Consider the following 57671-nt stretch of genomic DNA (forward strand, 5'->3'; position numbering starts at 1 on the left):
TCCGTTACCGTTTTCCCAAAAGTCTTTGAAATGGGGAGCATCTTTAAACCGTGGCTGTATCATTGTTCATTCCTTTATCTATAAAAGTACAAGTTTTGCACCGAATTTTTATGGTGAGATTTGTCAGGAATAGAAGTGAGGTTTTACAAGTATCCCCATTCAAAAGCCATTTTAATGAGCTCAGAGCAGTTTTTGCAATTTGCTTTTCTTAAAATATTTTTCCGGTGGGTTCTTACAGTTTCTTCGGAAATGTTCAATCGTTCAGAGATTTTTCCAGCGGAATAGCCTTGTGCGATATAGGTAATAATTTCAACCTCTCTTTTGGTAAAATTGACAGGGATAGGTGTCGTAATTTTATCATTTTTTTGCCATTGCATCTGATGGAAATCTTCATTCCCATTGATTCCGGAGATTAAAACGGTGTAAGAATTCTGATGGGTGATATGTTCAATATTGGTGTGGATATTAATTGCCTGTAAAACGCGGCCACTTTCATCCCTGTAAGTGTGTAAAGACTGATGATGAAAAAGTTCGTAATTTCCTTTGATGGTTTTCATCCGAAAACAATAACTAAATTTCAGTTCTGAAAGGCGGTCGGAAGCATTTATTTCTACCATTTTTGCCATGCACATTCTTTCGGCTTCCATTACAAATTCCAGGTCATCAGGATGGATGAGGTCTATGATTTCCTTGAGATGTAAGGGATATTTGCTTAGCCCGTGTATTTTTAGAATGTTTTCATGATGGTTATAAATGGTACTGTCTGTGAAGTTGATGATGTAATGGTAAAACTTTCCGGGGGCAAAAACTTCTCCAATAATGCGTTCTATAGAAGGAACTGTCAACATTGTATTTTCATTCTGAAGAAGTTCCGGGTAATTATTCCACACTCTGGTCAGAAGATGGGGCTTTTTTGCCTGAGTTATAAATTTTTTATCCATGGTTGATGTTTTCATAAAAATAATAAAATTCTGTTAAAAAAAATCCCCCTTTTGTGGTATTTCATTTAGCTTCAAAGTATTGTAGCTTTATATAAAACTAATGACCATGGAAGCTCAATTTTAAAATTCTTTTGTTTTACAGTTGAAGCTTTCTTCTTTTCTTTATTTCTATTCAAAAAGAACTTTAACCATAAAATTAAATCTAATGGAGAAATTCAATATTTTGAAAAATGATAATCCGCTTGAAATTCAAGTTGTTGCGGATACTGTGAAGCCTGCCCAAACTTTAGTGTATAAGGTAAAAGGTGACTCTTACGAGTTATTAACTTCTTCTAAGAAAACTTTTGACGGAAATATTACTTATAATGCGTTTAACGAAATCATATTTAAGGAAATTACAGATAATATCGGAAGTCTAGAAGGCTGGAAATTAAGAATAATAACATTTGTAAACTCATTGCCAGCCAGTGTGAAAGACAAAGAAGGTTTTCAAGAGTATGTATTGAAAGGCAATGTGAGAATGAAATATACACTAAAAGAAATGAAAAATATCCAGGAGTATGGTGTTGTAAAGGAAACAGATTTTGTTTTAAATAAATTTAATGAAGGAATGATAATAAAAGATATTGAAATGTCATGAAAACTATAGTAAGTATTGTATTGATTTTTTGTACAATCTGTTTTAAGGCTCAAAAATTTCCTGGGAGTATTAGTATTGATAATCTAAAGACACCAAATTCTCCAGCATTTGTACTTTTGGATGAAGCTCCCACAAATATTGAAAGTCCTCAAACCATGAAAGCTTTGGCACTAAGTCTGGTAAGTTCTTTTAATTCTTCCAGTGGTTTTCCGTCAAACTTTGCAGTAGATTTTACTCCGTATTTTATCACTGATACAAAAAAAACGTTCAGGGAATATAATGGGTTTAATGATAAAGGTGAGTATAATTCTTTTTCATCAGCTTATAAAAATTTATCAGTTTCTTTTGCATTTGTGAAAAAAGATTCCGTTCAGAATATGGCGATAGGATTTAAAACTACATTAGTAAAATTAATTTCCTCAGATCAGAAAAGGTATTTTACGAAAGATTTGCCGGAAATCTATGAAAAGTTGGAACAACATAGACAAAAAAACTTTGATCCGATTACTCTTAAAAATAAGTCAGAAAAAGTATATGACTCTTTGGTAGAAAAATACAACAAAGCATATTCAGATTATATGGATTTTAAACCTGTGTTTATTATAAATATAGCAGGAGCTTACAATCATTTTTTTGATAATTCTATGAGTTCGTCAGGAAAGTTCGGAAGATTGGGAGGTTGGATTACTATGAATTATAATACTCAACTTGTAACCAATAAGGAAGGAGTTAATAAAAATAATTATTTAAGTCTGTATGGGTTTGGTAGGGTTTTAAGAGATGAAATGACTTTTGATATGGAATCTAGGGCTTATATTAAGGACACTTATACCGATATAGGTGCTAAAATTGATTTACAATTTGATAAATTAACGATAGGCTATGAATATATCAGGCGGTCCGGGAATAATTCAAGTAATGATTATCGCTCCTTAGGAAGCATTAAATATGAAATTAATACTAATATTTCCATTATTGGAGGATTTGGTAAAAATTTTCAAACGGATAAAGATTTAGTTTCCTTCTTAGGAATCAACTGGGGGCTTAACTTTAACAATGATTTTGAGACAGATACACCTAAATCAACAAAATAAGAGTAACAAAAAAGCCTTCCCATCGGGAAGGCTATATTATTTATTGCTTATCGCTCGTTACTTATTATAAAGAAGCGGCGTGTACAAGCATATCAACTAACTTGTTAGAGTAACCCATTTCGTTGTCATACCAAGAAACAAGTTTTACGAAGTTAGGAGAAAGCATGATACCAGCATCTTTATCGAAGATAGAAGTTCTCTTATCTCCAACGAAGTCCTGAGATACTACAGCCTCTTCAGTATATCCTAGGATACCTTTCAATTCACCTTCAGAAGCAGCTTTGATTACTGAACAGATTTCTTCATAAGAAGCCGCTTTTTCAATTCTCACTGTTAAATCTACTACAGAAACGTCAACAGTTGGCACTCTGAAAGACATACCAGTTAATTTTCCGTTTAATGAAGGAATTACTTTTCCTACTGCTTTAGCAGCACCTGTAGAAGAAGGGATAATGTTGTTTAGAGCAGCTCTACCACCTCTCCAATCTTTCATTGAAGGGCCGTCAACAGTTTTCTGAGTAGCTGTTGTAGCATGTACAGTTGTCATTAAACCTTCTACGATTCCGAAGTTATCGTGGATTACTTTAGCTAAAGGAGCTAAACAGTTTGTAGTACAAGAAGCGTTTGATAAGATTTTGATATCATCAGTAAGTTCCTTGTGGTTTACACCCATTACAAACATTGGAGTATCATCTTTAGAAGGAGCAGAAAGGATTACTTTCTTAGCACCAGCAGTAATGTGTTTTGCAGCACTTTCTTTATCTAGGAATAGACCAGTAGATTCTACTACGTAATCTGCACCAATTTCATCCCATTTTAGGTTGCTTGGATCTTTTTCAGCAGTTACTCTGATTTTTTTTCCGTTTACAACAAGATCATTTCCTTCTACAGAAACTTCACCTGGGAAAATACCGTGTACAGAGTCATATTTTAACATGTAAGCCATGTATTCTGCATTGATTAGGTCATTGATTCCTACAACTTCAATGTTGTCTCTTTCAGTCATTGCTCTGAAAACAAGACGTCCAATTCTACCAAAACCGTTGATACCTACTTTGATTGTTGACATAATAGTTTGTTTTTATTAGATTTATAAAAATAATTAGATTGCTAAAATTTCTGAAATCAACATTAAATCTTTATTGATTTCATTATGTTTTTTAATGGCTTCTTCAATAGGCGTATACACCACATCGTTGGAACGCATTCCTGCCATTACATTCGTTTGACCATCCATTAATCCTACTACAGCACCATATCCCAATCTGCTGGCCAATACTCTGTCTGCACAACTAGGAGATCCTCCTCTTTGCATGTGTCCCAAAACTGCTACACGAATGTCATAATCAGGGAATATTTTCTTTGTTTTTTCAGCCAGTTCATAAACATTGGCTAGCTTTTCTCCTTCTGCTACGACTACAATACTAGATGCTTTTCCTGTTTTTTCAGCTTTTCTGAATTTCTCAAAAAGATCATCCGTGCTGTCTTTTTTCTCAGGAATTAAAATATCCAAAGCACCTGTTGCTAAACCACTGTTTAAAGCGATAAAACCAGCATCACGACCCATTACTTCCACAAAGAAAACCCTGTTGTGAGAAGTTGCCGTATCACGGATTTTATCAATCGCATCCATAGCAGTATTCAACGCAGTGTCATATCCGATGGTATTGTCTGTTCCGAAAATATCATTATCAATCGTTCCCGGAATACCAATCACACGGATTCCAAATTCTTCACTGAAGATTTTTGCACCCGTAAAAGTTCCATCTCCACCGATACATACCAGTCCGTCGATACCCAGCTTTACACAGTTATCATAGGCCTTCTGACGGCCTTCTTTAGTTCTGAATTCAGTAGATCTGGCAGACTTTAGAATAGTTCCACCTTGGTTGATTATATTTTTTACGGAACGGGCTCCCATTTTTAGGAAATCATTGCTGATAAGGCCATTGTAGCCTTCCCTTACTCCGTAGCATTCAATATTATAGTAATTGGCGGTTCTTACTACCGCTCTTAATGCTGCATTCATACCTGGAGAGTCTCCTCCTGAAGTAAGAACTGCAATCTTTTTTACAGCACTCTCTTTCATCTAGTAAAAAATTTCGAACACAAATTTACAAAAACAAGTTCAGATTATCGTAGTAACTTTCCAATAGTTTTGAATATATATAATTAAAAGCTTCTGAAGTTTGTTGGATTAAAAATATACCTTGCTGTTTTAGTCTCAGGAGCATTTATATCAAAATCATACCATGGCGAAATGTTTTTTTGAAAAGGATTGGATAACAGGTGTATAGATTGTGCAGGTGTAAATCCTTCTCCTAATAAAAATAATTTTTTCCCCTCTTTATTTTGACAAACTCCAGCGATAAAAACTACATGTCCAGGACTTCCCGGAGTGATCAGAATGTCTCCGGTTTTTAAATCAGAACTCTTTAAGACTGGTTTTGTTTCTTTATTGAGTGAAATCGTTCCCGCATAATTAAAGATAAGATCCAGATAACTTCTGAAATTCTGATAAGAATTATCAAACCCCGCTGTTTTTCTAAAGCTTACAGAATTTCCATTCACAAAAGCTCTTGTTCCGTTTTTATAATCGTTCCAGCTGACTAAATGACCACTGGTAAAATGGAACTTAATATCATCTTCCTTTTTTATTTTGTATAAATATTCAGCTTGCAGTCGGATTACTGCATCTGCACATTGCTGAAGATCTTTATTTCCTGTATCAATATCAAAAACAGCTTCATGAAGATGCTGGGTGGAAATAGGAGAACCATCATATCTTAAAATCTGGCTTCCATAAGGTTTCAATGTAAAGTTTTCAATAAAATAACCAAAAGAATCTGGTTTCTCTTCTTGCCATTGATAATCTTTGGGCGGAGAAAATCTTTCTCTCACTGTATTTTTATCCTTATTGATCTGTACTGAACTTACAGGTGTTAAAACTTCAGTTTCCTGAGAAGGGAGGAGGTTTGAGGGTTTCTTATCCTGAGTGCACCCCAATATAATCAAAGTAATTATTCCTCCTGAAATAATTTTTTTCATAGTCATTTGATTCGGTTACAAATATGGGATTTTTTGGGAAATATTGAAATATAGAATCTAAGCTTTTATTTTCCACCATTTTTTTGCCACGAATACCCGAATTTCTTTTTTTACTGTTGCTAGAATAAAATTAAACATCCATAATATTTATAAATAAAATTATTCGTGAATTCGTGGCAATAATTTAGCGGTGTACAATTTTATCGAAGATAAAATCCTTGCGCCTTAATACCCTTGCCTATTCAATATAATTTTGCGACTTTGTGTCTTCCAACAAAGAATTCTCATTTTCAGGAATCAGTAGTTTTCCCCAATCATTCAGCTGCCACAGAATAGCAACCAGCTTTTCACCAAGCTCAGTCAGCGTATATTCAACTCTGGGAGGAAGTTCATTAAAAGATTGTTTGGTCAGAATACCATCTTCCACCATTTCTGTGAGCTGCTGATTAAGAACTCTTCGATCTACTTTTGCAATTCCACGTAAAAATTCACTGGGACGTTTCTTTCCCTCATTGATCTGCCAAACGATAGGAATTTTCCATTTTCCACTGATCGTATTGACAGCAACTTCCAATGGACAAATTTTATTTTCTTCGGCTCTTCCCTTTATTTCCATAAAATTGACTTTTTTATCCCTATGGGCGAAAAATATGCGTTATTGCTTATTTGTAGAGGCTTTTAGACCTTTGTAAAAATAATAAAATTAAAAAACAATGAATACACTGGCTAAACAGATTGAATATTTGAATCAGGAATTATCTTCACAGCTTCCACAGGAGATATTGGAGGTATTCGGAAAGTCTATTGAAGAGATGAAAACTCTAAATATTGAAGAAAATAGCATTCGGATAGGAGATCAAATACCAGAATTTTCATTGCTAAATGCTTTTGGAAAAATAATCACTTCTGAAGAAGTTCTCAAAAATGGAAAAATGATTTTGGTTTTTTACAGAGGAAATTGGTGCCCTTACTGTAATTTGGAACTAAAATTTTTACAAGACAATCTTTCCAGAATACAAGAGAGAGGAGCCGTTTTAATTGCAGTTTCTCCGCAAATCCCGGATCATTCTCTTAATATAACCGAAAAAAATAATCTTGAGTTTGAAGTACTGACTGATGTTGATAATCATTATGCTGAAAAATTAGGCATTGTTTTTAAGTTACAGGATTTTGTGCTTCCTTATTATAAAGGTCTTGGGATTGATCTTTTTGATTTCAATAAAAATAATGATCATATTTTACCTGTTCCGGCAGTTTTTGTAATTGATGAAAATAGAATGGTTACCTATAAATTTTTAGACGTAAATTACATGAATCGAGTAGATGTGGAAGAATTAATACAAGCATTATGACAGAAAAAAGGAAAGGAGCCCGTTCTATAAAAGATATTCCTGCTGATATTTTAGTACAATTGAACAGGGGAGAAATTGAAACGGCGAATCTAACAGAATGGTTGGCTGTGGATCAAAAACTTTTGTTAGCAAACCTATTGAAACAGAACAATCGTTTAGAATATCTCCAATCTATTTTGAGTAGAGTAGACAAATTGAAAAAACAAACGGTTAATACCATTAATGAAGCAATTGGTTTGGGAATCCTTGATCTCGCACTCAAAAATCAGGATGAAGAATTTCTTTCAAAGTTATCCAGTCATCAGGCTGATCTGGTTCGGTGCTGGGCTGCTTATACGATTGGAAGGAATGATACTTTTAACACGATGGAAAAACTAAAAAGAATTCAGCCTTTTGCTTCGGATACTCATTTTGGAGTAAGAGAAATTTGTTGGATGACGGTACGTCCTGATATTTCAAAGAATCTTACAGAGTCTCTGTCTATTTTATCAGAATGGACGAAATATGACAATGAAAATATCAGACGTTTTGCGAGTGAATCTACCAGACCGAGAGGAGTGTGGTGTGAACATATTAGTGAGTTAAAACAAAATCCAGGATTAGGGCTGGAAATTTTGGAACCTTTAAAATCAGATTCGTCAAGATACGTTCAGGATAGTGTCGGTAACTGGCTAAATGATGCCAGTAAGTCCCAACCGGAATTTGTAGTAGAAATTTGTGATGAATGGCTTCGGGAAAGTAGTACAAAGGAAACTCAATATATTGTCAAAAAAGCACTGCGTACCATTCGGAAGTAAAGTTATCCACAATATGGAATTATGGAATATAAACTACTATATCTGTCATTCAATTAAAGGTTTACGAAATATGCCTGTGGAAAAGGTTTTTCAGGAATAAATCTAATTTATAGTGTGAAAAAGTTATCCACAAAGTCATCATTTGAATTGAAAATCTGTTCAGATTCTTTCAGAACAAAATCTCAGCTTTGTGTTATATTAAATTGATTTTTGATGTTGAGTTTTAATTTATCCTAATCAAGGTTTAAAATCTTGAAAAGGATAGAAAGACAGAAATTCATATTGAAGCATATTGAACGTTAATAAATGAATCATATTAAAATAGTTGGTGTTATCTGTGGTTGAAAAAGTTATCCACAATATGAGATTGTAGAATAAAAACAACTATATCTGTCATAAAATTAATAGTTTATGAAATGTGCCTGTGGAAAAGGTTTTCCAGAAATAAGTTTCATTTATAGTGTGAAAAAGTTATCCACAAAGTCATCATTTGAATTGAAAATCTGTTCAGATTTTTTCAGAACAAAATCTCAGCTTTGTTTTATATTAAATTGATTCTTGATGTTGAGTTTTAATTTATCCTCGTCAAGGTTTAAAACCTTAACAAGGATAAAAAGTCAGGAATTCATATTGAAGCATTTTGAAAGTCAATAAATGAATCGTATTAAAATAGTTGGTGTTATCTGTGGTGAAAAAAGTTATCCACAATATGGGATTGTAGAATAAATAATAGTGTATTTATCATAAAATTAAAAGGTTATGAAATATACCTGTGGAAAAGGCTTTTTCAAGAATAAATCTAATTTTTAGTATAAAAAAGTTATCCACAATATGAGGTTATGGAATAAAAATCACCATATCTGTCATACAATTAATGGTTTATGAAATATGGCTGTGGAAAAGGTTTTTTCAAGAATAAATCTAATTTGTAGTGCAAAAAAGTTATCCACAATATGGAAATGTGGAATTGAACCTTTTCACTTTAAGGTTACCATTTTTCAGTCAGATATTTCCAATATCTTTTAGGAACATGCTGAATGTGAAGCTTTAAATTTTTCCTTTCAACAATATTAGTTTTTGTAAAATACCGTTGCCAAAGCGTTTGATAGTTTCTTTCTTCATCATGAAATTTTTCCTGATAGTCCTTCATATCCAGTTTTTCATCCGGATAAAAGAAATCAGAAGTTTCCAGGTCATAAAGAATTCCATAATTTCTTCGTAGATCATAGATCATCCATTTCTGATCCTGGTAGCGGTCACTGAAATGTTTTCTGATTAAAGGAAGAACATTGAAGTCAGGATCTATTTTTGAAAAGAAAACACCATCCTGCATTTTTTCAAAACGGACAAAAGCCGTCATTCGGTGACTTTCTCGGTCTACAGATTTACAGATTTTAGAAATCTTCATCATGTCGGCATCTGCATAATTTTCCAGAATATTTTTTTCAGGGTGTTTTATAGATTGTTGTACAGCTGATAGTATTGTTTTCTCCAGTTCAGGATCTTCAGACAAAAAAACTTTTAAAAGTTTATATATTCCTTGTTTTCCCAGATGTTGTTCTAACTTTTTTAAAACACGTTCAGATTTATCCGTTTGGGTAATGACTTCATGAATTTCAGCAAAAATATTTTCCTGATGAAACCTTTCCCTATTTACAATTTCCACCTCTTTATAACGGTATTCAAATACTTCAAATATCGCTGTGAAAAGGCCGTCGAAACTTCCATCGTAAAGTAGTGTAATCATCATTTTTGAGATAAAATTTTTAAAATAAAGTCAGTTGCTGTGAAAACTGATTGTGAAACTTAGAAGAGCTACCTCCCATCAACAGCTTCTTTAAATTTTGATGGGTTAAATATTTTAAAAAAGCATTCCCAGCATTAAAATCAATGAAATATTTAGCTCTGTTAACCGCTGCACCCAATTGTTTCAAATGATCCAGGTTTAAAACCTGAAAACGTCTTGCACTCACAATTTTTTGCGCAGATTTTACTCCAATTCCAGGGATTCTTAGGATCATCTGATAATCGGCAGTTTGAATATTTACAGGAAACTGATCCAGATGTCGTAGAGCCCAACTTAATTTTGGATCTATTTCTAAATCCAGAAAAGGAATACTGGGATCTAAAATTTCTTCTGCTTTAAAACCATAAAATCGCATCAGCCAATCCGATTGATACAATCTGTTTTCACGAAGCATCGGAACTTCAGTAGTTAAAGAAGGGAGTCTGTTATCTTCTAAAACTGGAACATAACCGGAATAATAGACTCTTTTCAGATTGAAATTTTTATAAAAGTGATCCGCTACTTTGATAATTTGCAGATCGTTTTCGTTCGTAGCGCCTACAATCATTTGGGTAGATTGCCCTGCTGGAGCAAACTTGGGAACTTTCTTTAAAATCTTTTTCTCATCCTGATACTGGATAATTCCTTTTTGAATAGATCTCATAGGACTAATCATATCCTGTCTGTTCTTTTCAGGAGCTAATAATTTTAAACCGCTTTCGGTCGGGATTTCCAGGTTTACTGAAAGCCTGTCCGCATAGAGTGCAGCTTCCTGCATCAGATCATCACTTGCTCCCGGAATAGATTTTAAATGAATATATCCATTAAAATTCTCTTCCAGACGAAGTTTTTTGGCAACCCGAACAAGCCTTTCCATGGTGGTGTCGGCATTCTTGAAAATTCCGGAACTCAGGAACAACCCTTCAATATAATTTCTGCGATAGAAATTAATGGTTAGGTCTACAACTTCCTCAACCGTAAATGCAGCTCTTTTTATATCATTTGAACTTCTGGATACACAGTAAGCACAATCATATATACAATGATTGGTCAATAAAATTTTGAGCAAGGAGACACATCTTCCATCTTCAGTATAGGTATGACAAATCCCACTTACAGAACTGTCCCCCAAAGCTCCTTTTTTATTTTTCCTCGTTCCTCCGCTTGATGAGCATGAAACATCATACTTTGCCGCATCAGCAAGGATTTCGAGTTTTTCTTTTAGGCGGTCAAAATTCATACTCTAAACGATTTGATATGATTTGTATCAATAGTTATTTTAAAATGTGTTCAAATTTAGTTCCAAAATTGATAAATGTCAACCTTTTTTCATAGAAGTTATCAACAAAAAAGAGTCTCAAAATCATTATATTTACGCCTCATTAAAGTTTATATCATGAATCATAAACCGATCGAAGGTTTTTCCAAGCTACCAAAGCAGGGGAAAATCGACTGGCTTGTAAACGAATATCTTGAAGGAAATCAGGAATATCAAAATATATTAAAACAATATTGGAATGACGATGCAGATCTTCAGAAGCTTCACGAAGAATTTTCTGAAAATACGATTTCCAATTTCTATATGCCTTACGGAATCGCGCCGAACTTTTTAATTGATGGAAAACTATTGGCACTTCCAATGGCTGTTGAAGAAAGTTCAGTAGTAGCAGCAGCTTCCAAGGCCGCAAAATTCTGGATTGATAAAGGAGGTTTTAAAACAACCATCATCAATACAGAGAAGTTGGGACACACTCATTTTATCTTCAATGTAGAGTCTCATAAACTATTGCATTTTTTTAATTTCAGCTTAAAGAAAAAATTACTGGAAGCTACAGAAGAGATCACTGCGAATATGAGAAGACGTGGTGGCGGTATTCTGAACATCAGCCTTGTGGATAAAACTGCAGAAATGCCCAATTACTATCAGCTGAAAGCAAGTTTTGATACCGTAGACTCAATGGGAGCTAATTTTATCAATTCATGTCTTGAACAGTTTGGAAAAACATTGAGACAGGAAGTAGCAACCAGCGAAGATTTTACTCAGGAAGAAAAGCACTCATTACAGATCGTGATGAATATTCTTTCCAATTTTACCCCTGACTGTATCGTAAGAGCTGAGGTGTCTTGTAAAATGGAAGATTTAAAAGATGACAGCGGAATTTCTCCTGAAGAATTTGCTTCAAAATTTAAACAAGCTGTTACGATCGCTGAAATTGAACCTTACCGTGCCACTACTCACAATAAAGGAGTGATGAATGGAGTAGATGCCGTAGTGATTGCGACAGGAAATGACTTTAGAGCAACCGAAGCTTGTGCTCATGCCTATGCAGCAAGAGACGGACAATACAGATCTTTGACACACTGCACAACAGATAACGGAGTTTTCAGATTCTGGATCGATCTTCCGATTTCTGTAGGAGTAGTAGGTGGATTAACGAATCTTCACCCGTTGGTAAAATTCTCTTTAGCATTACTTGGAAAACCATCTGCTCAGGAATTAATGAGTATTCTGGCAGTTTCAGGATTAGCTCAGAATTTTGCTGCGCTACGTTCATTAGTAACCACAGGAATTCAAAAAGGGCATATGAAAATGCACTTACTGAACATTCTGAATCAATTGGGAGCTACAGAAGAAGAAAAACAGCATTTTGTGACTTACTTCAAAGATAAGACGGTGAGTCATCATGAGGTAATCAATGAGTTTAACCGAATGAGAGGAAACTAATGTTACAGATAATTCTGCCCATCCTATTTCTGGCCTTTGGATTCTTTTTAAAGAAAACAACATCCCCAGGTTTCAGAGCTTCCAAGAAATTTGCCAATATGTTTATTATACTGGGAATTTCTACTTTGGTGGCCAAGTTTATTTTAATGTATTTAAATTCGAAATAGTGAAGAAAAGAGTCTTATTTTTTATGCTTATTTCCAGTTTAGGTTTTTCACAGAAAAATTTAAAAATATCGGATTTACGGCCAAAGACTGAAGACTCTACTTTTCCGCTGATTTCCTATCCTGAAAATCCTTTAGTTGAAAATAAAATAAATACATTTTTACAGGTTAATGAATTAGAACATGTTCCGAATTCAGGGTCTAATCCATTTAAACTGGTCTCTACAGGGACAACTTCTTATGCTAACTATGTTTATTTCTATAGTTGGAAAAAATTGGAAGTCCCTAAAAATATTCTGAGTATTGAAATGGAAGGAGAAGCCTCAGGAGCCTATCCTGAAGGTTTTGAGATTTGGCAAAATTTTGATTTGAGAACCGGGAATTTTATCAATGCCCAGGATCTGTTTCAGACTAATGCAGTGAAGACCGTGGAACGCTTGATTGAACAGAAAGTCAAGAAAAGGATAAATAATTTTCTGGTCAAATTGAAGGCCGAAAAGAATCCATCTGAAGAAACAGAAGATCAGATCGCCATTTATGAAGGTTGTTCTACAGGAGGATCTTTAGACTATGTCAGGTATTTCTTCGGAAAAGATAAACTGACATTTGTTGTCGGAAGATGTTCCAATCATGCCATGAGGGCTTTAGATGATCTTGGAAGTCACAAACTTGAATTTACCTATAAAGAGCTGGAAAAATACTGGAGCCCTTATGCAAAAAATTTACTTAACGGATCTGATAAAATAGAAAAGACCAGTTTCAGAAATAAACTGTATAAAGGAAAAATTGATGGTAAGTATCCTGTTACCGTTTTTATTAGTCGTTTTTATTCTGCTGATGATTCATCAGGAAAGAGCTCCTTTAATGCAGAGTATTGGTATGACAAAAACAAAAAATTGATTCAATGGGACGGACAGCTGAAAGGAAATCACATCTCAATCACTGAAAATGACCATTATGATGAAGCTACAAGCCAATGGATTCCGAGAGCTTTTGTAGAAGCAGAAATAAAAGGAAGTACCATTACCGGAACCTGGCAGGATTATAAGACAAAAAAATATTTAAGTATAGAACTAGAAGAGTTATAAAATGAAAACAATTACTTTAATTTTTGGAGCTGCTTACGGAATGATATCCGTGATCTTGGGTGCATTCGGAGCACATGCTTTAAAGAAAATATTAGCGGTGGAAAGACTGGAAAGTTTTGAAACAGGAGTACGATATCAGATGTATGCAGCCTTTTTTCTACTGATCATCGGGTATATCTTAAAATTTGAAACTTCTGCTGAAAGATGGACATCCATTTTAATGATTGCAGGAACCCTTTTATTCTCCGTGAGTATTTATTTCCTAAGCATGCAGGATTACCTGGGAATGAACCTTAAATTCTTAGGGCCTATCACTCCGCTTGGAGGTTTGATGATGATCTTAAGCTGGGGAATGCTAATTCTTTATTTTGCTAAAAATAAAATCTAAGAATGAAAATTAATAGAAGAAGACGGCTTATAAGAACGTTCAACCTTTTAGATCAACCCATCAGGTTTAACCCGTTTGTATTCAGCCGTACTTTTTTTATGTGGGCCTTTACAGGTCTGGTAGGTGGCATCATTGCCGGCGGATATTGGATTGTATTGGAACATTTTACTGAGTTTTTAGCCCATTTTCAAGGCTGGCAGGTGATTCCAACCATGGCTATTTGTGGTCTGCTAGCAGGATTGGTGATTCATTTCATTGGTGATCCTGGAGAAATCCATCTGATTGTGAATAATATCAGGTTCAATAAAGGAAAGCTGGAACCTAAAAACAACCCATCTATGATTTTGTCTTCACTTTTTTGTGTGGCATCAGGAGGAAGTTTAGGGCCTGAAGCTCCTTTAGTACAAGTTACCGGATCTACCGGAACCTGGCTTGGAAAAATTTTCAGATTAAAAGGTGAGGAGCTGCGTTCGTTAAGTATTGCAGGGATGGCGTCAGGTTTTACTGCACTTTTTGGAGCGCCGCTTGGAGGAAGTCTTTTCTCCCTGGAAATTTTGCATCACAAACATGCAGTTGAATATTACAAGGCTATTATTCCGGCTTTAGTAGCAAGTTGTTTTAGTTATCTGATGTTTGCTTTGATTATTCATTTGGGAATCGGGGCAACATGGGATTTGAAAGCATACCATTACACCGGAGTATATGATTTTTTATATGCTACTTTATTTGGAATTGTAGGAACTTTGTTTGGTTGGATTTTTATTTTTGTAGTTAAGTTTTTCAAAAAGATTTTTGAATACAGAAAATTTCCAATCTATATCAAAACATTTGTAGGGGGGATTATTCTAGGAATTATTGCTTATAACTTTCCTATTACAAGATACTTTGGACACAACGAGATCAATCAGCTAATCGGCGGGAACTTCGGATTAAACTTCCTTATCCTTGTCCTGATCTTTAAAATATTAGCCATTGCCATTACAGTAACTTCTGGATGGAGAGGAGGTTTTATTATTCCTCTTTTCTTTGTAGGAACGACATTAGGATTAATTATTCATAATTTATTTCCGAGTGTAGATACTACCTTAGCCATTGTAAGCTGCATGGCGGCAATTAATGCCTGTGTAACCAGAACACCGATGAGTACTACCATTATTCTGGGAACACTAACTGGGTTTACTTATTTTGTTCCGATTCTGTTTGCCAGTCTTACAGGGTATTTTCTTGCTCCAAGAATTCCATTTATCGGATCACAGTCTGAAAAATTAGCGGAAGAATAAGGGAAAATATGCAAACATGTCAAAAATCAAGGAACTAATCTTTAATTTTTGAATGAAGAATCTTGAACTTCCATGTCTTTTTAGTAAATTTGTCAACCTTTAAATATTAAAATAAAATAATAAAAATAATATGAATCTTCACGAGTATCAATCAAAAGAGATTTTATCAAAGTATGGAGTAGCTATCCAACGTGGTTTCGTTGCAAACAACGTAGATGAAGCTGTAGCAGCTGCTGAAAAATTGACTGCTGAAACTGGAGCTCAAGCTTGGGTTGTAAAAGCACAGATTCACGCAGGTGGTCGTGGTAAAGGTGGAGGTGTTAAGTTTTCTCCAAACATGGATAAACTTAAAGAAAACGCTCAGAATATCATCGGAATGCAGTTAGTAACTCCACAAACTTCTGCTGAAGGTAAAAAAGTAAACTCTGTTTTGATTGCAGAAGATGTTTATTATCCTGGAGAATCTGAAACTAAAGAATTTTATGTTTCTATTCTTTTAGATAGAGCTGAAGGGAAAAATACAATCGTATATTCTACTGAAGGTGGTATGGATATTGAGCATGTTGCAGAAGTAACGCCTCACTTAATCCACAACGAATTGATTGATCCAGCGATCGGTCTTCAAGGATTCCAGGCTAGAAAAATTGCTTTCAACCTAGGTCTTGAAGGAAATGCATTCAAAGAATTTGTGAAATTTATTTCTTCTCTTTACAATGCTTATACAGGTATTGATGCATCTCTTTTCGAAATCAACCCAGTGTTGAAAACTTCTGATAACAAAATTATCGCTGTAGATGCTAAAGTAACTTTAGATGACAACTCATTATTCCGTCACAAAGACTTAGCTGAATTAAGAGATACAAGAGAAGAAGATCCAATGGACGTAGAAGCTGGTGAAGCTGGTCTTAACTTCGTAAAATTGGATGGTAACGTTGCTTGTATGGTAAACGGTGCCGGTCTTGCAATGGCAACTATGGATATCATCAAATTATCAGGTGGTAACCCTGCTAACTTCCTTGACGTAGGTGGTACTGCAGATGCTCAGAGAGTACAGACTGCTTTCGGAATCATCTTAAGAGATCCAAACGTAAAAGCAATCTTAATCAACATCTTCGGAGGTATCGTAAGATGTGACAGAGTTGCTCAAGGGGTTGTAGATGCTTACAAAGCTATGGGTAGCCTTCCAGTTCCATTGATCGTAAGATTACAAGGAACTAACGCTGTAGAAGCTAAAAAACTAATTGACGAGTCTGGTCTTCCAGTTCACTCTGCAATTACTTTAGAAGAAGCTGCAAACAAAGTAAAAGAAGTTTTAGCATAATCTAAAATTTTCAAATAAATTAGAAAACCGTTTCATTTTTGGAACGGTTTTTTTATGCGTATAAGAAACAAGTATTCATGAAAAACTTATACATCCCGGAACCATGTTCTGAAAACTGGGAATCTATGTCTCCACAGGAAAAAGGCAGGTTCTGTTCTGTCTGTAGCAAATGCGTAATTGACTTTACCCAAAAGCAACCTGAAGAAATTCAACAAATTCTCACTGAAAAAGAAAACGAAAAAGTTTGTGGTAGATTTTATAATCATCAGTTGAATATTGAAGATGAAAAATCACAAAAAGTAAAAAAACAATTCTTCAGATATATTCCAAATATTTTTCAAAATAGTAAAATTACGCTTGCCGTTCTTTCTTTAGTATTATTTTTAACCGGATGCTCAAAAGATAAACCTCTGAGAACAGGTGAGGTAGCTGTAGAACTAAAAGAAGACAGTCTGAGTAATAATGATGTTACTATAGGAATGACTGCCGTCGTAGATAATGACAGTATTGGCAGAGTTTCTAAGAAGGACAGTACTATAGTTTCTAAAAAGCATAATAAAAAATAGTTAGTTTATGCAAGGTCTTTTTTAAGATACATTCTATGTGAAACCTATGTGGTTCAAATTTTTTTAACTACATAATCACATAGGCTTTATGTACAATTAAAATCATTCGTGTATCAGTGGCCATCATTCAACAGCATAAAATTTTATCGGAGTTAAAATCCTCGCGCCTTAAAAATATACGCAATGTCTAAAACTCTTGCGTCATTGTGTTTACCAACAAAAAAGCCGCTCCAATAATTTGAAGCGGTTCTTTATTAGATTAATATAACCACAAACATCTGTGAAATCATTGAGATTTGTGGTGAAATTAATTATTATTTATCCTGACTTTCAGACAGATTATTTTCTCCGCTTGTAATACTAATACTTGTAGGAGTTACCAGCTGTATTTTATCAAGATCAAATCTTTCTTTAATATTTAAATAAGCTTTACTCCTTACCTGTGCCAGATTGGCTCCAATCTTAATCCAGAATTTAACCTGCAGATTAAATGATCCCTGTTTCAAATCTGTAAAGATGACTTCTGCGGTGTCTAGTTTATCCACATTGTCAAGATTTTGGATGACTTCTAAAATCCCTTTCTGGGCTTTACTGATATCTTCATCTGCAGGAATTTCAAAATTTAAAATAATTCTGCGTTGAGGTGAAGCCGTAATATTATAAAACGGAGCATTGAAAACGACCTGATTGGGAATATAAGCTTTTTTCCCATCGTCAGTAAGAATTTTAGTGGTTAAAAAGCCAATTTCCTGTACAGTACCGGAATGAGCTCCAATGGTAATATAATCACCTACTTTAAAGGCTTTATCAATCCCAATAAGCATTCCTGAAAAGATACTTGAAACAAGATCTTTTAGAGCAACTCCGGCAATGACCCCGGCTACTCCCAAACTTCCGATAAACTTCCAAAGGAAACCACTGAAGCCCATAATTTCAAGAGAGATAAAAGTGCCCAATAGCATAATCAGGAATCTGAAGACACTGATTAAAGTAACTAAAGAACTTTCTTTCTGGCTTTTGGGAAAGAACTTATGAAATAATTTTACTGAAATCTGACTAAGGTATTTACTGGTAATAAGAAAAAATGTAAATACTAAGATGCCGACAATCAGTTTAGGGGTAAGCTCTGCAAACGTTACATACCAACTTTCCAATACCTTATACACCAAGTCTATGTAGGTGAGCCCGGTTTTCTCCATGAATAAAATTTTACATTAAAGATATAAATTTTCAACAAAAATTTTGCTAGTATCAAAAAGTCTACTAAATTTGTAGACTAACAAACGCGAAATATTATGTCAATCAAACTAGGAGATACAGCACCCAACTTTCAGGCAGAATCATCTGTGGGAGATATTCATTTTTATAATTATCTGGGAGATTCCTGGGGAATTCTATTTTCGCATCCGGCAGATTATACTCCGGTATGCACTACAGAGTTGGGATATACTTCTACATTACAAACCGAATTCGCCCAAAGAAATACAAAAGTGATTGCTCTAAGTGTGGATGGAGTAGAAGATCATCAAAACTGGGTAAAAGATATTAATGAAACTCAGCATACAGAAGTACAATTTCCCATCATAGCAGACAAGGAAAGAAAAATTTCTGAACTCTATGATTTTATTCATCCTAATGCTTCAGCTACTGCTACAGTGCGCTCTTTATTGATTATTGATCCCGCTAAAAAGGTAAGGCTTATTATTACTTATCCTGCTTCTACAGGTAGGAATTTTAATGAAATTTTGCGGGTATTGGATTCTTTACAGCTTGTGGATAATTATCAGGTAGCCACTCCTGTTAATTGGGAAAATGGAGATGATGTCATTATTCCGCCAACAGTCTCTACGGAGGATGCTATTAAGAAATTTCCTAAAGGAGTTACAGAAATAAAACCCTATTTAAGATATACGCCACAACCCAATACATGATTTATTTATTTGATTTTTTATAGTTTAGTTTTAATTTGTACGAAAAGCGGCCCGAAATTTATTTCGGGCCGCTTTCATTTTTTTATAAGTATTTCAGTGATTACTTAACGTCGTTGATGATTTGTTTTGCTTTAGACGTTGGAAGATAAATCTGGAATCCTAAACCAAAAGTAATTTTGTTAGTATATCCACCGCTTCCGAATCCTGCGTTTGCATCATACTTAACTAAACCTTCTAAACCAATGTTTGGTGTAATGAAGTATGAATAACCAGGACCAAATCCGAAGTTAAGACCGTTAGAAGAAGAACCTCCTTTAGAGATAGACATTCCTCCAACACCTACATTACCTTCGAAGAACCATCTTCCGTGGTGTAGTAAGTTGTTCACTCCTTGTTCACCTGGATTAAGATAGTAACGTCCTAACGCTCCAACATTGTATGTGAAAGTGGTTGCTGCATCTTTTTTACCACTAAATCCTAAATCTACATATCCCCCAACTGCGAGGTTATCTTCAATGAAATAGGCTCCTTTTGGCTGAATTTTAAAATCATATCCTGCTCCTTCATTTAAACCAAAATTTGCCCCTGCAAGGTTACCCCCTACCATCCAATTACCTTTCTGAATCTGAGCGTTTGCAGTTGCTGTTAATCCTGCTACGGCTAATACTCCTGTTAAAATAAGTTTTTTCATAATTTATTATTTTAATAATTAAATGTTTATTATTCACGAATTATAGAAAAAACAATAAATGTGCCAGACTCTTAATTTTAGACAATTTTTCTAAATTAATGTTAATAATATCAATGAGATATCATGAAAGTTTTTAAGTTATTTATCAATATTTCGTAATTAATAGATGTTGAGGTAAAAGTTGTTGAAGTGGAAAATGTTTATTATTTTCCGTTTTGAAATCTCTAGTAACCTTTTTTTACTCTGTTTTTTTATTTTAAATAAGCAAAAGAAGAACTGAGATAATAAGTCCCGCAATGGTAAACTTTATTCCACGTTTGAAAGCTTTTGTCTTAGGATTAAACATCCAGAAACTAGAAATAACGAAGAAGAAAAGAGCAACACCAAAGAATACGCTTAGCGGTGCTATCGCATCTTTAGATTGTGATTTGTGTAGAGAAACCATCTTATCCAATACAAATGGAAGTTCCATTTTTGAATATTTAGCTACTCCTGTTGCAGAATCGTAAGTTCCCTTTTTAAAATGAAGAACGGAACCTTCAGTCTTTTCTACTTCAAGGCCTTTCATCTTTAATTCTTTTTTTAATTCTTTTTCAGAAAGATTGGCAGATAAAGTTTTTTCATACTTTTTTTCGCTTTTTAGAAAATCGGTGTCTCTGTACACTAAAATAATTCCACTTACCGCATACACAGCCATAATACCTGCAAGGAAATATCCCAGATAACGGTGTGTAATTCTCATGAAACTTCTTGTGTCTTTAATCTTATCCATATCGTTTTTTTGTTTTGTTTTTAAATTTCAAAAGTGGAAGCTGCAAAAATGCAATTTCCACTTTTAATAAAGAAGTAATTATTATTTAATTCTAAAGTTTGTACGTCAATGTAAAATAATAGTTTCTCGGAGTAATCGGATTCACTGAATAATTCTCATGAACATTATAGTTTACTACATCAAACAGATTACCCACTTTCCCTTGGATAGAGAATTTTTTCCATTCATAGCCTAAAGATAAGCTTACTGTAGTGTAGTCTTTAATAGGAATCATTCTTGTTACATTGTTTCTGCTTGTATTTGTGGATTTCGAGTCATTCCAACCAGCGATTCTGTCTCCAATATAGTAGATTCCAGCTCCGATTTTTAACCCTTTTACATAATTTGTAAATTTATAGAAAACGGAAGCATTCGCTGTTGTAGCCGGTGTTCTTACCAATCTTTGGTTTTCCACGTATCCTTTTTCAGGAGTATCAAGATAAACAGAGTTATTATAAGAGAAACCTCCGATAATAGATAAGTTTTCATTAGGATTCCCTGTAATATCTAATTCTACACCACGGCTTCTCATATTTCCTGCAAATTCTTTCAGATTGGTATCTGTTGAATTTACTGGTGCACCGTTTGTAGAAGAAGCAAACCAATATGTTTGATAATAATTATTATACATAATCTGGTAAGCCGTTAAGTTTACTGCTAAAGCATTGTTCCAGAAATTCTTTTTAACACCAATCTCGTATTGATCAACGGTTGATGGTTTTATGCTCTGTTTTGATAAAGCATTTAATTGATTTTGAACTTGTGTAGCAGGTTGATTGGTGTTTACCGTACCAAATTGATCTGAAGTATATCCAGCATTAGCCGCAAACGAATTCGTATATGTTGCAAATACTGAAAGGTTTTCATTTGGAGCATACACCAAACCTACTTTTGGAGAAAATGCATTGTCAGACGTTGACGAATTGGCTACCTGAATTTTGTCATTTGAGGCAAAACGAGTTGTCAACGTAGGCATATTCTCTATATAAGACCATCTTAATCCAGCAATTACTTTTAATTGCTTTGTTAAGCTTATAAAATCTTGTGCATAGATCCCAATTCTTCTTGTATTGATTCTGTTTCTTGTAGTAAGAGTAGAATTTGGCATCGCAATATTTCCCCATGTTGAAGGATCATCTAAGTATAGCGTATTTTTTGGATCTGTAACACTATATGCATAAGCATCAGCCTGACTATAATCCGCATCGGAACCAATTAATACCTTATGGTTAATTCTTCCGGTATTAAATTCACCATTGATATTTACTTGTGCAGAAGTATAATTTTGTTCGTTGTATGTTCTACCAAAAGGTCTGTTCCATGAAAGTCTAGTCGCAGTAGGCGAGCTGTAGCCCCATTGAACTCTTTCAGAAGAAAAATAATCTTTAGTATAATTTTGGTAAGCAGCGGTAGCATTTAAAGACCATCTTTCATTAAATTGATGATTAAAAGTTACATTCGTAGAAGCTTGCTGTACATTTTGATATTGCCAGTCAGTTCCGAAGAATACATTTCTTGAAATACCATCATTCAATCTATAACTTTGATTTTTTTCAGTAATAGATCCAATTCCGAAATCCGGGGTGAAATTATTTTTAAGATAATCTGCCTCAACAATTAATTGAGATTTTTCACTTAAATTAAATAAGAATGAAGGATTGAAATAATATTTTTCAGACTGTACAACATCTCTGAAACTTTCAGCATATTCGTAAGCTCCATTTATTCTGAATGCCGCATTTTTAGATAGCGGCCCATAAAGATCAACGGTTGGTTTATAAGAATTCCAGCTTCCTCCATTTAATCCAATGCTTCCTCCAAAATTGAACTTCGGTTTTTTGGTAATCATATTGATAACACCACCAGCCGCAGTATTTCCAAAAAGCATTGCATTGGCTCCCTTTAAAACTTCTACTCTTTCCAGTCCACTTATTTCAGGAAAAATACCACTATTGATTCTTGAACCGTTTTTGAAAATATTATCATTTCCTAAGGCAAAACCACGTCCACCAAAGCTATCCTGAGAATTTCCTCTGGATGAAGTGATATACACCCCGTTTACATTCTGAAGAACATCACTTAATTGTTTTGCCTGTTGCTGCTCAATGATTTCGTGGGTAACGATAGCAATCGGTTGAGGAGTTTCCATTACCGTAAGGTTCGACTTTGTAGAAAGTGGCCTTGCCTGGTTTGGATTTCCTGTTTTGTGAAGATTAATGTCTTCAATGGTTTGAGTTCTGATGGTGTCTGCTTCAACATTTTTCAGCTGTGAACTTGCTGAAACAGCGACAAATAGAAGACCTAAAGAAAGTAGTTGTCTTTTCATTATTATTTTTATGTAGAACAGTTTTAAATAAGGCGCAAATGTAAGTATTTGTTTAGAATGAATAAAAATTAATAGATGATTTTTATCATGTCTTTTAAGGGTGAATTATATGGATTATCTCTATCCCTATTGTAGATGGATAGATCCAGTGTTTTTTATGAATATATTTGTTGAAAATTTAGAAATATGCAACTGGTAAAAGCAGGGCTTTGCGCCTTTGGTATGAGTGGGAAAGTATTTCACGCTCCTTTTTTAAAAGAACATCCGGGTTTTTTCATTTCTGGAATAGTAGAAAGAAGTAAAGAAGAATCTAAAGGGAAATATCCTGAAGCGACCATTTATCGTTCGGTAGAAGAAATGCTTCAAAATCCGGAGATAGAGCTGGTAATTATCAATACACCGGTTCAGACACATTATGAATATGCAAAAAAAGCATTAGAAGCAGGGAAAAACATTATTGTAGAGAAACCATTTACAGTAGATGTTTTGGAAGCAGAAAATTTAGTGAAACTGGCAGAAGAGAAAGGTCTATTTTTAAGTGTATACCAAAATAGAAGATTTGATCGTGATTTTCAGCAAGTACAAACAATTTTAAATGAAGGTAAATTAGGACATATTAAAGAAGCAGAAATTCGCTTTGACAGATTTCGTACGACCCCAAGTGGAAAACAGCATAAAGAAAATCCAGATCAGATAGGTTCAGGTTCCCTCCATGATTTAGGGGCACATCTTGTAGATCAGGCGGTACAGTATTTCGGGTATCCTGAAAAACTTTTTGCTGATGTATTTTCTATGAAAGGGCCAGCATTTGCCAATGATTATTTTGAGATCCTGCTATTCTATAAAAATGATCTGAGAGTACGATTGAAATCATCCGTTTTTACGAAAGAAGATCATTATGCTTATAAAATTCACGGTGATAGAGGAAGTTTTCTGCAGGAAAGAACCGATAATCAGGAAAATGAATTGGTGGCCGGAGCAATTCCTGTTTACGGAAAAGAATGGATGCAACTCTTAAAAGAAGCCGATGGAATTTTAAATTACCTGAATGAAAATTCAGAAACAGAAAGAATATTCACTTCAAGCGAAGCCGGAAATTATATGGATTATTATCAACAAATCTATGAACATATTGTTTTTGGATACGCTTTACCATCTCCGGGAAAAGAAGTGATCCAAAATATGAAGATCATTGATGCTTCACTGGAAAGTGCAAAAGAAGGAAAGGTAATTGTACTATAAATTGATAAGTAAGTGATGAATGAGTTCAAAGTTTAAGGTTACTTGTGATCTAAGGTAGAATTTTCCTACTCTTTCTCCATAAAACCTTCTTACTCTCAAACTTTCTGAACTCATTCATGACTTTTATTTTTTTACATGATCTCCTGAAGTTCCAGCCATCTCATTTCGTGATTCTCCAGCTTTTCAGAGACTGTTTCCAGTTCAGAAGAAAGTTTGGCTATCTTTTCATAATCAGCTTCGTTGTTCAGTTGATCTAAAATTTTTGCACGTTGTTCTTCAAGTTCAGGCATTTCCTTTTCAATGGTTTCCAATTCCCTTTGCTCCTTAAAAGTTAATTTTCTTTTAGGAGTATTAGAAGATGAAATACTTTCTGAAACAACAGTAGTTTCTTTTACAGGTTCCGGTTTTACAACAGCATTTTTTTCTAAAGCTTCTTCACGGCTTTTGGCTTCACGATATTCTGAGAAGTTTCCAACAAAATCCCTGATTTTTCCATCTCCTTCAAAAGCCAGAACATGATCTACAATTCTGTCCATGAAATATCTGTCGTGAGAAACAATGATTAAAGATCCCTGAAATTGCTGCAGGAAATTTTCAAGAACCGTTAATGTAGGAAGATCTAAATCATTGGTAGGCTCATCAAAGATCAAGAAGTTAGGATTTTGATATAAAATATACATCAGGTGTAATCTTCTCTTTTCTCCTCCCGATAATTTTGAGATGGGAGAGTATTGCGTCTGATCGTCAAATAAGAATAATCTAAGGAATTGTGATGCAGAAAGACTTCTACCATTAGCTAAAGGATAATGTTCTGCAATTTCCTTGATGAAATCAATCACACGTTCATCCTCTTTATAAGTAAGGCCTTTCTGAGCAAAATATCCGAAAGAAATAGTCTCTCCCGTTTCAATTTCACCCTTATCTGCTTTTTCAAATCCCTGGATAATATTTAATAAAGTAGATTTTCCGGCACCGTTTTTTCCGATGATTCCTACCTTTTCACCACGTTGGAATGAGTAGCTGAAATCCTTTAATAAAACTTTATTTCCAAAGCTTTTATCAATATGCTTCAGTTCAAGAATTTTATTTCCTAAACGTTTCATTTCAAAGTCCAGTTCCAGACCTTGTTTTCTGGTATCGGTTTTGGCAACTTTTTCCGTTTCGTAGAAGGAATCAATTCTGCTTTTTGATTTTGTAGTTCTTGCTTTAGGTTGTCTTCGCATCCATTCCAGTTCCTTTCTGTAAAGGTTGTTAGCCTTATCAATGGTTGCGTTAAGGTTATCCTCACGAATCATTTTATTTTCAAGGTAGGTAGCGTATGAACCGTTGTGAACATAAAGATTTCGGTCTTCCATTTCCCAGATAATATCGCAAACACTATCAAGGAAGTATCGGTCGTGAGTAACAAGCAGTAATGTAATTTTAGCTTTGTTTAGATAATTTTCAAGCCATTCTACCATATCCACATCCAGGTGGTTGGTAGGTTCGTCCATAATCAAAAGTGTATGTTTATGTTCTGCTCTCGTTTCTGTCAATAGCTTTGCTAAAGCAACACGTTTAATTTGCCCTCCGGAAAGCGTTCCCATTTTAGCATCAAGATCTGTAATCTTAAGTTGAGAAAGAATTTGCTTCATTTCATTTTCAAGATCCCATGCTTTGTGAGCTTCCATATCAGCCAAGGCCTTTTCAATAAAGTCATGATCTGTGGAATGAAGAGATTTGTGATAGTTCTTTAAAGCAAGAATCGGTTCAGAATCTAAAGTCATCATGAATTCTTCAATGCTTAAATTAGAATCAAAATCAATTTCCTGGTCGAATAAAACCACCTGGATATCCTTATTAATAATCGCAGTCCCACTGTCTGCAATTTCTTTACCCATTAAAATTTTAAGAAGAGTAGATTTTCCACTTCCGTTTTTAGCAACAATGGCAATTTTGTCTCCTTCATTAATGTGAAAAGATATATTTTCAAACAAAACTTTGATGCCGTAAGATTTGGTAAGATTTTCTGCAGAAACGTAATTCATTGGAAATTAATAGTTTGATTTTAATTTTAAACTGAGCGGCAAAAATACGAAAATGTAACCATAAAATTTTCCGGAACCTCCTTTATAAAAATGAATATTTAAGATTTTTTAATAAACTGTGTCCACTGTTTAAAAAAATGATTAGGTAAATTTGATAACAATTGATATGAGGTATCGCAACTTAATTTTAGACTTACACCAATTATAAAAAATCATTACAATCAAATGAAAAAAGTTATCGTTGATATGGATGGGGTAATGGCAGATGTATATCATCAGCTGATTCAATTTGAACAAAGAGATACTGGCAGAAACGTTGAATCTGAGAGTATTGCAGGAAAGCCGGAAATGGAAGCTTTTCCCAACGGAAAGAAACATGTAAATGAAGTAGGATTTTTCAGAACACTACCATTGATGAAAGGCAGTAGAGAAGCTATGGAATATCTGAATAATAAATATGAGCTATACATTGTTTCTGCAGGAATGGAGTTTCCCAATAGTCTAAGGGAAAAATACGACTGGCTGGCGGAGCATTTTCCATTTATTACTTGGGAACAGATTGTTCTTTGTGGCAGTAAAAAAGTTGTAGCAGGAGATGTTATGATTGATGATCATCCAAAGAATCTAGATCATTTTTCAGGGCAAAGATTAATTTTTACCCAACCTCATAACGAGCTGATCGAAAATGATACCTACAAAAGAGTGAATTCATGGGAAGAGATCATGGATATTCTATAACACGATAATTTTCTCCAAGATGTAGATATTAAAAAAATGTTAGCTAAAGAGAATTAAAAAAATCAATAGATATATCATTTTATACTTCTAACTGATTAATCCAAGGTCAATCTTTTTAATGACCAAGAATTACCATTGTAAATGTCGAGATCGACCTTGGTGTTTATCCCGTGAACAATTCCGTTTTCGGTAAATTGCCAGAAATCCCATTGGTCATCAGGAGATGGAGTAGGGACATCGTTATAGTTTGCTAACCATAGAGGATAGTCTTTAAATTCACCTTTTAAGAAATCTTTATAATAATGATAATAGGTATAAATGATAGGTTTTTCACCATACGTTTCTTCCACAATCTTACACCAAACCTTTAAATCTTCTACTAATTTTTTATTGGTTTTTCGTTTCGGAATTTTTTCAATATCCAGAATGGGAGGAAGATCGCCGCTTTCCAACTTTACATTGGCCAGGAAATTATTGGCTTGGATGATAGGGTCTTCATCAGCTCTGTAGAAATGATAGGCACCGCGGATCAGGTTGTGTTTTTTAGCCATTTCCCAGAATTCGTCAAAGTGTTTATCTGCGCTTTTATTTCCCATGGTAGCACGCATTACAACAAACTCCAGAGGAATAGTTTTATTACCTATACTAAGACTGTCCCATTTGATATCTTCCTTATTTTGATAGTGGGAAACATCAAAGCCGTAGGTCTTATCAAGATTGTTGGCTAATATTCTTTGAATTCTTGAGCTTTCCTTTTCACTGTTGTGAAGTTTTTTATGAGTAAACTTATTAAAGTACAAAGCATAGTAATAGCTTACGGATTGTTTTAGATAAAATCCCGTCCCGATTAAAGCCACAATTAAGATCGCTAATAGTACTCTTCGACGGAAGAAATAATTGCTCCGTCTGTTCTTATGGATCTGTTTGGCAGTTTTTTTGGTGTACTTTTTTTGTGTCATAAAGTTTTGCAAAACTAACTTTTTTCACATCTAAATGCTAAATAAAATCAGTAAATTTGTGTATTATGGAAACACGCGAAAAAATCATCATTATAGGAGGAGGATTTGCGGGGCTGCAGCTTGCAAAAACATTGAATAACAAGAACAAAAAAGTAATTGTTCTGGATCGGATGAATCATCATATGTTTCAACCGCTTTTTTATCAGGTAGCCTCAGGAAGGATAGAACCTTCCAACATTTCTTTCCCTTTCAGAAAGATTTTTCAACAATCCAGAAACACTCAGTTTCGGATGACCGATGTAAAGGAAATAGATGTTGCCAACAATAAGGTGATTACAGATGAAGCTGAATTTACTTACGATAAACTGATCATTGCGACAGGTTGTAAAACTAATTTTTTCGGTAATAAAGAACTTGAAGGAAAAGCCTTCGGTATGAAAAATACTCAGGAAGCCATCAGTATCAGAAATCACGTTCTGATGACGTTTGAAAAACTGATTATTGAAAAAAGCCGAAGCGATGACGGAAACTGGAATATTGTGATTGTAGGAAGTGGCCCTACGGGTGTAGAACTTGCAGGTGCGTTTGCTGAAATGAAAAAAGATATTCTCCCAAGAGATTATCCTTATATGAACTTTGATCATCTGAAAATTATTCTGGTAAGTTCTACAGAAAAGCCTCTTGCAGTGATGAGTACTGAGGCTCAGGATAAATCTGAAAAATACCTGAAAGATCTTGGCGTAACCTTCATGAGTGGAGAGGTGGTTACAGAATATGACGGAGATATAGTTCATATGAAAAGCGGTAAACAAATACCCTCCAATAATGTAATATGGGCGGCTGGTGTTACAGGAAATGTAATCGACGGTTTCCCTGAAGACAAATTAGTGAGAAACCGATACATTGTAGATCGATACAATAAAATAAAAGGGTACGATAATATTTATGCCATCGGCGATATTGCCTATATGGAAACACCTAAATATCCACAAGGGCATCCACAGGTTGCCAATGTAGCGATTAATCAGGCCAAAAACTTAGGGCGAAATTTCTTAAAGAAAAACGCAGACGAATGGAAGGAATATGAATACGATGATATGGGATCTTTAGCAACCATAGGGAAGCATAGAGCCGTTGTAGACCTGCCATTTATAAAATTCCAGGGATTTTTAGCCTGGTATTTCTGGATGTTTCTCCATTTAATGCTAATTTTGAGCGTTCGAAATAAGCTGGCCATATTCTTCAACTGGATGTGGAGCTATATCAATAAGGATTCTTCCTTACGATTAATTATTATACCTACTAAGAAAAACGGAACATTACAATGAGAATTGATATCATAAGCGTACTTCCAGAATTGATGGAAAGTCCATTTCAAACTTCTATTTTAAAGAGAGCAATGGACAAAGGACTGGTAGAAGTACATTTTCATCATTTGAGAGATTGGGCAATCAATAAACACAGGCAAATTGATGATGAGCCTTACGGAGGAGGAGCAGGAATGGTAATGATGGTGGAACCATTGGATAAATGCATTTCTGAGCTTAAATCCCAAAGAAATTATGATGAGGTGATCTATCTTACCCCAGATGGAGTAACTCTTAACCAAAAAATAGCCAATTCTCTTTCCATAAAAGAAAATTTGATTTTTCTGTGTGGACATTATAAGGGAATAGATCAGAGAGTAAGAGACCTTCATATTACCAAAGAAATTTCTATTGGTGATTATGTACTTACTGGTGGCGAGCTTGCTGCATGTGTACTTGCAGATTCTATTATAAGATTACTTCCGGGAGTTTTAAATGATGAGCAAAGCGCATTGACAGATAGTTTTCAGGATGACCTCCTGTCGCCGCCAATTTATACAAGACCTGAAAGTTATAAAGGGCTGGATGTTCCTAAGATTTTATTAAGCGGAAATTTTGGTAAAATTGAAGAGTGGCGTCATGATGAAGCGGTAAGAATTACAAAGGAAAAACGTCCTGACCTTCTTTAATATGATGCTTCAGTTTATTTAAACTGAATTATTTTTAAATTATTCTATTTGTCTATAAATTAAATGGAATAATATTTGTTATTATTGTATCTGAAAAGAAAAATATTAGCAACTTTGGTTTTTTAATTGAAATATAGCTTTCATTAATTGAAAAATAGTTTATTATTTAAATTCTGATATATTGAATAGAATTACATATTAATTAGAAATTTAATTCACTATATTTAGTTTTATTGATTTTTTTTATTACATTTGAAATATTTCTTATTATAAATTGATTTGTTGGTATTGTGGATAAATCAAATAAGATTTGAAAAAATAATAAATTTAGGTATAGAAAAAGAGCATATTAATTAAAGTATAGAAATTTGTGTTGATGGAACTGTTCTCTTTTTATAATGTCGAAAATTTATTTTTACCTGATCCTAAACCTGTTCATAAATTAGATCCTACAAAGTCAGGTTTAAGAAACTGGGATGAGCGGAGATATAAAAATAAACTTTTTAAAATCTCCCACGTATTTCAATTGATGAAGGAAGAAAATGGAGTATTACCATTTATCATTGGATTATCTGAAGTTTCCGGAAGGAAGGTTTTAGAGGATCTTGTGGAAATGGATCCCTTTAATTCTGAATATGGAATTGTGCATTACAATTCTATGGATGAAAGAAAAGTGGATGTAGCCATGTTATATAATAAAAGTAAAGTAGAGGTTCTGGATTCTGAAACCATTACTTTCTTTTTTGAAATAACTTATAAAAACACAGGAAATTACGACACAACCAGAGACGTACTTTTTTCAAAAATTAAATATAAAGGGGAAATTATTAATGTCTTTATCGCCCATCTTCCCTCTAAGCGCGAAAAAGATATCAATAAACCAAAAAGAGCTTTTATATTAAATGAGGTTCGGCAGCGAATCATGAAAATTGTAGATGCAGATAAAGAACATGTCATATTGTGTGGTGATTTTAATGAAAACCCGGATGATGAAAATTTAGTACAAATTCTCTATGACAATGATCATGAGAAGGTTTTGATGAACCCTTTTCAGGAGTTGTTTTCTACAAGAAATTATTCTACTTTTCATTATAAATCTGGATTGCTGTATGATCAGATTATTATGTCGAGATCTCTTCTTGATAATCAAACACTGGCTTTTCAGGAAGCTCATGTATTTAATTCTGATAAAATTAGCAGCAGAACCAGAAATTTTGAAGGACGGCCTTTCCGAACTTATGCCGGTACCCGGTATTTAGGCGGATATAGTGATCACTTCCCGGTTTTTGTAAAGTTTAAAAGCTTATCATAAAAAACATAAATAATAAAAAAGTAGAAAATGAAAAATTCGAGCAACACAAGTTACCATTTAGATTCCATTGATAAGGAAATCATCTATATGTTGATGGACAATGCTAAAACTTCTTTAGCACACATTTCAAAGAACGTTGGTATCTCTACAACAGCGGTACATCAAAGAATTAAAAAGCTAGAACACGCAGGAGTTATTGAAAACTCAATTTCATTCCTTAACCCTAAGAAAATTGGGTATAAGGTGATTTCATACATCGGAGTGTTTTTGGATCAGCCAAGTCATTATCCTGAAGTGGTAAAATCTTTGCATGATATCAATGAAGTAGTGGAAGCCCACTATACAACAGGAAATTATACAATATTCCTTAAAGTTCTTTGTAAAGATAACGATCATTTGATGCAAATCCTTAGCAAACTTCAAAAACTGAAAGGAGTTACAAGAACAGAAACTTTTATATCTTTGGAACAAGGTATTTACAGACAATTGAAAGTATAACGATATGAACATAGCCCAATATTTGGATTCAACTTACTTGAAGACACCGGAACAATCAGGAATCTCACATGAAGAAACCCTTCAGATTGATAAGAAACTTACTCAGGAAGCCATTGATAATGGTATTTTCGCTGTAATGATCCGTCCTGATTATGTAGCAGACATCAAGAAATTTATTCAGGAGAAAAATTCAAATGTGGTAGTAGGAACTGTAATAGGATTCCACGAAGGAACCTATTCAATAGAAGAGAAACTTGCAGAAGCATCAAAAGCTATTGAAGACGGTGCCGATGAATTGGATTTTGTAATTAATTATAATGCCTATCTTCAAGGAAATACTGCATTGGTAAAAGAAGAGTTTGTGAAGTGTACCAAGCTAGCTTTGGAACATCATAAAATTGCTAAATGGATCATCGAGATTGCTGCATTAACTGATGAGCAGATCGCAGGTCTTACCAAAAATATTTCAAACTGGGCAGAAGAGAATTTCTCAACCAATGATTTACAGAATATTTTCGTTAAATCATCAACTGGTTTTTATGAAACTACAGGTGGAAAGCCTAATGGAGCAACATTTGAAGGTATAAAAATTATGTTGGAGAATGCTGGGAAACTTCCAGTAAAAGCTGCCGGAGGAGTAAGAACTCCTGAAGATGCTGAAAAAATGATTAACATGGGAGTGAAGAGAATCGGAACTTCTTCAGCATTGGCATTAATTAAAAATGAATCTTCTTCAGGCGGATATTAAAATTAATATTCAATAACAAAATAAAAAACCATCAATTCAATTGATGGTTTTTGTTTTATACCTGAGCTTGATATTCTTCGTAGAATTGCTGAGTTTCTTTAATTAAGGCATCCATTTCTTCTAATGTGAAAACTTCCAGGAACCTTTTTCTGAAGTCCTTGAAATGAGGAATACCTCTGAAATAGTTGCTGTAATGTTGTCTCATTTCTACCAATCCTAGTCTTTCTCCTTTCCATTCTGCACTCCATTCTGCATGCTGGCGTACTGCTAATAATCGGTCTGAAATAGTTGGTGCAGGTAAATGCTCTCCTGTTTTAAAGAAATGTTTAATTTCATTAAATATCCAAGGATAACCAATGGCTGCACGCCCAATCATAATTCCATCACAAGCATACTTTTGTTTGTAGGCTAATGCTTTTTCAGGAGAGTCTATATCACCATTCCCAAAAATTGGAATTTCAATATTTGGATTTTGCTTAATTCTTGAAATGTGCTCCCAATCTGCTTCACCCTTGTACATTTGTGCACGGGTTCTGGCATGTATGGTAAGCGCTTTGATACCGGTTTCCTGAAGACGTTCTGCCACTTCATCAATATTGATGCAGGTGCTATCCCATCCTAAACGGGTTTTAACGGTTACAGGCAGATGAGTAGAACTTACTACTGCTTTTGTAAGACGAACCATAAGGTCAATATCTTTTAAAACTCCGGCTCCGGCACCTTTACAGACTACCTTTTTTACAGGACAACCAAAATTAATGTCCACAAGGTCTGGATTCACTGTTTCTACAATTCTTGCAGACATGGCCATTGCTTCTTCATCACCACCGAAGATCTGTATCCCAACTGGTCTTTCATAATCGAAAATATCCAGTTTTTTACGGCTCTTAATCGCATCACGAATTAACCCTTCGGAAGAAATAAATTCCGAATACATTAAATCTGCACCGTGCATTTTACACAAACGTCTGAACGGAGGATCACTTACGTCTTCCATCGGAGCCAGCAAAAGTGGAAATTCCGGCAGTTCTATATTGCCTATTTTTATCATGGTGCAAATTTACAAAATTCTAAATAGTAGAGAATATGATATTATCTATTAATGTAAGTGATGAGTTTGAGGGTTTAGAGATGGGAGTGTTTTAGGGTTTTTAAGGGGGCAGAGGTAAGAGTAGGGGGGAGAAAAATTGAATGAGTGAAGAATAATTAACCTTAAACCTTAAACTTTGAATCTTTAGAAACTCGCCTTTACCTGCATACTTCCAATATGAATGGTTCTTTCACCGGAATTTCTTCCCTCGTAGTTGAGATTTAATTGAATAAATGAGTTGATTGCCTGCTGGATGAATATACTCCATACCTGGTTTTTGCCGGGCTTCAGACCATCAAGCATCTGGTTACCAACAATACTGAAATTATTTCCGTTGAAATTGTTATTAATGAAAGAGAAATTTCCACGGATAGATGTCTTTCTGAATTCCCACTGAACGGTTCCTGTAATATCAAAAGCTTTTAATAACTCTTCACCATCTATTCTTTTCTTCTGTCTATAAGCAGAGGAAAGTTCCGTTTGAATAGCATCGGTAAATTTATAAGTAGCCTTTGGCTTAGTTTCAAAATTATTTAAACGGTAATCTCTGGTAGCAAATAATTGTGACGAGTTTTTAATATCGTGAACAGAATTTTCCCAGTCTACTCTGAATTCTTTATTAAACCAGTATCCAATATTAAGGAAGTGAGACGTTTGTTCACGTTCCTCATTACTGAAATTTGCATTGATAAGATTGTCATTTGTAATGAATCGATAATTTCCGTTCCATCCGGATTTATCGGTAGGATTAAACTGTACAGAAGTTAAAATATTTTGATTTTTAAGTATTTGATCGCTGTTCTTTTCAAACGGATTCAGTACAAGAACCTTATCTTTTTTATAGAATGAATTTTGAGAATTTAATGAAATATTAAAGTTCCAACGTTTTAAAAATGCATTTTCGGAGTTCAAGATAATCGCCGGATTTACAAATAAGGCTAACTGCAATTTGTTTTTATTGGATGGAATGTACCGAACAGAATTTGTGTAAACCCTGATGTATTTGGCAAGGTCGGAGTATTCCGCAATTTCAAATTCGTCTAATTGCTGAACGCCGTCACCATTGTAATCTGTCCATTTATAAACACCCTGTCCGTCTGTTACTTTAATATATTGAAATTCTCTCTGCGCTTCCTGTCCGTTTCCAAGCTCATAAAATGCTTGAAGACGCATCCCGTTTTTGAAAAGTTGTTGATTATAGAGAATATTACCCACCACGAAATCGTTGTTTCGGGACACAGTTCCTTCTGCACCTGAATAATAGAATTTTCTGTAATGGATTAAAGCATTAAGAGTGGTTCTTTCTGTTTTAATGATCTGACTTTCTGCCATGAAACCAAGAATATTATTCATGTTCTGAAGCCTGTTATCACGTACAGAGTCGTTGTTTCTCATATATACTTTTGCCAATAACTTGGTACGGGTACTATCACCAATTTTCTTTTGAAGGAAAATTTCTTTCCAGCTGAAACTGGTGACATCCATCAATTGAGTGTCATTATACTTCTTCTCATTATGCTCCATACTTCCTCCTATCGCCCAGCTTCCTTTTTTTCCTGTAAATTCGGTTGATATTCCCCCACGGATAAATTTGGTATCCTGGAGTGTAGCATTAGTATTCAGGAAGGAGAAATTTCCTTTGGTAAAGAACTGTCCAGTGATCCAACCGAAATCTAGATCATTCTTAAGTCCTTTATATGAGTCTTGTTCATTGAGATAGTTGACACGATAATTTAAAGTGGATTTATTATTCCATTTATTTAAAAAACTGAAAATAAAACGGTTTTGAGTCTTTTTATTAAATTCCTGCGCTAAGTTGAAATCTCTGGAGAATTCCACATCATTGATACGATCCAGAATATGGAATTGCTTATCGATGTATTGATATTCAAAACTAGGAGTTCCTTTCCATGTGTTTTTTGTAAATGTTTTATTTCCGAAAATACGATAGGCGTACCCAACATTTTGATCAGAGTCTTTAGATGAAAATAAATTGACATCATAATTACTCAGGGAAATATCTGCACCAATTTTTCCTTCATTCAGTAAATATTCCGTATTAAGGGAAAATACCTGTGATTTTTGTGGTGAAGGAAGTTTTCTTACCGCTCTGTAATCTCCTGCATTAGGACCTACATATTCAAAAACACGTCCGTTGTTGGTTGTCTGAGATGTTTTATAATCTCCCTGATTGGCTCCAAAATAAGTGAAAGATACCTGGTATAGTGTATCATTAGCATCTGTGGAGTGTTCGTAGTTTCCGGCAGCATTTAAACGGTATAAAATTTTATTAACATCATATTCGGTAATAACTCCTGATGGAGCATACATAAGATTAGGATCATTTCCTGCATTAGCAAGGATTTGTTCATCTTCTTTTGATAAACTTAAAGCAAGAGGGGCATTCTTGTTATCATTCTCCATAAACCAGTTAAGCCCAACTTTGAATTTTTCTCTTTGATGCTCCAGTTTTCCTGTAAATAAATATCTTGAATAATTTCTGTTGGCGTAGTTGTAAGAAATAGTGATGAAATTTTGTTGGAAAATAGGACGGAAACTCGTAAAGGTAACCTCGCCTGTGTTGTAATTAATGGTATAATCCTGATTTTCTCCGCGTTTCATCAAAATACCGTCAATAAATACCTGTTCAGAACCGGAAATAAGAGTAATGAACTGTTCTCCATTTTTCCCGGTTAAACGATAGGGACCTTGGTTTCCTTCAACTCCTTGAAAACGAATTCTGTGAAATTCACTTCGTGCCACTCCGGCGGAAATATCCAGAAATGTTTTATTCTCTTTCCCAAATTCTGTCTGAAACTGGATTCCCATGCTTCGTCTCTGATATTTGGCAAAGTAATTTTTAGACTCTGCAAGATCAAGATGGCCAGCTCTAAGAATAGATTTGTCCTTAATATTAAGCTGTATATAGATTTTGTCAAATTCTTCTAAAGTTTGGGTATATCCATCAGCCTGAATCGGTAAATTATGATCGGAGATACTGGCTAAGATCGTTACATCTTTAGAAAGCCTTCCGGAAATCTGAAGATCCATGGAACTTTGTACAGACTGTCCCTGGTTATTACCAAATGTGATTCCACGGATAATGGAACCTTTAGAATTAAGTTCACCTAAAAATCTTTTTTTATCATTTTTTGCCAGTACAGCTTCATCAATCACAATCCTGTTATGGGTTCTGATAAAATCTAAAGTATCTTTTGCAAAAATATCTTGTTCAAACTTTGCGGCAAGAATGCTGTCCTTTTTTATGCTGTCTTCAGGAATGTTGGGATTTTTCCACGAAAATATCTGGGCATTTCCTGAAAATATGCCAAAGAAAAATACAATGAATAGGATAACAATATTCCGCAACTTCTGAAAAATAATTCGTAAAAATAATTAAAAAATGTTAATGGCAATGAGCCAACTATTATTAACAGAAAATTAACTTAAATATTGTGAAGTCTTTAAAATTAAATGTAATTTAGCCACCGAAATTATAAATAATTAAAATTTTAAATCATGAAAAAACTTTATTCTTTAATTGCTGTTGCAGTTCTTGCAGTTTCGATGTCAGCACAAGGATCAGAATCATTTACTAATTTGAATGCTCCAACTGGTAGTTATGCAGATGGTTCTTTTGTAGGGGACAATGCTGTTGTATGGACTTTTAGTAAAGCAAGAAAAGTTACAACTGGAGATAATGTTACAGGAACATCTATTGGTTTTGATTCTAGTGGGACTAGAAGTGTAACAGCAAATTCTGGAGCAAACGGAGTCGGGGATATTACATATACAGTTAGATCTTATTTTACTGGAGGTACAGCAGCTAATAGAGTTATTCAAGTATATGTTAATGGAACAATGTATGATTCATTCACATTAGATGCTATGGCTACCAATTATACTAGAACTTTAACGGCAAATGTTTCTGGAAATGTTTCTATAGAATTTAGATCTACAGGAACAAGACAAATTGTTATAGATGATATTTCTTGGACAGCTGCAGGAAGTTTAGGAACAGCAGAGGTTAAAGGGAAGAAAAATACTTTCGTTAAAAACACATCTGTAGATAATGAAATTTATTTTGGAACAAAAGCTGATATTAAGATCTTTAATGTAAATGGACAAGTGGTTAAGACAGCTTCAGTTTCTGAAAATGGAACTTTGAATGTTGCAAATCTACAAAAAGGGATTTATTTTGTAACAGGAAATGTTAATGGTAAAGCCGTTTCTGAGAAGATTATTAAAAAGTAATTTTAATTAATTGTTAAATATATACCGCTGTTTCATTTGAAGTAGCGGTTTTTTTGTATTTTTACTACATAAATTTTAAAAAAAATTATTTTATGAAAAAGATCTTTACTGTTTTAGCAGCAACAGCTGCATTTACGTTTTCAAATGCTCAAAATTTGATAACTAATGGTGGGTTTGAAACTTGGACTGATGCTTCTGTAAAACCAGATGGCTGGTTCAGTATGGCTGGTGGATCTAAAGAAACTGCAACTGTACATAGTGGAAATAATGCTATTAAAGTATCTCCGGTTTCTGCAACAACAAATGGGAATATAGATTTTGTTGATGTTCCTGCTTCTGCCAATACAGATTATACTGTTTCTTATTGGGTTCTTGACAATGATGCAAATGCAAGAGCAAGACATTGGATTCAATTTAGAAGCGCTACTGCGAATATTGCTCCAGGTTCTGGAAACCCTTTCCAACCTACAGTTTATAGTAATGATAACCCAAGTTGGACGAATGTTACTGCTACAGCTACAACGCCTGCGGGGACAGCTTTTCTAAGACTTAGTTTAAGAGTATATGCTCAAAACAATGTTACTACAGGAGCTATTTATTTTGATGATGTTATGTTGTATCCAACAGGGTCTTTAGGATCAAAAGAAGTAGAGCTTGTTAAAAATAGTATTAAGATTTCTAATACACTTGTTAAGAATTCTTTTGACCTTTACTTAAATGGAAATGCTGAAGTGAAAATTGTTTCTGCTACCGGACAATTATTTGAAACTAAGAAAGTACAGAACTTTGCTACTTTTGATGCTTCAAAATTACCTGTAGGAGTTAACTTTGTTCAGATTAATCAAAACGGAAATATTATTGTTAAGAAGATTCTAAAACAATAATTATTAAAACTAATAAAAAAGCCGGCCATTTCGGAGAAATGGCCGGCTTTTTTATGCTTGTTTATTCATATTTTATGAGTTGGGATTATTATATATTTATTATGGATATTTTGTGTATTTCCTAAGTATGTGGTATTGTTTTTGATATTTTTACCATAACTTTATTCCTAAAATTATTTTAATGAAAAAAATCTTTACTATTGCCAGTTTAATTTTGATGACTGCTTTTACGAATGCCCAAATTGTAATCAATGAGATCTATGGGGGCAATGGGAATTCAGGAGCTGTTTTCAAAAATAATTATATTGTCCTAAAAAATATAGGAACTACTCTGGTTTCCTTAACAGGAGCAAGTATACAATATGCACCGGCAATAGGGGCTTTTACAGAATATCATACACTCCCTGATTTTACTTTAGGGCCAGAAGAAACTTTTCTGATTCAGGAAGCGGCAGTAGAAGGTGGAGTAGAAGGATTGCCAACACCGAATTTTATAGCGACAACAGTCACTAATTTCGATGGAACCCCCAATAAATCTGTTGGAATCAGAATTTCAGGAACATCTGGTAAAGTAGCACTGGCAGGAAATATTGTACAAGTAATGAACCCAGATTCTTCTAATGTATTGGATTTTGTAGGATATGGTGCCAATGCAGATCAATTTAAAGGGGATGGCCCAGCTCCTTCGCCTACAGCGTCTACGGCAATCAGAAGAGCTTTAGAAAATAACAGTGATAACAGAGCAGATTTTTCTGCTGAAGGAATGGCGAAAGCAGGTTTTGTTCAAAATCCCTTTGTTAAAGATGGTAAGGTAATTTTTGGAATGGTGATCAAAGATGTAAAGGTTTATGATACTTTCAGGCAGGTGGTGAAGCAATCACCTACAAAATTTGCTCAAAATATAGATATTACAGAACTTCCCAAAGGAACCTATTTTGTAACAGGAACAGTGAACAACGCCCCGGTTTCCCAAAAAATTATAAAAGATTAGTTTTTCAATATTTTTTGATAAGGAGCAGCTTACATTTAAGCTGTTCCTTTATTTTTAATACCATCCTCTTCTTGCTGCGTTGATGATAGATCCAAGATTGAGAACCAGCGTATATCTGATGCGTTTAGCGTAATCTTTGAACCCAGGTTCAAATCCTAATGAAGACTGTACCGGAAAATAAACTTCAAGAAAATCCGGAATGATTCTTACCTTAATTCCACTGTCCCAAATAAATTTTGGAGAAAGATCCTGGTTTTTATACATTCCTGCATCAGCATATACATGAAAAATCTTCCATATACTGGAATCCACATTTACAGAAGTAATCCATTGATTAACCGTTCCGGGAAGAAATGATTTAAATCCTCCGTCTGCAAGAATAAATTGTTGTGAAAGGAGACCACTGCTGGCACTTTCTCCTAAAAGACTATAAGAGAAAGTATAATTAGAAACTCTTGAAATTCCATAATTAAACAAGTCATTACGGGTATCGTTTCTAAGGAAATATCCTGCAAATAAACGGACGCTTAGCTTTTGTCTGGGAGCAAACTCCCATCTGTAGAATCCCTCGGCAGTAATTTTATTAAAATCTTCCATACCCTGAGCACTTAGACTAAAGCTTTTCTCATGGATCATCTGACTGTCACTATAGCTGTAACCCACGCCCCAAAGATTATATTTTTTATAATCATCATTGGCGATCATAACAGGGCTAAGATCTCTTTCAAAATAGCTATAGGAAACACCAAGACTTCGGCTCACCGTACTTCTCGGGTTCTTTCTAAAGTTAAGGGTTGAAAATATTGAGCCTTTTTTGTAAGCCAGTCCATAATCATAATGGAAATAGGATCCGGAAACTCCAAATGTAATACTTCTGAACATACTTTCAGCTGGCAGAAAAGAGTAAGATACTCCTCCTGATCCGGTTAATTTTCCTGTTCCGGTACTGTAGGTTGGAGTAAATGAATATAAGAATTTCTGATCAAAAAAAGATTGATTTTTAAAATTAGCACCTAGCAAAAATTTATCATAGGTGTTATTAAAACGTACCCTTGGGCTTATATAAATTTCATTATATTCAGGATTGGGAATATCTTTTATAAGTTTAAGCTTAATTTTTTTTGTGTTTGAAAATAGCCCTTTTGCATACAAAAAATTGTCCCGATAACTAGACTCAGGGAAAATGTAGTCACTATTTAAAGTTATTTTATAAATATTGTCTGAGGTAGGAAGAGAAACCGTTTTAATTTTCTGATTTTCTTCAGTATCTATCCAATAAGATCTCTTTTCTCCATCCCTCGTCTCTGTTTCCAATTTTACGGGAATAGAAGCATCTGTATTTTTAGCGATTTTAATTTCTAAAGAATCCTTTTCCTTATTAATATGTTTCAGTTTAAAGTTAACCCTGTTTTTCTGGTTAAAAAATTGAGTTAAATAAGTGGTAGATTTTTCTTTTTCTGCAAGCTGTTTCAAAAAATCATTAGGATTAATTTTATTTCCCGAATTTTTTAAAAGATATGATTCTACAAGATCTGTGAAAGCCTGATCCCCCATTTTATCAGCAGAATAATTGAAGAGACTTCCTGTCTCAAAACTGCTGATGGCCATATCATTGAAATTACTTAAAGTCGTAAAGTCTTCATCAATTTTCTGATCCAAATTCTGAAGCATGATATACTGGTATGCCAGCCCATAGCGATCTAGAAGTTTTACTTTAGAGGCATGGAATAGTTTTAAAGGCTTCAGTCCAAATAATTTGGTTTCCGGAAGAGCTCCTAAAAGCTTGGTGTCTTTATAGAATTTTTTCAGGTATTGAATTTCAAGATAGGATTTTAAACCACTTTTAAACCAATGATCTTTTTGTTTATCTGCAATGATGTTTTCGTCTAAAACTTTTTTAGCAATAATTCCAAAGTAATCAAGATCTGTTTTTTCAGCATCTGTAAATAATTGAAATCTGAATTTCCAGAATGTAATATCATTATTCCCAAAGAAGTCTTCTTTTGCTCTGAATTTATCAGAAATAAAGATACTTTTTGGAAGAGAGCCAATTTTTTCTTTAATGAACTTTAAATGAAGAGGTAAATAGAATTCCAGATTTTGTTTTTCTTCGGGTTTAAGGTTGTAACCGAACTTTACTTCAACATCACTGCCGTCAATATTAGCTTTTATAACAGGATAAGTGTTGTTTGAAACCGAAAACTCAGGATCTGAATCCAAGTATCCTTGAAAAGAATTCATTTGAATCTGTGGAAGATTACTTTCAATGAAGCTATTCACAGGAATATCAAAATTTACCGTCCAGAAAGTATTGAAGCTTACTGGTTCTTCAATATCATGATATTTTCTTTCAGAAATATTGTCCGGATCAAAATGATCCGGAACAATAAAGAAATATTTTAAAGCTGTATTCTGTCCGGATGTTCCGTATCCCGTAAACTTTTTATCGGGAAGCTGCATACGGTAATGGAGCTGAAAAGTAATGCTTTCTCCTGGCTTTAATGCTTCTTTCAGAGGAAGAAAAAGATTTTCATCTGAAATGGAATTGACTGGTATTTCCTGATTTTCGGAATTCTTAATATTCAGTTCAAGAAGTTTTCCCAGTTCATTATTTTTTGCAAAATGCAAATCATTATTTCTGTCTTCCAGTTTCCTATAGACTAGAGATGTCCCCCGTTTGTTATAAGCGGAAACCCAATTCAGAAGTTTTATCGTCTGTAGGTTTTTATCGGAATGATTGTAGTAAACAATCTCCTGATTCACCTCAAGGGTTTTCATATCAGGAGAGAGTTTTGCTCCAATGTATATACTGTCTTTCTGTGCAGAAATCTGTACAATTCCACAAAACAAAATAAGGCAAATGCTGATCTTTTTCAAATATCCGTGATAAAGTCTCAAATATAGCTTATTTTGTATATACTTTATAAGATTTTATCCTTGAATTGCTTTTTTTTGCAAAGAATTAATATAGGCATTCCATCCTTCATTTTTATAAGTAACTGCTGCTGCTGCAGGGTCTTCAGACTTATAGATTCCTCTTCCTACAATGATAAAATCTGAGTGTAATGTTTTGAAAACATGCTCTGGAGTATTGTATTGCTGTCCTTTTCCATCTCCAGAATCTGCAAGGTTTACTCCTGGAGTGAATAACAATAGATCTTCAGGAATTTTATTTTGAGAAACTCCACCAATTACATTAGGGTGGGATACGGCTACTTTTAAAGCCTCTTCACGGTAGCTGGCAGAGGTTAATGTTCCTTTTGAAGACATTCCAACGATCGCTACGACTCCTACATTTTTGAAACAATCTAGAGATTCAAAACCACCAATAACCTGGGATGTTACAAAATCAGCCCAATCTGTAATTTTGAAAATTCCGCTTGTAAACTGTAATTCCTGGGTATTTCCGATATCTGCAAATTTTCTATCCTCCATCAATAAAAACTGATGTTTTGTTGCGATAGCTTTTAAAGGAGTGATCGTTTTTTCATATTCAAAATCAGAAATAATATCAATGTGCGTTTTTAAAGCAATGATGTGTGGCCCTACTTTTTCTGCAAAATCCAATAATTCCTGAGTAGTTGTAACATCTGCAGAAGCAATCAGATTAGATTTTTTTGCCAACGCTGTTTCCAGTAATTTTTTTGAAACAGAGTGTTGCGTAGTGCTTAACTTTTGCTCATAAGAAGCTCTGGTTTCTTCTTCAAACTGGATGTGGTTACCTTGTAGGAAATCCTGAATTCTATTCACTTCTTCATCAGATAATTCGCCAGTCTCCTGAAGAACTCCACATACTTCTGAAATATTGAAAAGAGTATGTACTCTATACCCCTTGCTTTCCAACAACTGTTTTCCACCTTGTTCTCTGTCTAGTACTACTACAATATCAGAAACTTTAAGATCTTCCTGTTCTATTTCCGGAATAGTTTCTAGTAAAGATTTTCCTGATGTGATTACGTCTTCTACCAACAGACAATTTTGCCCTTTCTGGTAAATTCCTTCAATCAGTTTTTTAGTACCATAGCTTTTTGCTTCTTTTCTTTTAATAATTAATGGAATATAACTTTCCAATGACATCGCTGTAGCCATAGGAAGAGCAGCATAAGGAACTCCACATATTAAATCAAAATTATCTAATGGAAGCATTTCCAATAAATAATTAGCCAGATTTTTTAAGATTTTAGGATCTGAAGCCAAAGGTCTCAAGTCTACATAAAAAGGGCTTTCGATACCACTTTTTAGAGTAAACCTCCCGAATTTAATGATACCTAGCTTATAGCACTCCAAAAAGAATTCTTTTTTACTTTCCATTATTTTTTATTAGATGTTGCAAATTTAAGGATTTGAAATAAGGCTTAAAAATTTATTGCCCATTTGATCAATAAAAAACCATTCTAGAGCTTCCAGAATGGTTTTAAAATATAAATAAACTATTATTTTACGATTTCGGCATCAATGACTTGAGTGCCACTATATTTTTGTTCAGCTTCCCAAAGTAAAAATTTGTCCACCTCTTTAATGAGTTTTGGAATGGTAAGCGACAATACCGCAAGATCATCCATTACTCCAAGTACCGGGATGGCAAATTCAGGAAGAAGGTCAATAGGAGAGATGACATACAAAATTCCCAAGAGAGGAAGGATAATGTCAATGGATTTCATAGGATAGGTTCCTCTTCTCCACATTTTTACCATTCTGAAAATATCAGGGATCTTTTTTACAAAGCCCTTGTGATTGATAGCTTCTTTTGCAAGATTTAATTTTGAATATTTCATTTTGTGTTTGGATTTAAACAAATTTTTCAACGCTATAAATTTCACAAATCCTATACCAACAAATTATAAAATTTAGTTAAAATTTATTTGATGATATTATCAATAAACTGGTGTACAGTTTCTGAGTCCCAGTCTTTTGTGGCATCTTCTTTAATAATGATTCTGCCGGTTTTATCAAGAAGGAAAGTGGTGGGAAAAACTTTAGGAAGAATCTTTTCAGATATCGGGCTTTGAGCAATATATACCGGTACTGTATAATTATTTTCCTTTAAAAATTTTATCACATCTTCTTCTTTATCATTCATGGCAATAAGTACAAAATCTACATTGCCTTTTCTGGAATCATACAATTTCTGAATAGATGGCCATTCTTTCCTGCATGGTGGACACCATGTTCCCCAAAAGTTCAAGAAAACAGCCTTGTTTCTAAAGTTTTTAAGGTTGGTACTAGGTGCATTAATTCCTTTTAGATCTACGTCGTAATCATCTTCATTGATGTGTACTGCATTTTCAATTGTAGCGATTGGGAAGAACTGGTTTTTCAAATAATCCTTCACACCCGGTACAAATGCAACAACTCCAATAATGACAATTAATACAATAAAAATAATTCCTTTTTTCATATCCTGTTTTTTTATAACAGATCTAAAATTTCCTGAACAGCATCCTTACCTCTGTTTTTAGCATAATAGATCTGCAGGTCATTATAGAAAGTATCTTTAGGATAACCTTCCGGATCAGCTTTGTACTTCATGAGTAATTCATAACCATATTTTGGACGAGGCCCCCATGAGTTCTTTACATTAAAGTCATTGTCAAGAATCAATACCTTAGGAATAGACTCTGTACCATTAGTTAAAAACTGGTTGATCAGGCTTTTATCATTGTCTCTAAGAAAAACTCTGATCTCATTATGACCTTCAAAGAATTTAAAAAGTGCCGGAACTGTTGCACTGGCATCTCCACACCAAGCTTCAGAAATGATTAAAATTTTTCCGTCAAAGTTTTTGGACTCTAATTCTTTTCTTTGTTCTTCATCCGGAACATACTTTTTTACAGTTCTGTCCATTCTTTGAAGCCCAAGCTCATAATATTGTTTATATTCGATTTCCTGTTGATTGGCAGGATGATCTAATCTTTGCTGTGCAATTTTAAGGTATTCTTCAAAAGAAATTCCCTGATTCCAGTAATTTTTCATTACCAAAAATATTTAGATTAAAAATTATTGATGTTTCTTGTTTTATTGATCAAAAATAAGTCTGCCAGAACAAATGCCGCAAGGCTTTCCACTACAGGGACGGCTCTTGGTACTACACAAGGATCGTGTCGCCCTTTGCCTTCTACAATGACAGGATTTCCTTCTTTATCAATACTATCCTGAGGTCTCAGAATCGTTGCCACAGGTTTGAATGCTACACGGAAATAAATATCCATTCCATTGGAAATTCCACCCTGAATTCCTCCTGAAAGATTAGATTTTGTAGTAAAATCTGTATTAAACTGATCATTATGCTCTTTTCCGGTCATTTTAGCTCCACAGAATCCACTGCCATATTCAAATCCTTTGCAGGCATTGATATTGAGCATTGCTTTTGCTAATTCTGCCTGAAGTTTTGAAAATATAGGTTCACCAATTCCTACAGGAACATTTTTGATCACGCAGGTAATGGTTCCACCAATGGTATTTCCTTCTTTTTTAATTTCCTTAATTCGGGCAATCATTTTTTCCGCTGTCTCAGCATCCGGACAACGTACATCATTGCTTTCCGTTTGAGAAAAGTCAAGAGCCTGATAAGGTTTTTCACAGAAAATATCACCTACCGACGAAACATAAGCATTGATTTCAATTTCTGGTAAAAGTTGTTTAGCTAAAGCACCTGCTACTACCCAATTCATCGTTTCTCTTGCAGACGATTTTCCGCCTCCACGATAATCTCTCAAACCAAATTTTTGGTCATAAGTAAAATCAGCATGACTAGGACGATAAGCCTGAGCAATATGGTCATAATCTTTTGATTTCTGATTTTCGTTTTCAATGATAAAACCAATGGGTGTACCAGTTGTTTTTCCATCAAAGATCCCTGAAAGAAACTTTACTGTGTCGCTTTCTTTTCTTTGAGTAACAATAGCAGACTGGCCGGGTTTTCTTCGGTTCAGTTCATATTGAACTTTATCGAGATCTACCGTTAAACCTGCCGGAAAATTATTGATGATACCGCCGTAAGCCACTCCGTGACTTTCTCCAAATGTTGTAAGACTAAGAAGATTACCTAATGTGTTGAACATGATACAAAATTACCTTTTTTTCTCCAGATAATAAAGTTTAAACATTTGTTCTATTTATTAATGTTTTCGATAATATTGATTGCGGCATCCGCTTCCTTTCTCTCTTTGTAAGTCATTCTTTTCCAGGTGAATCCTTTGCTTATGTTGTTTTTGTCAATAAGCTGCGGGAAGATTTTAGCTTTTGTATCATCAAAAATAAAACTTGTGGAGATGGCAGGAAGAGGAGTTTCAAAGTTGTAAGGATAATTTTTGGAGACATTAAATTTTAAATTTCCCACTTTAAAACTATCAAATTGTTGATAGTGGTATACTGACGGCTGATAAAGCTGCTGCTTTTTAAAGCCAACCATAAAATTTCCCAATTGAAAGCTTGGAACATATTGTTGAATAAGATTAGGGAAAGATAACAACGAAATAAAAAATAAGCTGAATAATGAAAAAGCAGCTATAGATTTCCTTTTGTTCCAATATTTATGAAACAAAACAAAAAATATGACGAAAAATACATCCATGAAGAATCTGTATTGAGCTGAAAAGGCTAGTACAAGGATGCTTTTTATCAACAAAGAAATACAGATGAAGGTGATAAGTTTATTTTTCTTGATCCACGTAAATACCGAAAAAACGAATAAGCTTATGATCAAAAGAATATTGATTTTTGATTTGATCCCTTTTAGAAATATCCAATTTTTTATATGATCCAGTGTGGAAAATCTTTGAATTTCGTCAAATGAATACTGCATATCATAGGTTTTCAGGATAGCATATTGGGAAGATGTTTTCAAGACTTCAGGACTGGGCTTCCAACTGAATCCAAGATCTCCAATAGATACAGGGAATACAGGATATCCAAATGTCCAGATATTTTTAATAATGAACAAAAGCAAAATAGCTCCTCCAAAAAGCAGTTTTTTAAAGTTCGGTTTAAAAATAAAAATATTGTTCAGAAAAACTAATATAGGCAGCCAGATCATAGTAGGTTTTATGGCAAAAACAAAAACTGAAAAGCCGAATAAAAGGCCGATGTTTTTATTTCCAGAAAGTATTTCATTTAAAATAAGTAAAGAAAATATAATGACTGGAAGATCCGGGCTTGGTGATTGTGAGAGAAATAATAAGATTGGAAGAAAACAGAGTTGAACCCAGGTTTTTCTTTCTATAATATATATGGTATATATCACCAATAAAATAGAATTGATTCTCAGAAATGGATCAGAAAAATTGGAAAAACCTGCCTGGAAAATATGCCATATCGACATTTGTCCCAACGTAAGATCCAGATTGGAAATTCCTTTGATAAGCCCATATTCTGTAAGCCATTTAATGGTGGGAACATAATATCCGAAGTGATCTAATATATAAGGATAATAAGAGCCACTCAATAATATTATGACGGAAATGAATGTGATTAATAGGAAATCTTTTTTTGAAAATCTGTAGAATTCCAGATATAATTTTTCTTTAAAAAAGTAGAGTAGACCCAATAAAATAGTGGGAATTTCCACATATATATTTAAAGGAATGAAAAAGGAGACGATTGTCCATACAAGACTTGTCCCCAGGATACCCGAAAGTATCTTTCCAGAAATTCCATGGAATAAGGTTCCTGAAAATTTTTCCATGATTTTCCCGAGTCCAGATAAGACGGGAAGAAGAAAGATTGTGGAAAAGAGAATCAGTATCATAAAAAAAGATTGCCTAAAAATAAGCAATCTTTATATTTTATAATGAAAAAAAATTATCATCTTGGTTGTACTCTTCCGTCTTTTCTGTCCTGAGATCTACCAATGGTATATCCGGTAGCTCCACCTACTACACCTCCGATTACAGCTCCAAGGCCTCTGTTTTTCTTAGCAACAATTGCTCCTACAGCAGCACCACCTACAGTACCAATGATAGTACCTTTGGCTGCTTTACTCATTCCTTTTTTCTTGGTTGTCCCCTGTGAAGCACTGCTTCCGTTATCTGCATAGCTACCATTGCTTCCTCCTCCTGAGTTAGCATTAGAGCTTCTGTCACGATATACAGTTCTTGTTTCTCTGATTACTTTTGGTTTTGAATTATTTTCAGCAGTTGCTTTAGCTTTTTTGGTTTCAGAGATACTATCTGCTTTTTTCTGAGCTTCATATACCATCTTTTCTTTTTCAATGGCCAGTTTTTGACGTTCTATTTCAAGCTGTCTTGACTGGAATTCCAATTTTTGTTCTTCCAGTGATTTCTCAGCAGTTCTGTCATCTTTTTTGCAGGCCGTTAGTAAGAAAACGGATAAAAAACCTGCTAATACTATCTTTCTCATAACTCAAATTTTAATAAGCTTAAGCCTAAACGACTTTAATTTTAGTTTTATTTTCAATTATGAAGCCAAAATTTAGTTAAAGAGTGTTAAAGTTGAAATTGAAAAGAATTCAATTCATTCTAAATCTTAATATTTCTCTTTATAATAGGATGGATATGAAAAATGGGAATAAGGTTTATGCAATGCAATAATAGTTTTCAACAATGAAAAATTAATTTTATAAATGAGATTGATCATCATTCCCCGATGTTGTCAGGAAGTCTTTATGGAAGAAATATGTAAAATATAGTTAATCCTTAGTTTTTGTAGAATTAATTTACGATACCTATTTTTGAGAATCTAAATGACTTTTAATATGAAAAAATCAATTTTTACAGTTGCAGCTGTAGTAGGAGTACTGGCTGTTACCACTTCGTTTTCTTCCACTGATGTTGTGGAAAATCTATCAAAATCTTGTACTGAAGTATCTGCTAAGGATACAAAAACAGCAACATATCCTGTTCGCTATGGCCTTATAGCTAAAGACGGAACAAAATTGCTTTCTGGTTCAGGATATGATTTAGGAGGTTTTGTGGCAAAAAATACGGTTACAGGTGAGATTTATTTCAGTGATCAATATCATAATCGTGCTCTTCCACAGTATTCTGAGGAGGATTTGCCTGCAGGAACGTATGAGTTTTCAGGTCTTCAGGGGCAGGGGCGTTGGGTAGGTTATGGAACAGTAATTGCTACAGTATCTGATGAAAATCTAGATGAGGATGGATATATTACTATATATATTCCAATCACATGGGAAGTATAATTTTGTGAGAGAAAAAATAATTATCTAAATTTACAAATCCTCGAACGAGGATTTTTTAATCTACAGTAGTTAATGGCTGTTGTATATACTACATCTTCTTATGTGAAGAATATAGAAACAGCTTCAATAATATTCTGTTTGGATTTTTCTGAATAGATTTTTTTCATCATTTGTGTTTTTTAGGCCTCTTCGGAGGCCTTTTCTTTTTAATACCTTTATGATTATACTCATATATGTAGAGAAATAAGAATGGTATCTTTGAATAAACATTTTCTATTCCATATTATCCTTATGATAAAAGTTCCTCATTTCGGGGAACTTTTTTATTGCAAAGAGGAGAGTGAATAGAAACTTTATATGACTGTACTCATAAAATAGAAGAAAAAGAAGGTTTATTTTTGAGTTGAAATTTTTATTTCTGATATAAAATTTTTTTTCATCATTTGTGTTTTTTGAGGCCTCCAGATGGGGGCTTTTTTGATGATGTAGTTTCATCTATGTGCTGAGTTCTTTATTCATTAAAAATTATTCTGCCGTCAAAAGGATGATCCCAAACTACAAATATGCTTTCATCTAATCTTCGAATAGGAGCTTGTATTATTTCATATTCTCCTTTTTCATTCAGTCTTTGTACAATAAGGTTGCTGCCTTCGCCTATTTCATTTACTTTGAACTCAATCTGATATTGTTTTTCATGATTCTGAGCAAAATCTGTTTTTTTTAATTGTTTTTGTGACACGATATTAGATTTAAATGTTATGTTAAATGACAGAATAAATTATGCCAAGTTGTAATTTTTGAGGTCTTCTTTGTCTTCATCTTGTATTTTGAAGAATTTATCTCTTTTGCTGATTTTTTATTTTTATTTTTTTTAAAAATTATTGAATTGTTAAGTATTGCGCTATTTGATAATATATGTGTGGTGTTTAGTGGAGTTATTATTTGTATATATTTAAAGTTCAATGTGTTTTATATGTTAATTTTTTAATTGTATTTTCTCTGTTTATGAAAGAAATTTTAATTTTTTTTCAAAAAAAGTAATTCTTGGCACGATTTTTCAATATACCAATGCAACTCATGTTTAATTTGAGTTTTCATGGTTATTAGTTTTTATCCTCGGAATTTCCGAGGATTTTTTTTGTTTATATGTGAAGGTGTTGAAAGGTGTCTTAATTTTTGACGATCAGGTTTTAAAATGGAATAATAAAATATAGTATAAAACAAAAATCATAATTCTATGATACTCTGTGTTTTTTAATTTGTTTTAAACTATCGATCATTAGTGGGTTAATATCATGTTTTTTATTCTCTTTTCGGTGATATTTTTGTATCATTGCAGCTGATAAAAAATTAATAATTATGAAAAAGCTATTGTTAGCATCGTTATTTGTACTAACACTTACATCATGTGGAAGAGATGAGGCGGAAATTCAAACAGAAAATCAATCGGCTGTATCTTCTTCACCTTCTTTAAATTCTATATCGGCTAAAGGTTCTGAAAAGATGAGTATGACTGTGGTTCCAATTCATAGACAATATAGTTATGAAAGAGAGAAACATTTTTTTGGAAAAAATATACAGCCTCCTGGATCAGCTCCAAATACATTAAGATGGAGATATGAGCAAGTAGCTTTTGGACTGGAGTCCTCATTCAATACTATTGCCTCAGATGTTCCGGTTGTAAGTATGCTTAATCCGAACACTTTAGATAATGTTTTGGTTACAACTATTGTTGAGAGGCAAAGTGCAGAATCACAAGGATATATTGTTATCGAAGATTTGGGATTTTCTATTAACAAGAATGCGATGAACGCTTCTCCGGTTTATAGATATTTCAGACCTTCAAAAAGTGGTCATCTTTATACTAAGAATTTTGCCGAACTAGGTAATGGTGGAAATGGTTGGGTATATGAAGGAATAGCATTTTATGCTTATTAATCCAGAACATTAATATATAATTTGACCGTCTCAAAAGGACGGTCAAATTTTTTATTTAATGTAAAATGAGCCTAAGATGAATGATATATTTAACTGAAAATAATATTATTGAAGATAAAAAAACCTCTAAATAAAATTTAGAGGTTTTAAAGAGGTACCTAGCGGATTCGAACCGCTGTAGATGGTGTTGCAGACCACTGCCTAGCCGCTCGGCCAAAGTACCATGTCTTACCATTTTTGAGGTGTGCAAATATAGCTAAATTTCTATACAAACCAAAGTTTTTATGTAATTTCTTTCATTTTTATACTGTCAATTTTGCTTTCAGTCTGTTTTTCAGACTTATAATTTTTGCTGGCTATGACTCATTTTTTCTGAAATTGTTAAGACCTTATTGTATTTTAAAAAAGATACAGAATTAAGAAGGGTGGATCTGGTAAGATTTTTAGTTTTTAGAATCCATTGACAAGTAGTTTTAAGGTGGCATTAGTATCAATAACAGCAGTAATTCCTGTACTGTTGAGAAGAATTTTACTCGGTTTCAGGTTAAATACCTTTCCACTCATCTTTAATCCTTTGTAATATTCTTTATTGAAAGCGTCTTCAATACTTTTTCTTGATGTTTCTTCTAATTCTTGTGTTGGAATTCCATATTCTTCTTCAATCATCTTTACGATTTTCCCTTGGAATAGGAGAGATGCTGTTTTTTGAAGAATATTCATTGTTTTCAGTTTGAACTTAGTGTCAGACAAAACAATTTTTCTTTTGCTTTCATCATACACCGGAATTCCCGAAATAACAGCAGTTCCTTTGATGTACCCTTCTGTCTGCGCTTCAATGACGATTCTGCTGTCTACACCATATACCCTGATGTCTGTTACCTTTACTTTAGAATCTCTGATATCAAACTCTTTATTTAAAAAAGTTTTTCTGGCCATATTGCTTGCTTCCGTAAAAGGAATATTAGCTGTCGTCTGCAAAACAAATTTATCTGCAACAGTAGGAGAGAAATTAAAGTTGCTTGCAGAAGTTACTGTTGGAGAGGCTGCCGGTTTATTTCCTGTAAATGTTTCTGAGAAAATATCAATTCCAAGGGTTGCATTGATCTGATTTCCGTAGAACTTTAATGGAGTAATATTAACGCCTACCGGGCTTACTTTTAACCAGGTGTTATATTCTTCTGAAATATTGATTGGCTGTGCAAAAGTGTTCCAAGCCATAATAGCGTATTGTTGGAAATTCAGTTGCGTGGCCATTTGCTGATCTATCGTTTTACAGAATTTCTCTTGTTGTTCCTTCAAACTCTTTTCAACAATAGGAGTGATTGGGATTTGTATTCTGCCATAGTCCAATACGGGTTTGGTCACCCATCGGAATCCGTTAGGCTGAGTATTGGTGATAATTGTCCAGTTATTTTTAAATGTAACGGTTGTATTAAAAGACATTACGGTCTCAAAAGTGGTATTCTGGTAGGAGTAAACTCCTAAAGTTCCTATTCCTTTTTCTGCCCAGATCTTTAAAGGTACCTCGATCAAAAGATTTTGACTTGTGCCTCCCACTAAGCGGATAGGTCTGGTTTTCCAGACTTTTACTTTAAACTGATCATTATTATTGTCTGTATAAGAATCGTCCTGATAGATGAGATCCTTTACAGAAGCATTTACCATGTTACTAAGCTCTGAAAGTGGAATCGTTACCGGCATAGTAATGCTGGATTTAATCTTTGGAAAGTTATAACTGGCCAATTGATTATCAACACTTGCTTGACCGAAAGCATTGATGAATGCTGCTAAAAATAATATTTTAATGAATTTCAATTTTGTATTTTTTTAATGAAATAAAAATAAGGATTTTAATTTTCCGGTTTAAAGCTTTTTTCCAATTCAATGGTTGCTCCTTTCATCTCGCCCTGCATAGGAGGTGCTGTTTTGGTAAGCTTAATCTTGATATAGTCGATTTGTGGAAAACGCTCATGTATTTTTGAGATAATTCTTCCTGCAACATGCTCCAGAAGTTTGGATTTGATTTTCATTTCGTGATGAATGATATCATTAATGTCTGCATAGCTTATGGTATCATTCAGGTCATCGGATTCTGCTGCCTTCCACAAATCGGTATGAAGTTCTGCATTTAAAATATAATAGGTGCCAATAATATTTTCTTCAGGTAAAACCCCGTGGTAGGCATATATTTTTACATTTTCAAGATATATCTTACTCATTGCTTAATTTTTATCAAGCAAAAATCGTCTTAATTCTTCAAAATCTGAATTTATTTCTACAGTTTTTTTCTCCTTTTTCATGAGGTTCTCCAGAGATTGGGGAATTTCAATTTTTGTTTTGATCGCATTTTCTACGGCATCAGGGAATTTTACGGGATGTGCCGTTCCCAGAATGAATCCTTTTTTACCTGGGTTTTCTTTAAGGTATTGTTCTAAAGAGGCAAAAGCTACAGCACTATGAGGATCCAGGATATAATGGTTTTCTTTATATACTTTTGTAATTGTTTGCATCGTTTTCTCATCGTTAATGGAATAACCGGATATCTTATTTTTTAAAAGATCAAATTCATTGTTGAAAAGTTCCATGATTCTGACAAAATTACTTGGGGCTCCTACATCCATAGCATTGGATAATGTTGCTACAGTTTTTTTAGAGTTAAATTTTTCAGTTTTTAGATATTCCGGAATTACATCGTTAGCATTGCAAGCGGCAATAAAATGTTCTGCAGGAAGACCACGGAGGTGTGCTAAAATTCCGGCACAAATATTTCCGAAATTTCCACTCGGAACAGCAATAACAGGAGTTTTATTTTCTGTCTGCTGCCATTGTTTTAATGCTAACAAATAATAAATCTGCTGTGGAAGCCATCTGGCAACATTAATAGAATTGGCTGAAGTCAAAAATAATTGTTCATTGATTTCTGCATCGGAGAAGGCTTGCTTTACTAAACCTTGACAATCATCAAAACTTCCATTAACTTCCAATGCATAGATGTTTTTTCCTAATGCTGTAAGTTGTTTTTCCTGAACGGGACTTACCCTGTTTTTAGGATAAAGAATGACAACTTCTATTCCCGGAAGATCATAAAATCCGTGAGCAACAGCACCGCCGGTATCTCCTGAAGTGGCTACCAAAACAGTAACTTTTTTCTGCTGGCCTTCTAAAAAATAAGACAAACAACGACTCATAAAGCCTGCTCCAATATCTTTAAATGCCAGAGTTGGGCCATGAAAAAGTTCCAACACTGAAATATCATCATTAATCTTTCTCAATGGGATGTTGAAATTAATGGTTTCTGAAACAATTTTTTTTAATATTTCAGAAGGAATTTTTTCACCAACAAAGTCTTTCATACATTGATAAGCAATCTCCACATCAGAATATTGATGAAGGTTTTGAATAAATTCTGTATCAAATAGAGGAAGGTTTTCCGGGAAAAATAATCCTTTATCTTTTCCTTGTCCTTTTATGGCTGCTGCTTTGAAATCAACAATTTCCTCGTGGTCTTTTAAATTATAATATCTCATTTGTTTTAATCTTGTTTAGGTTCTTCAATGATTTCAATTCCTACAGGATTTATTTTGGAAACATAGACAAAGCTATCTATATTGATTTCGTCATAGATAGATTTCATCAGATCAGCGATCTTTTCGGCAGTTTCTTTTTCTTCTGCCAACATAAAAATAGAAGGCCCTGATCCTGAAATTCCGCCTCCCAGAGCTTCAAGCTGAAGACTCATTGATTTAATTTCATCAAATTTTGGAATTAGGATACTTCTTACCGGCTCTATAATAACATCGTTCAGGCTCCTGCCAATTAATGCAAAATCATTTTTCTGAATACCAGCGATCAATCCTGCAATATTTCCCCATTGCTCAACAGCACTTTTTAAGGGGATGTTTTTCTTTAGAATCTGCCTTGAATCAGACGTTTTAACTTCAACCTGAGGATGCACGGCAGCAACAAATAAATCTGGTGTGTTCAATGGAATGATATCAATGGGATGAGTAGATTTTACCAGGGTAATTCCACCATAAATGCATGGAGCAATATTGTCTGCATGACGGACTCCCGAAGCAAGTTCTTCTCCAAACATAGCAAAATGTACCATTTCGTCTTTTGACAGAATATTTCCTAATAAAATATTGGCTCCAAGGGCGGCTCCAGCGGCGCTAGCCGCGCTGGAGCCAAGCCCGCTTCCAGGCTTTATATGTTTATGAATAATGACCTCAAAACCATTTTCCAGATTAAAATGTTCCTGGATTTTTAAAAGAACTACTCCTGCAACATTTTTGGACGGCTCTTCCGGGAGACCAAAGAAGTCTTTATGTTTAATAATGATTTCTGAAGTTTCCAATAAACGGATTTCCATTTCATCATAAGGCTCATTGACTGCCATTCCAAGGATATCAAAGCCACATACCAGATTGGCTACTGTAGCCGGAATTTTTAATTTTACTTTTTTCATATTTTTGTTTTTAAACTGAACGGATGATGTCTGCGAAAATTCCACTTGCAGTTACTTCTGCTCCGGCACCGGCTCCTTTTATAACCAATGGCTGTGCGGAATATCTTAATGTTTTAAAAATGACAATATTATCTTTTCCATAAAGATGAAACAGATCGCTTTCCGGAGCTACATGCTGTAAACCGACTCTAGCTTTTCCGTCTTTAAATTCTGCGGTATATTTTAGTATTTTTCCTTCTTTTTGAGCATTGTCGAATAAATATTTAAAGTGACTTTCATATTCTGTAAGCTTTTCGTAAAAATGTTCTACACTCCCTTCCATACAGGCTTCAGGCAGAAAACCAGTGTTTTCAATCTCTTCAAACTGAAGGGGATATCCGGCTTCTCTGGCAAGAATTAAAATTTTCCTGGCTACATCTGTTCCCGAAAGGTCAAGCCTTGGATCCGGTTCGGTATAACCTTCTTTTTGGGCTTGGGCTACCACCTCAGAAAATTTTCTGTTTCCGTCATAAGTGTTGAATACAAAATTTAATGTTCCACTAAGGACGGCTTCAATGGATGTAATTTTATCACCACTTTTGATAAGATCGTTGATCGTTCCTATTACTGGAAGACCTGCTCCAACATTTGTTTCGAAGTGAAAGCTGCAGTTATGGTTTCTGGCTGTATTTTTTAGAGAGGTGTATTTTTCAAAATCTGATGAAGCTGCAATTTTATTACAAGCAACAATATTGATACTTCTTTTCAATAAGCGCTCATATACTTTCGGAATTTCCGAACTTGCTGTAATGTCCACAAAAACAGAATTTCTTAAATTACGTGCTATAATTTCTTCAGCAAATTTTTGAACAGAAGCTTCCATACCCGATTCATTCCAGTTGATGTATTCTTCTTCAGAAATCCCTTTGTCAGCAAAGATCATTTTGCGACTGTTGGAGAGGCCGGCAATTCTTAAATTGATAAAATGATGCTCTCTTAAATATTGATTCTGATTATAAATCTGTTGGATAAGCTTAGTACCTACATTTCCTGTTCCACAAATGTAGAGGTGAATCTGCTTGATTTCAGATTCAAAAAATTCTTCATGAAGAACATTCACCGCTTTTTTGGCATCTTTTTCAGCAACCACAACGCTGATATTTCTTTCTGAGGAACCTTGGGCAATGGTTCTGATGTTGATTCCATTATTCCCCAGGCATCCAAACATTTTAGCACTTACACCGCTTCTGCTTTTCATATTTTCCCCTACTAATGCTACAATGGAAAGGCCTGTTTCAATATTGATAGGAGCTATTCTTTTTAAATTAATATCATCTGCAAAAGACAAATTAATGGCATTTTCGGCTGCTGATTTATCTTTTTCATGAATCGCAATAGTGATAGAGTGTTCTGAAGATCCTTGTGTAATCAGAATAACA

53 protein-coding genes and 1 tRNA gene (2 of these 54 running past the window's edge) are annotated in these 57671 nt (G+C 34.2%); 23 read left to right on the forward strand and 31 right to left on the reverse strand.

All coding sequences use genetic code 11. From position 1 onward, the window contains the following. Together GTR01_RS01625 and GTR01_RS01630 are read right to left on the reverse strand one after the other, a co-directional pair. On the reverse strand, positions 1–63 hold the 5' end (the start) of the coding sequence (locus tag GTR01_RS01625) for an oxygenase MpaB family protein (protein ID WP_160136132.1). The gene continues 1122 nt to the left of window position 1, outside the view; 63 of the gene's 1185 nt are visible here — the first part of the coding sequence; it begins with the start codon at positions 61–63; the stop codon falls past the left edge of the window. Between the two features lie 80 nt (positions 64–143). Beyond that, a complete protein-coding gene (locus tag GTR01_RS01630; protein WP_160136133.1) occupies positions 144–941 on the reverse strand; it encodes a response regulator transcription factor in 798 nt (265 codons plus the stop codon). A 205-nt stretch (positions 942–1146) separates the two neighbouring features. Here GTR01_RS01630 and GTR01_RS01635 point away from each other — a divergent pair, with 205 nt between their 5' ends. Together GTR01_RS01635 and GTR01_RS01640 are read left to right on the forward strand one after the other, a co-directional pair. Further along, the gene (locus tag GTR01_RS01635; protein ID WP_160136134.1) at positions 1147–1581 is read left to right on the forward strand and encodes a hypothetical protein; all 435 of its coding nucleotides are present in this window, start codon (positions 1147–1149) and stop codon (positions 1579–1581) included. After that, positions 1578–2675 carry a hypothetical protein gene (locus GTR01_RS01640; protein ID WP_160136135.1) on the forward strand — a complete coding sequence of 366 codons (1098 nt, stop codon included), beginning with the start codon at positions 1578–1580 and terminating at the stop codon, positions 2673–2675. The genes GTR01_RS01635 and GTR01_RS01640 overlap by 4 nt, the downstream gene beginning before the upstream one ends. A gap of 64 nt (positions 2676–2739) precedes the next feature. Here GTR01_RS01640 and gap read toward each other — a convergent pair whose 3' ends face one another. The 4 genes from gap to GTR01_RS01660 all read right to left on the reverse strand — a co-directional run bounded on the left by gap (position 2740) and on the right by GTR01_RS01660 (position 6339). After that, positions 2740–3744 carry a type I glyceraldehyde-3-phosphate dehydrogenase gene (gap, locus tag GTR01_RS01645; RefSeq protein ID WP_160136136.1) on the reverse strand — a complete coding sequence of 335 codons (1005 nt, stop codon included), beginning with the start codon at positions 3742–3744 and terminating at the stop codon, positions 2740–2742. Positions 3745–3777: 33 nt separating this feature from the next. Next, a complete protein-coding gene (pfkA, locus tag GTR01_RS01650) occupies positions 3778–4764 on the reverse strand; it encodes a 6-phosphofructokinase (RefSeq protein ID WP_160136137.1) in 987 nt (328 codons plus the stop codon). Between the two features lie 83 nt (positions 4765–4847). Continuing rightward, the gene (locus GTR01_RS01655) at positions 4848–5723 is read right to left on the reverse strand and encodes a DUF4846 domain-containing protein (protein WP_160136138.1); all 876 of its coding nucleotides are present in this window, start codon (positions 5721–5723) and stop codon (positions 4848–4850) included. A 238-nt stretch (positions 5724–5961) separates the two neighbouring features. Continuing rightward, positions 5962–6339, reverse strand: a complete 378-nt coding sequence (locus GTR01_RS01660; protein WP_160136139.1) for a winged helix-turn-helix transcriptional regulator — start codon at positions 6337–6339, stop codon at positions 5962–5964. 97 nt (positions 6340–6436) lie between these two features. Between GTR01_RS01660 and GTR01_RS01665 the strand changes: the two genes are divergently transcribed. Beyond that, positions 6437–7075 (forward strand): peroxiredoxin-like family protein, encoded by a 639-nt coding sequence (locus GTR01_RS01665; protein WP_160136140.1) that lies wholly within the window; start codon positions 6437–6439, stop codon positions 7073–7075. Further along, positions 7072–7872, forward strand: coding sequence for a DNA alkylation repair protein (locus GTR01_RS01670; RefSeq protein ID WP_160136141.1), 801 nt, complete (start codon positions 7072–7074; stop codon positions 7870–7872). The genes GTR01_RS01665 and GTR01_RS01670 overlap by 4 nt, the downstream gene beginning before the upstream one ends. A 988-nt stretch (positions 7873–8860) precedes the next feature. On the opposite strand, the gene GTR01_RS01675 is transcribed toward GTR01_RS01670, so the two are convergent. After that, positions 8861–9622 (reverse strand): TIGR03915 family putative DNA repair protein, encoded by a 762-nt coding sequence (locus tag GTR01_RS01675; RefSeq protein ID WP_317167581.1) that lies wholly within the window; start codon positions 9620–9622, stop codon positions 8861–8863. Positions 9623–9638: 16 nt separating this feature from the next. Next, positions 9639–10898: a putative DNA modification/repair radical SAM protein gene (locus tag GTR01_RS01680; RefSeq protein ID WP_160136142.1), complete on the reverse strand. Its 1260-nt coding sequence runs from the start codon at positions 10896–10898 to the stop codon at positions 9639–9641. A 156-nt stretch (positions 10899–11054) separates the two neighbouring features. Here GTR01_RS01680 and GTR01_RS01685 point away from each other — a divergent pair, with 156 nt between their 5' ends. The 6 genes from GTR01_RS01685 (at position 11055) to GTR01_RS01710 (ending at position 17190) form a co-directional block, all read left to right on the forward strand. Next, the gene (locus GTR01_RS01685) at positions 11055–12383 is read left to right on the forward strand and encodes a hydroxymethylglutaryl-CoA reductase, degradative (RefSeq protein WP_160136143.1); all 1329 of its coding nucleotides are present in this window, start codon (positions 11055–11057) and stop codon (positions 12381–12383) included. 166 nt (positions 12384–12549) lie between these two features. After that, the gene (locus GTR01_RS01690; protein ID WP_160136144.1) at positions 12550–13635 is read left to right on the forward strand and encodes a hypothetical protein; all 1086 of its coding nucleotides are present in this window, start codon (positions 12550–12552) and stop codon (positions 13633–13635) included. Position 13636: 1 nt separating this feature from the next. After that, positions 13637–14023, forward strand: a complete 387-nt coding sequence (locus tag GTR01_RS01695) for a DUF423 domain-containing protein (RefSeq protein WP_160136145.1) — start codon at positions 13637–13639, stop codon at positions 14021–14023. A 2-nt stretch (positions 14024–14025) separates the two neighbouring features. Next, a complete protein-coding gene (locus GTR01_RS01700; protein WP_160136146.1) occupies positions 14026–15303 on the forward strand; it encodes a chloride channel protein in 1278 nt (425 codons plus the stop codon). Between the two features lie 130 nt (positions 15304–15433). Continuing rightward, complete coding sequence (sucC, locus tag GTR01_RS01705) at positions 15434–16624, forward strand: ADP-forming succinate--CoA ligase subunit beta (RefSeq protein WP_114819312.1); 1191 nt, start codon at positions 15434–15436, stop codon at positions 16622–16624. A 77-nt stretch (positions 16625–16701) separates the two neighbouring features. After that, entirely contained in the window at positions 16702–17190 is a 489-nt protein-coding gene (locus tag GTR01_RS01710; RefSeq protein ID WP_160136147.1) for a hypothetical protein, read from the forward strand. Positions 17191–17504: 314 nt separating this feature from the next. Here the strand turns inward: GTR01_RS01710 and GTR01_RS01715 are convergent, their stop codons facing one another. Continuing rightward, positions 17505–18389: a mechanosensitive ion channel family protein gene (locus tag GTR01_RS01715; protein ID WP_160136148.1), complete on the reverse strand. Its 885-nt coding sequence runs from the start codon at positions 18387–18389 to the stop codon at positions 17505–17507. Positions 18390–18485: 96 nt separating this feature from the next. On the opposite strand from GTR01_RS01715, the gene GTR01_RS01720 reads away from it, so the two are divergent. Continuing rightward, a complete protein-coding gene (locus tag GTR01_RS01720; RefSeq protein WP_160136149.1) occupies positions 18486–19121 on the forward strand; it encodes a peroxiredoxin in 636 nt (211 codons plus the stop codon). Positions 19122–19221: 100 nt separating this feature from the next. Here GTR01_RS01720 and GTR01_RS01725 read toward each other — a convergent pair whose 3' ends face one another. The 3 genes from GTR01_RS01725 to GTR01_RS01735 all read right to left on the reverse strand — a co-directional run bounded on the left by GTR01_RS01725 (position 19222) and on the right by GTR01_RS01735 (position 22949). Further along, positions 19222–19812, reverse strand: a complete 591-nt coding sequence (locus GTR01_RS01725; RefSeq protein WP_160136150.1) for an outer membrane beta-barrel protein — start codon at positions 19810–19812, stop codon at positions 19222–19224. Between the two features lie 256 nt (positions 19813–20068). Further along, complete coding sequence (locus GTR01_RS01730) at positions 20069–20584, reverse strand: hypothetical protein (RefSeq protein WP_160136151.1); 516 nt, start codon at positions 20582–20584, stop codon at positions 20069–20071. Between the two features lie 91 nt (positions 20585–20675). Then, entirely contained in the window at positions 20676–22949 is a 2274-nt protein-coding gene (locus GTR01_RS01735; protein ID WP_160136152.1) for a TonB-dependent siderophore receptor, read from the reverse strand. Positions 22950–23135: 186 nt separating this feature from the next. On the opposite strand from GTR01_RS01735, the gene GTR01_RS01740 reads away from it, so the two are divergent. Continuing rightward, a complete protein-coding gene (locus tag GTR01_RS01740; RefSeq protein WP_160136153.1) occupies positions 23136–24191 on the forward strand; it encodes a Gfo/Idh/MocA family oxidoreductase in 1056 nt (351 codons plus the stop codon). A 131-nt stretch (positions 24192–24322) separates the two neighbouring features. Here the strand turns inward: GTR01_RS01740 and GTR01_RS01745 are convergent, their stop codons facing one another. After that, a complete protein-coding gene (locus GTR01_RS01745; RefSeq protein ID WP_160136154.1) occupies positions 24323–26218 on the reverse strand; it encodes an ABC-F family ATP-binding cassette domain-containing protein in 1896 nt (631 codons plus the stop codon). Positions 26219–26443: 225 nt separating this feature from the next. Here GTR01_RS01745 and GTR01_RS01750 point away from each other — a divergent pair, with 225 nt between their 5' ends. Next, positions 26444–26956, forward strand: coding sequence for a 5' nucleotidase, NT5C type (locus tag GTR01_RS01750; protein ID WP_160136155.1), 513 nt, complete (start codon positions 26444–26446; stop codon positions 26954–26956). A gap of 95 nt (positions 26957–27051) precedes the next feature. Here GTR01_RS01750 and GTR01_RS01755 read toward each other — a convergent pair whose 3' ends face one another. Continuing rightward, positions 27052–27915: a glycoside hydrolase family 25 protein gene (locus GTR01_RS01755; RefSeq protein ID WP_160136156.1), complete on the reverse strand. Its 864-nt coding sequence runs from the start codon at positions 27913–27915 to the stop codon at positions 27052–27054. Between the two features lie 65 nt (positions 27916–27980). On the opposite strand from GTR01_RS01755, the gene GTR01_RS01760 reads away from it, so the two are divergent. From GTR01_RS01760 to deoC, 5 genes are all read left to right on the forward strand, one after another. After that, positions 27981–29243, forward strand: coding sequence for an NAD(P)/FAD-dependent oxidoreductase (locus GTR01_RS01760; protein WP_160136157.1), 1263 nt, complete (start codon positions 27981–27983; stop codon positions 29241–29243). Next, complete coding sequence (trmD, locus tag GTR01_RS01765; RefSeq protein ID WP_034694892.1) at positions 29240–29911, forward strand: tRNA (guanosine(37)-N1)-methyltransferase TrmD; 672 nt, start codon at positions 29240–29242, stop codon at positions 29909–29911. Before GTR01_RS01760 ends, trmD begins: the two co-directional genes overlap by 4 nt. Before the next feature lie 376 nt (positions 29912–30287). Continuing rightward, positions 30288–31223 (forward strand): endonuclease/exonuclease/phosphatase family protein, encoded by a 936-nt coding sequence (locus tag GTR01_RS01770; RefSeq protein WP_160136158.1) that lies wholly within the window; start codon positions 30288–30290, stop codon positions 31221–31223. 27 nt (positions 31224–31250) lie between these two features. After that, entirely contained in the window at positions 31251–31721 is a 471-nt protein-coding gene (locus GTR01_RS01775) for an Lrp/AsnC ligand binding domain-containing protein (RefSeq protein ID WP_002976659.1), read from the forward strand. Positions 31722–31725: 4 nt separating this feature from the next. Further along, on the forward strand, positions 31726–32469 hold the full coding sequence (gene deoC, locus GTR01_RS01780) for a deoxyribose-phosphate aldolase (RefSeq protein ID WP_160136159.1): 744 nt from the start codon (positions 31726–31728) through the stop codon (positions 32467–32469). A gap of 55 nt (positions 32470–32524) precedes the next feature. On the opposite strand, the gene dusB is transcribed toward deoC, so the two are convergent. Next, the gene (dusB, locus tag GTR01_RS01785) at positions 32525–33520 is read right to left on the reverse strand and encodes a tRNA dihydrouridine synthase DusB (protein WP_160136160.1); all 996 of its coding nucleotides are present in this window, start codon (positions 33518–33520) and stop codon (positions 32525–32527) included. Positions 33521–33703: 183 nt separating this feature from the next. Further along, positions 33704–36928: a hypothetical protein gene (locus tag GTR01_RS01790; RefSeq protein ID WP_160136161.1), complete on the reverse strand. Its 3225-nt coding sequence runs from the start codon at positions 36926–36928 to the stop codon at positions 33704–33706. 150 nt (positions 36929–37078) lie between these two features. Here GTR01_RS01790 and GTR01_RS01795 point away from each other — a divergent pair, with 150 nt between their 5' ends. The 3 genes from GTR01_RS01795 to GTR01_RS01805 all read left to right on the forward strand — a co-directional run bounded on the left by GTR01_RS01795 (position 37079) and on the right by GTR01_RS01805 (position 39688). Next, on the forward strand, positions 37079–37813 hold the full coding sequence (locus GTR01_RS01795) for a T9SS type A sorting domain-containing protein (RefSeq protein WP_160136162.1): 735 nt from the start codon (positions 37079–37081) through the stop codon (positions 37811–37813). Between the two features lie 92 nt (positions 37814–37905). Next, positions 37906–38697 carry a T9SS type A sorting domain-containing protein gene (locus GTR01_RS01800; RefSeq protein ID WP_160136163.1) on the forward strand — a complete coding sequence of 264 codons (792 nt, stop codon included), beginning with the start codon at positions 37906–37908 and terminating at the stop codon, positions 38695–38697. A gap of 181 nt (positions 38698–38878) precedes the next feature. Continuing rightward, complete coding sequence (locus GTR01_RS01805; RefSeq protein WP_160136164.1) at positions 38879–39688, forward strand: lamin tail domain-containing protein; 810 nt, start codon at positions 38879–38881, stop codon at positions 39686–39688. Between the two features lie 54 nt (positions 39689–39742). Here the strand turns inward: GTR01_RS01805 and GTR01_RS01810 are convergent, their stop codons facing one another. The 8 genes from GTR01_RS01810 to GTR01_RS01845 all read right to left on the reverse strand — a co-directional run bounded on the left by GTR01_RS01810 (position 39743) and on the right by GTR01_RS01845 (position 49045). Then, complete coding sequence (locus tag GTR01_RS01810; protein ID WP_228452133.1) at positions 39743–42586, reverse strand: aminopeptidase; 2844 nt, start codon at positions 42584–42586, stop codon at positions 39743–39745. 33 nt (positions 42587–42619) lie between these two features. After that, positions 42620–43999, reverse strand: a complete 1380-nt coding sequence (gene pyrF / locus GTR01_RS01815) for an orotidine-5'-phosphate decarboxylase (RefSeq protein WP_160136165.1) — start codon at positions 43997–43999, stop codon at positions 42620–42622. 122 nt (positions 44000–44121) lie between these two features. Next, positions 44122–44463 carry a YkvA family protein gene (locus GTR01_RS01820; RefSeq protein WP_160136166.1) on the reverse strand — a complete coding sequence of 114 codons (342 nt, stop codon included), beginning with the start codon at positions 44461–44463 and terminating at the stop codon, positions 44122–44124. Between the two features lie 83 nt (positions 44464–44546). Next, on the reverse strand, positions 44547–45086 hold the full coding sequence (locus GTR01_RS01825) for a TlpA family protein disulfide reductase (RefSeq protein WP_160136167.1): 540 nt from the start codon (positions 45084–45086) through the stop codon (positions 44547–44549). 11 nt (positions 45087–45097) lie between these two features. Further along, complete coding sequence (locus tag GTR01_RS01830; RefSeq protein WP_160136168.1) at positions 45098–45661, reverse strand: thioredoxin family protein; 564 nt, start codon at positions 45659–45661, stop codon at positions 45098–45100. Between the two features lie 17 nt (positions 45662–45678). After that, positions 45679–46749 (reverse strand): chorismate synthase, encoded by a 1071-nt coding sequence (aroC, locus tag GTR01_RS01835; protein WP_160136169.1) that lies wholly within the window; start codon positions 46747–46749, stop codon positions 45679–45681. A 50-nt stretch (positions 46750–46799) separates the two neighbouring features. Continuing rightward, complete coding sequence (locus GTR01_RS01840) at positions 46800–48371, reverse strand: LIC_10190 family membrane protein (protein WP_228452134.1); 1572 nt, start codon at positions 48369–48371, stop codon at positions 46800–46802. Between the two features lie 119 nt (positions 48372–48490). Continuing rightward, a complete protein-coding gene (locus GTR01_RS01845; protein ID WP_160136171.1) occupies positions 48491–49045 on the reverse strand; it encodes a YMGG-like glycine zipper-containing protein in 555 nt (184 codons plus the stop codon). A gap of 355 nt (positions 49046–49400) precedes the next feature. Here GTR01_RS01845 and GTR01_RS01850 point away from each other — a divergent pair, with 355 nt between their 5' ends. Further along, entirely contained in the window at positions 49401–49847 is a 447-nt protein-coding gene (locus tag GTR01_RS01850; protein WP_160136172.1) for a hypothetical protein, read from the forward strand. Positions 49848–50358: 511 nt separating this feature from the next. Here GTR01_RS01850 and GTR01_RS01855 read toward each other — a convergent pair. Further along, positions 50359–50586: a glutathione synthase gene (locus tag GTR01_RS01855; protein WP_160136173.1), complete on the reverse strand. Its 228-nt coding sequence runs from the start codon at positions 50584–50586 to the stop codon at positions 50359–50361. A 620-nt stretch (positions 50587–51206) separates the two neighbouring features. Here GTR01_RS01855 and GTR01_RS01860 point away from each other — a divergent pair. Then, positions 51207–51785 (forward strand): hypothetical protein, encoded by a 579-nt coding sequence (locus GTR01_RS01860; RefSeq protein ID WP_160136174.1) that lies wholly within the window; start codon positions 51207–51209, stop codon positions 51783–51785. 152 nt (positions 51786–51937) lie between these two features. Here the strand turns inward: GTR01_RS01860 and GTR01_RS01865 are convergent. The 6 genes from GTR01_RS01865 to thrA form a co-directional block, all read right to left on the reverse strand. Then, a tRNA-Cys gene (locus tag GTR01_RS01865) sits at positions 51938–52008 on the reverse strand. 227 nt (positions 52009–52235) lie between these two features. Further along, positions 52236–53600, reverse strand: coding sequence for a DUF4403 family protein (locus tag GTR01_RS01870; protein WP_160136175.1), 1365 nt, complete (start codon positions 53598–53600; stop codon positions 52236–52238). A gap of 35 nt (positions 53601–53635) precedes the next feature. Then, positions 53636–54004 carry a dihydroneopterin aldolase gene (folB, locus tag GTR01_RS01875; protein ID WP_160136176.1) on the reverse strand — a complete coding sequence of 123 codons (369 nt, stop codon included), beginning with the start codon at positions 54002–54004 and terminating at the stop codon, positions 53636–53638. Positions 54005–54007: 3 nt separating this feature from the next. Continuing rightward, positions 54008–55312, reverse strand: a complete 1305-nt coding sequence (gene thrC, locus GTR01_RS01880; protein ID WP_160136177.1) for a threonine synthase — start codon at positions 55310–55312, stop codon at positions 54008–54010. Between the two features lie 5 nt (positions 55313–55317). Further along, entirely contained in the window at positions 55318–56253 is a 936-nt protein-coding gene (locus GTR01_RS01885; protein WP_160136178.1) for a homoserine kinase, read from the reverse strand. 10 nt (positions 56254–56263) lie between these two features. Beyond that, positions 56264–57671, reverse strand: partial view of a bifunctional aspartate kinase/homoserine dehydrogenase I gene (thrA, locus tag GTR01_RS01890; RefSeq protein ID WP_160136179.1) — the 3' portion only. 1043 nt of this gene lie beyond the right edge of the window; 1408 of the gene's 2451 nt are visible here — the last part of the coding sequence; the start codon falls outside the window, past its right edge; its stop codon occupies positions 56264–56266.

Source organism: Chryseobacterium sp. c4a, assembly GCF_009900745.1.
Classification (GTDB): domain Bacteria; phylum Bacteroidota; class Bacteroidia; order Flavobacteriales; family Weeksellaceae; genus Chryseobacterium.

What these genes read in the sequence shown, in the direction of transcription:
- dusB (WP_160136160.1), bottom strand. Translation starts at nt 33,520, where the DNA reads ATGATAAAAATAGGCAATATAGAACTGCCGGAATTTCCACTTTTGCTG.
- GTR01_RS01760 (WP_160136157.1), top strand. Translation starts at nt 27,981, where the DNA reads ATGGAAACACGCGAAAAAATCATCATTATAGGAGGAGGATTTGCGGGG.
- GTR01_RS01805 (WP_160136164.1), top strand. Translation starts at nt 38,879, where the DNA reads ATGAAAAAAATCTTTACTATTGCCAGTTTAATTTTGATGACTGCTTTT.
- GTR01_RS01630 (WP_160136133.1), bottom strand. Translation starts at nt 941, where the DNA reads ATGGATAAAAAATTTATAACTCAGGCAAAAAAGCCCCATCTTCTGACC.
- GTR01_RS01675 (WP_317167581.1), bottom strand. Translation starts at nt 9,622, where the DNA reads ATGATGATTACACTACTTTACGATGGAAGTTTCGACGGCCTTTTCACA.
- GTR01_RS01640 (WP_160136135.1), top strand. Translation starts at nt 1,578, where the DNA reads ATGAAAACTATAGTAAGTATTGTATTGATTTTTTGTACAATCTGTTTT.
- GTR01_RS01730 (WP_160136151.1), bottom strand. Translation starts at nt 20,584, where the DNA reads ATGGATAAGATTAAAGACACAAGAAGTTTCATGAGAATTACACACCGT.
- GTR01_RS01635 (WP_160136134.1), top strand. Translation starts at nt 1,147, where the DNA reads ATGGAGAAATTCAATATTTTGAAAAATGATAATCCGCTTGAAATTCAA.
- GTR01_RS01735 (WP_160136152.1), bottom strand. Translation starts at nt 22,949, where the DNA reads ATGAAAAGACAACTACTTTCTTTAGGTCTTCTATTTGTCGCTGTTTCA.
- GTR01_RS01680 (WP_160136142.1), bottom strand. Translation starts at nt 10,898, where the DNA reads ATGAATTTTGACCGCCTAAAAGAAAAACTCGAAATCCTTGCTGATGCG.
- pyrF (WP_160136165.1), bottom strand. Translation starts at nt 43,999, where the DNA reads ATGGAAAGTAAAAAAGAATTCTTTTTGGAGTGCTATAAGCTAGGTATC.
- GTR01_RS01695 (WP_160136145.1), top strand. Translation starts at nt 13,637, where the DNA reads ATGAAAACAATTACTTTAATTTTTGGAGCTGCTTACGGAATGATATCC.
- GTR01_RS01700 (WP_160136146.1), top strand. Translation starts at nt 14,026, where the DNA reads ATGAAAATTAATAGAAGAAGACGGCTTATAAGAACGTTCAACCTTTTA.
- GTR01_RS01665 (WP_160136140.1), top strand. Translation starts at nt 6,437, where the DNA reads ATGAATACACTGGCTAAACAGATTGAATATTTGAATCAGGAATTATCT.
- GTR01_RS01655 (WP_160136138.1), bottom strand. Translation starts at nt 5,723, where the DNA reads ATGAAAAAAATTATTTCAGGAGGAATAATTACTTTGATTATATTGGGG.
- GTR01_RS01845 (WP_160136171.1), bottom strand. Translation starts at nt 49,045, where the DNA reads ATGAGAAAGATAGTATTAGCAGGTTTTTTATCCGTTTTCTTACTAACG.
- gap (WP_160136136.1), bottom strand. Translation starts at nt 3,744, where the DNA reads ATGTCAACAATCAAAGTAGGTATCAACGGTTTTGGTAGAATTGGACGT.
- deoC (WP_160136159.1), top strand. Translation starts at nt 31,726, where the DNA reads ATGAACATAGCCCAATATTTGGATTCAACTTACTTGAAGACACCGGAA.
- GTR01_RS01800 (WP_160136163.1), top strand. Translation starts at nt 37,906, where the DNA reads ATGAAAAAGATCTTTACTGTTTTAGCAGCAACAGCTGCATTTACGTTT.
- GTR01_RS01720 (WP_160136149.1), top strand. Translation starts at nt 18,486, where the DNA reads ATGTCAATCAAACTAGGAGATACAGCACCCAACTTTCAGGCAGAATCA.
- GTR01_RS01685 (WP_160136143.1), top strand. Translation starts at nt 11,055, where the DNA reads ATGAATCATAAACCGATCGAAGGTTTTTCCAAGCTACCAAAGCAGGGG.
- GTR01_RS01825 (WP_160136167.1), bottom strand. Translation starts at nt 45,086, where the DNA reads ATGAAAAAAGGAATTATTTTTATTGTATTAATTGTCATTATTGGAGTT.
- GTR01_RS01795 (WP_160136162.1), top strand. Translation starts at nt 37,079, where the DNA reads ATGAAAAAACTTTATTCTTTAATTGCTGTTGCAGTTCTTGCAGTTTCG.
- pfkA (WP_160136137.1), bottom strand. Translation starts at nt 4,764, where the DNA reads ATGAAAGAGAGTGCTGTAAAAAAGATTGCAGTTCTTACTTCAGGAGGA.
- GTR01_RS01860 (WP_160136174.1), top strand. Translation starts at nt 51,207, where the DNA reads ATGAAAAAGCTATTGTTAGCATCGTTATTTGTACTAACACTTACATCA.
- GTR01_RS01850 (WP_160136172.1), top strand. Translation starts at nt 49,401, where the DNA reads ATGAAAAAATCAATTTTTACAGTTGCAGCTGTAGTAGGAGTACTGGCT.
- GTR01_RS01710 (WP_160136147.1), top strand. Translation starts at nt 16,702, where the DNA reads ATGAAAAACTTATACATCCCGGAACCATGTTCTGAAAACTGGGAATCT.
- aroC (WP_160136169.1), bottom strand. Translation starts at nt 46,749, where the DNA reads ATGTTCAACACATTAGGTAATCTTCTTAGTCTTACAACATTTGGAGAA.
- GTR01_RS01840 (WP_228452134.1), bottom strand. Translation starts at nt 48,371, where the DNA reads ATGGAAAAATTTTCAGGAACCTTATTCCATGGAATTTCTGGAAAGATA.
- GTR01_RS01715 (WP_160136148.1), bottom strand. Translation starts at nt 18,389, where the DNA reads ATGGAGAAAACCGGGCTCACCTACATAGACTTGGTGTATAAGGTATTG.
- GTR01_RS01885 (WP_160136178.1), bottom strand. Translation starts at nt 56,253, where the DNA reads ATGAAAAAAGTAAAATTAAAAATTCCGGCTACAGTAGCCAATCTGGTA.
- GTR01_RS01755 (WP_160136156.1), bottom strand. Translation starts at nt 27,915, where the DNA reads ATGACACAAAAAAAGTACACCAAAAAAACTGCCAAACAGATCCATAAG.
- GTR01_RS01820 (WP_160136166.1), bottom strand. Translation starts at nt 44,463, where the DNA reads ATGAAATATTCAAAATTAAATCTTGCAAAAGAAGCTATCAATCACAAG.
- GTR01_RS01745 (WP_160136154.1), bottom strand. Translation starts at nt 26,218, where the DNA reads ATGAATTACGTTTCTGCAGAAAATCTTACCAAATCTTACGGCATCAAA.
- GTR01_RS01660 (WP_160136139.1), bottom strand. Translation starts at nt 6,339, where the DNA reads ATGGAAATAAAGGGAAGAGCCGAAGAAAATAAAATTTGTCCATTGGAA.
- folB (WP_160136176.1), bottom strand. Translation starts at nt 54,004, where the DNA reads ATGAGTAAGATATATCTTGAAAATGTAAAAATATATGCCTACCACGGG.
- GTR01_RS01775 (WP_002976659.1), top strand. Translation starts at nt 31,251, where the DNA reads ATGAAAAATTCGAGCAACACAAGTTACCATTTAGATTCCATTGATAAG.
- thrC (WP_160136177.1), bottom strand. Translation starts at nt 55,312, where the DNA reads ATGAGATATTATAATTTAAAAGACCACGAGGAAATTGTTGATTTCAAA.
- GTR01_RS01830 (WP_160136168.1), bottom strand. Translation starts at nt 45,661, where the DNA reads ATGAAAAATTACTGGAATCAGGGAATTTCTTTTGAAGAATACCTTAAA.
- sucC (WP_114819312.1), top strand. Translation starts at nt 15,434, where the DNA reads ATGAATCTTCACGAGTATCAATCAAAAGAGATTTTATCAAAGTATGGA.
- GTR01_RS01740 (WP_160136153.1), top strand. Translation starts at nt 23,136, where the DNA reads ATGCAACTGGTAAAAGCAGGGCTTTGCGCCTTTGGTATGAGTGGGAAA.
- GTR01_RS01770 (WP_160136158.1), top strand. Translation starts at nt 30,288, where the DNA reads ATGGAACTGTTCTCTTTTTATAATGTCGAAAATTTATTTTTACCTGAT.
- GTR01_RS01750 (WP_160136155.1), top strand. Translation starts at nt 26,444, where the DNA reads ATGAAAAAAGTTATCGTTGATATGGATGGGGTAATGGCAGATGTATAT.
- GTR01_RS01725 (WP_160136150.1), bottom strand. Translation starts at nt 19,812, where the DNA reads ATGAAAAAACTTATTTTAACAGGAGTATTAGCCGTAGCAGGATTAACA.
- trmD (WP_034694892.1), top strand. Translation starts at nt 29,240, where the DNA reads ATGAGAATTGATATCATAAGCGTACTTCCAGAATTGATGGAAAGTCCA.
- GTR01_RS01670 (WP_160136141.1), top strand. Translation starts at nt 7,072, where the DNA reads ATGACAGAAAAAAGGAAAGGAGCCCGTTCTATAAAAGATATTCCTGCT.